At 53.3% G+C, this 50040-nt stretch carries 40 protein-coding genes, 1 rRNA gene, 1 other RNA gene and 1 other annotated feature; of the genes, 19 read left to right on the top strand and 23 right to left on the bottom strand.

Translation table 11 applies throughout. From position 1 onward, the window contains the following. The 4 genes from OGY71_RS06385 to rluD form a co-directional block, all read right to left on the bottom strand. A 16S ribosomal RNA gene (locus OGY71_RS06385) occupies nt 1-676 on the bottom strand; the annotation flags it as partial. 443 nt (nt 677-1119) lie between these two features. Continuing rightward, complete coding sequence (gene clpB, locus OGY71_RS06390; RefSeq protein WP_003826468.1) at nt 1120-3693, bottom strand: ATP-dependent chaperone ClpB; 2574 nt, start codon at nt 3691-3693, stop codon at nt 1120-1122. Nucleotides 3694-3822: 129 nt separating this feature from the next. After that, nucleotides 3823-4554, bottom strand: coding sequence for a purine nucleoside phosphorylase YfiH (gene yfiH, locus OGY71_RS06395; RefSeq protein ID WP_063941895.1), 732 nt, complete (start codon nt 4552-4554; stop codon nt 3823-3825). Then, the gene (rluD, locus tag OGY71_RS06400) at nt 4551-5531 is read right to left on the bottom strand and encodes a 23S rRNA pseudouridine(1911/1915/1917) synthase RluD (RefSeq protein ID WP_003826464.1); all 981 of its coding nucleotides are present in this window, start codon (nt 5529-5531) and stop codon (nt 4551-4553) included. The genes yfiH and rluD overlap by 4 nt, the downstream gene beginning before the upstream one ends. A 131-nt stretch (nt 5532-5662) precedes the next feature. Here rluD and bamD point away from each other — a divergent pair, with 131 nt between their 5' ends. The 4 genes from bamD to pheA all read left to right on the top strand — a co-directional run bounded on the left by bamD (nt 5663) and on the right by pheA (nt 8419). After that, nucleotides 5663-6400, top strand: coding sequence for an outer membrane protein assembly factor BamD (gene bamD / locus OGY71_RS06405; RefSeq protein ID WP_003826460.1), 738 nt, complete (start codon nt 5663-5665; stop codon nt 6398-6400). A gap of 269 nt (nt 6401-6669) precedes the next feature. After that, nucleotides 6670-7008, top strand: a complete 339-nt coding sequence (gene raiA / locus OGY71_RS06410) for a ribosome-associated translation inhibitor RaiA (protein WP_003031244.1) — start codon at nt 6670-6672, stop codon at nt 7006-7008. A gap of 102 nt (nt 7009-7110) precedes the next feature. Then, nucleotides 7111-7236 (top strand) — a sequence feature (Phe leader region). Next, nucleotides 7112-7159 (top strand): pheA operon leader peptide PheL, encoded by a 48-nt coding sequence (gene pheL / locus OGY71_RS06415; protein WP_100250063.1) that lies wholly within the window; start codon nt 7112-7114, stop codon nt 7157-7159. It overlaps the preceding feature by 48 nt. A gap of 22 nt (nt 7237-7258) precedes the next feature. Next, on the top strand, nt 7259-8419 hold the full coding sequence (gene pheA / locus OGY71_RS06420; RefSeq protein ID WP_149335750.1) for a bifunctional chorismate mutase/prephenate dehydratase: 1161 nt from the start codon (nt 7259-7261) through the stop codon (nt 8417-8419). Between the two features lie 96 nt (nt 8420-8515). Here pheA and tyrA read toward each other — a convergent pair whose 3' ends face one another. Continuing rightward, nucleotides 8516-9637 carry a bifunctional chorismate mutase/prephenate dehydrogenase gene (gene tyrA / locus OGY71_RS06425; RefSeq protein ID WP_003826456.1) on the bottom strand — a complete coding sequence of 374 codons (1122 nt, stop codon included), beginning with the start codon at nt 9635-9637 and terminating at the stop codon, nt 8516-8518. Nucleotides 9638-9647: 10 nt separating this feature from the next. Then, nucleotides 9648-10718: a 3-deoxy-7-phosphoheptulonate synthase AroF gene (gene aroF / locus OGY71_RS06430; protein WP_003031241.1), complete on the bottom strand. Its 1071-nt coding sequence runs from the start codon at nt 10716-10718 to the stop codon at nt 9648-9650. 215 nt (nt 10719-10933) lie between these two features. On the opposite strand from aroF, the gene OGY71_RS06435 reads away from it, so the two are divergent. The 4 genes from OGY71_RS06435 (at nt 10934) to OGY71_RS06450 (ending at nt 13699) form a co-directional block, all read left to right on the top strand. Beyond that, nucleotides 10934-11308: a DUF2799 domain-containing protein gene (locus OGY71_RS06435; RefSeq protein WP_008785516.1), complete on the top strand. Its 375-nt coding sequence runs from the start codon at nt 10934-10936 to the stop codon at nt 11306-11308. A 158-nt stretch (nt 11309-11466) separates the two neighbouring features. After that, complete coding sequence (yfiR, locus tag OGY71_RS06440; protein WP_003826451.1) at nt 11467-11985, top strand: regulatory sequestration protein YfiR; 519 nt, start codon at nt 11467-11469, stop codon at nt 11983-11985. Continuing rightward, complete coding sequence (dgcN, locus tag OGY71_RS06445; protein WP_003826449.1) at nt 11978-13204, top strand: diguanylate cyclase DgcN/YfiN; 1227 nt, start codon at nt 11978-11980, stop codon at nt 13202-13204. Before yfiR ends, dgcN begins: the two co-directional genes overlap by 8 nt. Nucleotides 13205-13216: 12 nt before the next feature. Beyond that, nucleotides 13217-13699, top strand: a complete 483-nt coding sequence (locus OGY71_RS06450) for an OmpA family protein (RefSeq protein WP_003826447.1) — start codon at nt 13217-13219, stop codon at nt 13697-13699. Between the two features lie 131 nt (nt 13700-13830). Here OGY71_RS06450 and rplS read toward each other — a convergent pair whose 3' ends face one another. The 5 genes from rplS to ffh form a co-directional block, all read right to left on the bottom strand. Further along, complete coding sequence (gene rplS, locus OGY71_RS06455) at nt 13831-14178, bottom strand: 50S ribosomal protein L19 (RefSeq protein ID WP_002914145.1); 348 nt, start codon at nt 14176-14178, stop codon at nt 13831-13833. A gap of 39 nt (nt 14179-14217) precedes the next feature. Beyond that, on the bottom strand, nt 14218-14985 hold the full coding sequence (gene trmD / locus OGY71_RS06460; RefSeq protein ID WP_003826417.1) for a tRNA (guanosine(37)-N1)-methyltransferase TrmD: 768 nt from the start codon (nt 14983-14985) through the stop codon (nt 14218-14220). 44 nt (nt 14986-15029) lie between these two features. Further along, complete coding sequence (gene rimM / locus OGY71_RS06465) at nt 15030-15578, bottom strand: ribosome maturation factor RimM (RefSeq protein WP_003031230.1); 549 nt, start codon at nt 15576-15578, stop codon at nt 15030-15032. A gap of 18 nt (nt 15579-15596) precedes the next feature. Continuing rightward, the gene (rpsP, locus tag OGY71_RS06470; RefSeq protein ID WP_003031228.1) at nt 15597-15845 is read right to left on the bottom strand and encodes a 30S ribosomal protein S16; all 249 of its coding nucleotides are present in this window, start codon (nt 15843-15845) and stop codon (nt 15597-15599) included. A gap of 249 nt (nt 15846-16094) precedes the next feature. After that, nucleotides 16095-17456, bottom strand: coding sequence for a signal recognition particle protein (gene ffh / locus OGY71_RS06475; RefSeq protein ID WP_003031226.1), 1362 nt, complete (start codon nt 17454-17456; stop codon nt 16095-16097). A gap of 165 nt (nt 17457-17621) precedes the next feature. On the opposite strand from ffh, the gene OGY71_RS06480 reads away from it, so the two are divergent. Then, nucleotides 17622-18413 carry a cytochrome C assembly family protein gene (locus tag OGY71_RS06480; RefSeq protein WP_003031224.1) on the top strand — a complete coding sequence of 264 codons (792 nt, stop codon included), beginning with the start codon at nt 17622-17624 and terminating at the stop codon, nt 18411-18413. 18 nt (nt 18414-18431) lie between these two features. After that, nucleotides 18432-19721: an HlyC/CorC family transporter gene (locus tag OGY71_RS06485; protein WP_003826409.1), complete on the top strand. Its 1290-nt coding sequence runs from the start codon at nt 18432-18434 to the stop codon at nt 19719-19721. 49 nt (nt 19722-19770) lie between these two features. Here the strand turns inward: OGY71_RS06485 and grpE are convergent, their stop codons facing one another. After that, nucleotides 19771-20364: a nucleotide exchange factor GrpE gene (gene grpE / locus OGY71_RS06490; RefSeq protein ID WP_003826408.1), complete on the bottom strand. Its 594-nt coding sequence runs from the start codon at nt 20362-20364 to the stop codon at nt 19771-19773. A gap of 122 nt (nt 20365-20486) precedes the next feature. Here grpE and nadK point away from each other — a divergent pair, with 122 nt between their 5' ends. The 3 genes from nadK (at nt 20487) to bamE (ending at nt 23606) form a co-directional block, all read left to right on the top strand. Next, nucleotides 20487-21365 carry an NAD(+) kinase gene (gene nadK / locus OGY71_RS06495; protein ID WP_125112768.1) on the top strand — a complete coding sequence of 293 codons (879 nt, stop codon included), beginning with the start codon at nt 20487-20489 and terminating at the stop codon, nt 21363-21365. Nucleotides 21366-21450: 85 nt separating this feature from the next. Further along, nucleotides 21451-23112, top strand: coding sequence for a DNA repair protein RecN (recN, locus tag OGY71_RS06500; protein WP_003826404.1), 1662 nt, complete (start codon nt 21451-21453; stop codon nt 23110-23112). 149 nt (nt 23113-23261) lie between these two features. Further along, nucleotides 23262-23606: an outer membrane protein assembly factor BamE gene (bamE, locus tag OGY71_RS06505; protein WP_003826401.1), complete on the top strand. Its 345-nt coding sequence runs from the start codon at nt 23262-23264 to the stop codon at nt 23604-23606. Nucleotides 23607-23655: 49 nt separating this feature from the next. On the opposite strand, the gene OGY71_RS06510 is transcribed toward bamE, so the two are convergent. Further along, on the bottom strand, nt 23656-23952 hold the full coding sequence (locus tag OGY71_RS06510) for an RnfH family protein (RefSeq protein WP_008785525.1): 297 nt from the start codon (nt 23950-23952) through the stop codon (nt 23656-23658). After that, on the bottom strand, nt 23936-24379 hold the full coding sequence (gene ratA, locus OGY71_RS06515; protein ID WP_003826396.1) for a type II toxin-antitoxin system toxin RatA: 444 nt from the start codon (nt 24377-24379) through the stop codon (nt 23936-23938). Before ratA ends, OGY71_RS06510 begins: the two co-directional genes overlap by 17 nt. A 154-nt stretch (nt 24380-24533) precedes the next feature. On the opposite strand from ratA, the gene smpB reads away from it, so the two are divergent. The 6 genes from smpB (at nt 24534) to ssrA (ending at nt 42103) form a co-directional block, all read left to right on the top strand. Next, the gene (gene smpB / locus OGY71_RS06520; protein WP_286613002.1) at nt 24534-25016 is read left to right on the top strand and encodes an SsrA-binding protein SmpB; all 483 of its coding nucleotides are present in this window, start codon (nt 24534-24536) and stop codon (nt 25014-25016) included. Between the two features lie 585 nt (nt 25017-25601). Next, nucleotides 25602-36803, top strand: a complete 11202-nt coding sequence (locus OGY71_RS06525; protein ID WP_286613004.1) for a BapA/Bap/LapF family large adhesin — start codon at nt 25602-25604, stop codon at nt 36801-36803. A 100-nt stretch (nt 36804-36903) separates the two neighbouring features. Beyond that, nucleotides 36904-38313: a TolC family outer membrane protein gene (locus OGY71_RS06530; protein ID WP_063941899.1), complete on the top strand. Its 1410-nt coding sequence runs from the start codon at nt 36904-36906 to the stop codon at nt 38311-38313. Continuing rightward, nucleotides 38310-40496 carry a type I secretion system permease/ATPase gene (locus OGY71_RS06535; protein WP_286613006.1) on the top strand — a complete coding sequence of 729 codons (2187 nt, stop codon included), beginning with the start codon at nt 38310-38312 and terminating at the stop codon, nt 40494-40496. The genes OGY71_RS06530 and OGY71_RS06535 overlap by 4 nt, the downstream gene beginning before the upstream one ends. A gap of 7 nt (nt 40497-40503) precedes the next feature. Continuing rightward, nucleotides 40504-41667 (top strand): beta-barrel domain-containing protein, encoded by a 1164-nt coding sequence (locus tag OGY71_RS06540; RefSeq protein WP_286613010.1) that lies wholly within the window; start codon nt 40504-40506, stop codon nt 41665-41667. Between the two features lie 72 nt (nt 41668-41739). After that, nucleotides 41740-42103, top strand: a transfer-messenger RNA (tmRNA) gene (ssrA, locus tag OGY71_RS06545). 115 nt (nt 42104-42218) lie between these two features. Here the strand turns inward: ssrA and OGY71_RS06550 are convergent. From OGY71_RS06550 to OGY71_RS06590, 9 genes are all read right to left on the bottom strand, one after another. Further along, complete coding sequence (locus tag OGY71_RS06550) at nt 42219-42437, bottom strand: ogr/Delta-like zinc finger family protein (RefSeq protein ID WP_000980498.1); 219 nt, start codon at nt 42435-42437, stop codon at nt 42219-42221. 68 nt (nt 42438-42505) lie between these two features. After that, nucleotides 42506-43606, bottom strand: a complete 1101-nt coding sequence (locus OGY71_RS06555) for a phage late control D family protein (RefSeq protein WP_286613007.1) — start codon at nt 43604-43606, stop codon at nt 42506-42508. Beyond that, a complete protein-coding gene (locus tag OGY71_RS06560; RefSeq protein WP_000980407.1) occupies nt 43603-44088 on the bottom strand; it encodes a phage tail protein in 486 nt (161 codons plus the stop codon). Before OGY71_RS06560 ends, OGY71_RS06555 begins: the two co-directional genes overlap by 4 nt. Beyond that, nucleotides 44085-47150: a phage tail tape measure protein gene (locus OGY71_RS06565; protein ID WP_286613008.1), complete on the bottom strand. Its 3066-nt coding sequence runs from the start codon at nt 47148-47150 to the stop codon at nt 44085-44087. Before OGY71_RS06565 ends, OGY71_RS06560 begins: the two co-directional genes overlap by 4 nt. Next, on the bottom strand, nt 47143-47262 hold the full coding sequence (locus OGY71_RS06570) for a GpE family phage tail protein (RefSeq protein ID WP_001397628.1): 120 nt from the start codon (nt 47260-47262) through the stop codon (nt 47143-47145). Before OGY71_RS06570 ends, OGY71_RS06565 begins: the two co-directional genes overlap by 8 nt. 14 nt (nt 47263-47276) lie before the next feature. Then, the gene (locus OGY71_RS06575; RefSeq protein WP_019077474.1) at nt 47277-47579 is read right to left on the bottom strand and encodes a phage tail assembly protein; all 303 of its coding nucleotides are present in this window, start codon (nt 47577-47579) and stop codon (nt 47277-47279) included. A gap of 54 nt (nt 47580-47633) precedes the next feature. Further along, complete coding sequence (locus OGY71_RS06580; protein ID WP_086550357.1) at nt 47634-48149, bottom strand: phage major tail tube protein; 516 nt, start codon at nt 48147-48149, stop codon at nt 47634-47636. 9 nt (nt 48150-48158) lie between these two features. Beyond that, nucleotides 48159-49331 carry a phage tail sheath protein gene (locus tag OGY71_RS06585; RefSeq protein ID WP_275399036.1) on the bottom strand — a complete coding sequence of 391 codons (1173 nt, stop codon included), beginning with the start codon at nt 49329-49331 and terminating at the stop codon, nt 48159-48161. A gap of 83 nt (nt 49332-49414) precedes the next feature. Next, on the bottom strand, nt 49415-49972 hold the full coding sequence (locus tag OGY71_RS06590) for a recombinase family protein (RefSeq protein WP_048233364.1): 558 nt from the start codon (nt 49970-49972) through the stop codon (nt 49415-49417). Nucleotides 49973-50040: the final 68 nt, after the last annotated feature.

Raw genomic sequence — 50040 nt, forward strand, 5'->3', positions numbered from 1 at the left:
TTCTACCCCCCTCTACAAGACTCTAGCCTGCCAGTTTCGGATGCAGTTCCCAGGTTGAGCCCGGGGATTTCACATCCGACTTGACAGACCGCCTGCGTGCGCTTTACGCCCAGTAATTCCGATTAACGCTTGCACCCTCCGTATTACCGCGGCTGCTGGCACGGAGTTAGCCGGTGCTTCTTCTGCGAGTAACGTCAATTGCTGCGGTTATTAACCACAACACCTTCCTCCTCGCTGAAAGTACTTTACAACCCGAAGGCCTTCTTCATACACGCGGCATGGCTGCATCAGGCTTGCGCCCATTGTGCAATATTCCCCACTGCTGCCTCCCGTAGGAGTCTGGACCGTGTCTCAGTTCCAGTGTGGCTGGTCATCCTCTCAGACCAGCTAGGGATCGTCGCCTAGGTGAGCCGTTACCCCACCTACTAGCTAATCCCATCTGGGCACATCCGATGGCAAGAGGCCCGAAGGTCCCCCTCTTTGGTCTTGCGACGTTATGCGGTATTAGCTACCGTTTCCAGTAGTTATCCCCCTCCATCGGGCAGTTTCCCAGACATTACTCACCCGTCCGCCACTCGTCACCCAAGGAGCAAGCTCCTCTGTGCTACCGTTCGACTTGCATGTGTTAGGCCTGCCGCCAGCGTTCAATCTGAGCCATGATCAAACTCTTCAATTTAAAAGTTTGATGCTCAATGAATTAAACTTCGTAATGAATTACGTGTTCACTCGTTGAGACTTGGTATTCATTTTTCGTCTTGCGACGTTAAGAATCCGTATCTTCGAGTGCCCACACAGATTGTCTGATAAATTGTTAAAGAGCAGTGCCGCTTCGCTTTTTCTCAGCGGCGCGGGGTGTGCATATTACGCCATCCCGCTACGAAGTCAAGCATTTAATTTCGCTTTCTTCGCCGGAGTTCTCAGTGGAACCCCGCTGACCCGGCGGCTTGTAATCCGTTGTTCCGTGTCAGTGGAGGCGCATTATAGGGAGTTATTTCAGGCTGACAAGTTAAAAATATAAAAAACCTATCAAGCGATTACTTTTCAATCAATACGTCCATTTCCGCCTGGATTTTAAACAAAAACGAGCCCCGCAGGGCCCGTTTATTGTTGTTTTGTGACTTACTGCACTGCCACTATGCGATCGTCATTCACTTCCAGACGAATCGTTTTGCCCGGAATCAGTTCACCAGACAGAATTTGCTGCGCCAGCGGGTTTTCGATCTGCTGCTGGATAGCACGTTTCAATGGACGCGCGCCATACACCGGATCGTAACCATTCGCGCTCAGCAGTTTAAGCGCCTCGTCAGAAATATGGATTTCATAGCCACGCTCTTCCAGACGTTTGTACAGACGCTGCAACTGGATCTGAGCAATAGAAGCAATATGCTGCTCACCCAGCGGGTGGAACACAACAACCTCATCTATACGGTTGATGAATTCCGGGCGGAAGTTATTGCTCACAACGCCCAGCACCATATCTTTCATATGGCCGTAATCCAGCTCACCGAAGCGTTCCTGGATCAGATCGGAACCCAGGTTTGAGGTCATAATGACAACCGTATTACGGAAGTCGACCGTTCTCCCCTGTCCGTCAGTCAGACGACCATCATCAAGCACCTGCAGCAGAATGTTGAACACATCCGGATGCGCCTTCTCCACTTCATCCAACAAGATGACAGAGTAAGGACGACGACGTACTGCTTCCGTCAGGTAACCACCTTCTTCATAACCGACATATCCCGGAGGTGCCCCGACCAAACGAGACACGGAGTGTTTCTCCATAAACTCGGACATATCGATACGCACCATTGCATCGTCACTGTCGAACATAAAGTTTGCCAGCGCTTTGCACAGTTCGGTTTTACCGACACCGGTTGGACCAAGGAACAGGAATGAACCAATCGGACGATTCGGATCGGACAAGCCCGCACGGCTACGACGGATGGCGTTAGAAACGGCTTCCACCGCTTCGTTCTGACCAATCACGCGGCTGTGCAGCTCCTGCTCCATACGCAATAGTTTTTCCCGTTCGCCTTCCAGCATGCGAGCAACTGGGATCCCGGTCCAGCGCGCCAGCACCTCAGCAATTTCTGCATCCGTGACTTTATTACGCAGCAGACGCATGGTTTTGCCTTCAGACTGGGTAGCTGCTTCCAGCTGTTTTTCCAGTTCAGGAATTTTGCCGTACTGCAGTTCAGACATCCGCGCCAGGTCGCCAACGCGGCGCGCCTGTTCGATGGCGATTTTTGCCTGCTCCAGCTCAGCCTTGATAGTTTGCGTTCCCGAGAGGGAAGCTTTTTCAGCTTTCCACTCTTCCTCTAACTCAGAATACTGGCGTTCTTTGTCGTCCAGCTCTTCGTTGAGCATATCGAGACGTTTTTTACTTGCCTCATCAGACTCTTTCATTAATGCCTGCTGTTCCAGTTTGAGCTGGATAATACGGCGGTCGAGTCTGTCAAGTTCCTCCGGCTTGGAGTCAATCTGCATACGAATGCTGGATGCCGCTTCGTCAATAAGATCGATAGCTTTATCCGGCAACTGACGATCGGCAATATAGCGGTGAGACAGCGTAGCTGCCGCAACAATCGCCGGGTCAGTAATCTGCACATGATGGTGCAGTTCATAACGTTCTTTCAGGCCACGCAAGATTGCGATGGTGTCTTCCACTGAAGGTTCAGCCACAAACACTTTCTGGAAACGACGTTCCAGCGCCGCATCTTTTTCGATGTACTGGCGATATTCATCAAGCGTTGTTGCGCCTACGCAGTGCAGCTCCCCACGGGCCAACGCAGGTTTCAGCATGTTCCCGGCGTCCATTGCGCCATCGGCTTTACCCGCCCCAACCATGGTATGCAATTCGTCGATAAACAGAATGACGTTGCCTTCCTGTTTCGAGAGATCGTTCAGCACACCTTTTAAGCGTTCTTCAAACTCACCACGATATTTGGCCCCAGCCACCAGCGCGCCCATATCCAGCGCCAGTACACGACGGCCTTTTAAGCCTTCCGGCACTTCACCATTGATGATGCGTTGGGCCAGCCCTTCAACGATGGCGGTTTTACCGACACCGGGTTCACCGATTAACACCGGGTTATTTTTAGTACGACGTTGCAGCACCTGAATGGTACGGCGAATTTCTTCATCACGGCCGATGACCGGATCGAGTTTGCCCTGTTCGGCACGTTCGGTCAGATCAACGGTATATTTTTTCAAGGCCTGACGTTGGTCTTCAGCCCCCTGGTCATTCACGCTTTCACCTCCACGCATTTGTTCAATTGCCTGAGTGATATTGGCGGTCGTCGCGCCTGCTGATTTTAATAAATCGGTCAGCGTACCGCGTGACTCAAGCGCCGCCAGAACGAACAGTTCTGACGAAATAAAGTTGTCCCCACGTTTTTGCGCCAGCTTGTCGCAAAGATTCAGTACACGCACCAGTTCCTGAGAAGGCTGCACATCGCCGCCGGTACCTTCTACCTGTGGCAAACGGCTCAACGCCTGGTCAATGGCTGTACGTAACTGGCCAGCATTAATGCCAGCAGACGTTAATAAAGGACGTACCGATCCCCCTTCCTGATTCAGCAAGGCGCTCATTAGATGAAGTGGTTCGATAAATTGATTGTCGTGCCCCAATGCGAGTGACTGGGCATCGGCAAGAGCAAGCTGGAATTTATTAGTAAGACGATCCAGACGCATAACTCCTCCCATAACAGGTCAAAATTGCTACTGGAGATTAAATGAGGTCATCCCTCAATTATTCAAGGTGAATGACCTGAATTATGTGAAAAGAAAATTACACGTACCGGATCGTCTTGATTCTTTAGGTTATATCAGCCAAATAAAACTTGCCATACGACCCGTGGTATTGTCGCGACGATAAGAGAAGAACGTCTCACTTTCGCTGAAGGTGCAACGGTCGCCACCGTAGAGATTCTCCACGCCGACATTGGCCAGGCGCTGACGGGCAAGCTGGTAGATATCCGCCAGATACTTGTCGCCGCGCGGCACAAATGCAAGGTCCGCTTGCGGATCTTTCGTCATGAACGCCTCGCGGACTTCTGGTCCAACTTCAAACGCGTTTGGACCTATCGCCGGGCCTAGCCAGGCAATAATGTTTTCAGGTTTGTCGGCAAAACACGCCACCGTCTCTTCCAGCACGCCGGCGCATAATCCGCGCCAACCCGCATGGGCAGCAGCAACTTCCGTTCCGGCACGATTGCAAAACAACACCGGCAAACAATCAGCGGTCATCACCGCACACACGGTGCCCGGCGTGTTGCTGTACGACGCATCTGCACGTTTGGAGGCGTAAGGCTCGCCGGTCAGTTTCAGGACATCCTTACCGTGGACCTGCTCCAGCCAGACCGGCTTTGACGGCAGATTGCCCGCAGCAAACAGTCGTTTGCGGTTCTCTTCAACATGCTCCGGGTTATCGCCGCAATGGGCGCCCAGATTCAGCGAATCGTAAGGCGGCATACTGACTCCGCCAATACGGGTAGAACTACACGCCGCGACACCTTGCGGTATCGGCCACTGCGGGACAATTAGCTTACTCATAGCCAGGCAATATCATCCTTGTGTTCTTCGAAATCAGCGCGCATCACTTCAATCAATTGCACCATATCTTGTGGAATCGGCGCATGCCATTCCATTTCGATACCGGAAATCGGGTGATACAAACGCAGCATGGTCGCATGCAGCGCCTGACGGTCGAACTTACGCAGTACGGAGATAAATTCGTCAGAAGCGCCTTTCGGTGGACGTGGACGGCCACCGTAGACCTGATCGCCCACCAGAGGATGAGTGATATGTGCCATGTGCACGCGGATCTGGTGCGTACGTCCGGTTTCCAGACGCAACCGCAGACGCGTGTGCACACGGAAGTGTTCCATAATGCGATAGTGCGTTACCGCCGGTTTCCCCATTGGGTGTACGGCCATGTGCGTACGCTTGGTCGGGTGACGGCTAATCGGTTCCTCAACGGTTCCGCCAGCAGTCATGTGACCAATCGCCACGGCTTCGTACTCACGGGTAATTTCGCGCAGCTGCAACGACTCCACCAAACGTGTTTGCGCCGGAACCGTTTTTGCCACCACCATTAATCCGGTCGTGTCTTTATCCAGACGGTGCACGATACCAGCACGAGGAACATCCGCGATTGGCGGGTAGTAATGCAGTAACGCATTCAATACCGTGCCATCGGGATTCCCGGCGCCCGGATGCACTACAAGGTCACGGGGTTTGTTGATGACAAGAATGTCGTCATCTTCATAAACGATATCCAGTGGGATATCCTGAGGTTCAAAACGAACCTCTTCATCAATTTCTGCGTTGATGGAGACACGCTCTCCACCCAACACTTTTTCTTTCGGTTTATCGCAAAGTTGGTCATTTACCAGTACGCGCTGGTCGAGGATCCATTCTTTTATGCGCGATCGCGAATAATCAGGGAACAATTCGGCCAAAGCCTGATCTAAGCGTTGACCGAGCTGATTTTCGGAGACTGTTGCGGTGAGTTCTACTCGTTGTGCCATAAACTGCTTCTTCGTTTAACGTTGGGTTTTACGGCTTTGCCGTTTAATATAGTGTGCTATTGTAGCTGGTCTTAACCGGGAGCAGGAACAGAGAATCTCCCGTATTACATTTTGAGGAAAGTCAAAACGTCATGACGCGCATGAAATATCTGGTGGCAGCAGCCACGTTGAGCCTGTTTTTGGCGGGTTGCTCTGGTTCAAAGGAAGAGGTGCCCGATAATCCGCCAAATGAAATCTACGCGACTGCTCAGCAAAAGCTGCAGGACGGTAACTGGAAACAGGCAATAACGCAATTGGAAGCGTTGGATAACCGTTATCCATTTGGACCGTATTCTCAGCAGGTGCAATTAGATCTCATCTATGCCTACTACAAAAACGCCGATCTGCCACTTGCTCAGGCTGCTATCGATCGTTTTATCCGTCTTAACCCGACACACCCTAACATTGATTATGTCATGTATATGCGTGGCCTGACCAATATGGCGTTGGATGATAGCGCACTGCAAGGATTCTTTGGTGTTGATCGCAGCGATCGCGATCCACAACATGCCCGAGCTGCGTTTAATGACTTTTCCAAACTGGTGCGTGGGTATCCGAATAGCCAGTACACCACTGACGCTACCAAACGTCTGGTGTTCCTGAAAGACCGGCTGGCGAAGTATGAATACTCCGTTGCGGAATACTACACTGCCCGCGGCGCATGGGTTGCCGTGGTAAACCGTGTGGAAGGCATGCTGCGCGACTACCCGGATACCCAGGCAACACGTAATGCCCTGCCGTTGATGGAAAACGCTTATCGCCAGATGCAGATGAATGCGCAGGCTGAAAAAGTCGCGAAAATCATTGCCGCCAACAGCAGCAATACCTGATTTGCCTCAGAATGCAAAACGGCAGCCCAAGGGCTGCCGTTTTTTTATCCGTTAACGCCATAACTGAAGCGGTTTAGCTCCAACGCATCCCATCAAATATGGCCTGCTTTCAGGTATTCCTCAAGTAAAAAATCGCCTGTTCCTGCGGTGCCTCACAAAAAGGTTTTCTTGACAAAAAGCGACAAAATAATGTGATTTAGATCACACATTTTGACATTGGGAACGGTATGCTGGAATCACCAAGACGGGAAAGACAAGAGGTAAAATTTATGACAATGAACATTACCAGTAAACAAATGGAAATTACTCCGGCAATTCGCCAGCATGTCGCAGACCGTCTCGCCAAACTAGAAAAATGGCAAACTCATCTGATTAATCCACATATCATTCTGTCTAAGGAGCCACAGGGTTTCATTGCTGATGCCACCATCAATACACCGAACGGACATCTGGTCGCCAGCGCAAAACACGAGGATATGTACACCGCAATTAACGATTTGATCAACAAGCTGGAACGGCAGCTCAATAAAGTGCAGCACAAAGGCGAAGCCCGTCGTGCAACAACTTCAGTCAAAGACGCCAACTTCGTCGAAGCAGAAGAAGAGTAGTCCCTTACATTGAGTGTATCGCCAACGCGCCTTCGGGCGCGTTTTTTGTTGACAGGGTGAAAACAGTACGGGTACTTTACTGACGTAGCCAAAGGAAAATTACATGAAACTTGTCCCGTTCTTCTTCGCATTCTTTTTTACCTTCCCCTGAATGGGAGGCGTTTCGTCGTGTGATAAAGAATGCGAAGACGAACAATAAGGCCTCCCACAACGGGGGGCCTTTTTTATTGATAACAAGAAAGGCAACACTATGACATCAGAAAACCCATTGCTGGCGCTGCGCGATAAGATCAGCACGCTGGATGAAAAATTACTGGCCCTGCTGGCTGAGCGACGTGGACTGGCCGTAGAAGTTGGTAAAGCCAAACTGCTTTCGCATCGTCCGGTTCGTGATATCGACCGTGAACGTGACCTTTTGGACCGACTCATTCAGCTTGGCAAAGCACATCATCTTGATGCTCACTACATTACTCGCCTGTTCCAGCTCATCATCGAAGACTCCGTCCTGACTCAACAGGCACTGCTCCAGCAGCACCTGAACAAAATTAACCCACACTCCGCGCGCGTGGCCTTCCTTGGGCCAAAAGGGTCATATTCTCACCTCGCAGCACGTCAGTACGCTGCCCGCCATTTTGAACAATTTATTGAAAGCGGCTGCGCAAAATTTGCCGATATCTTTAATCAGGTCGAAACCGGACAGGCTGACTATGCTGTAGTTCCGATTGAAAACACCAGCTCCGGTGGGATTAACGACGTTTACGACCTGCTGCAGCACACCAGCCTGGCTATCGTTGGCGAGATGACCATTACAATAGACCACTGTGTACTGGTGTCTGGCACAACGGATCTTGAGACCATTGAAACGGTATATAGTCATCCGCAGCCGTTCCAGCAGTGCAGCAAGTTTCTGAATCGCTACCCGCACTGGAAGATTGAGTACACCGAAAGCACCTCTGCGGCGATGGAAAAAGTTGCGCAGGCTAACTCACCGCGCGTGGCGGCCCTGGGGAGCGAAGCCGGAGGCGTACTGTATGGATTGCAGGTTCTCGAACATATTGAGGCTAACCAGTCGCAAAACATCACCCGTTTCGTGGTGCTGGCACGTAAAGCAATCAATGTATCCGACCAGGTTCCGGCAAAAACCACGCTGCTGATGGCAACAGGACAACAGGCCGGTGCGCTGGTTGAGGCGCTGCTGGTACTGCGTAACCATAATCTGATTATGACTAAACTGGAGTCACGCCCGATTCACGGCAATCCGTGGGAAGAGATGTTTTATCTTGATATCCAGGCCAACCTGGAATCGCCCCAGATGCAAAAAGCATTGAAAGAGCTGGGTGAGATTACGCGTTCGATGAAAGTACTGGGATGCTATCCAAGTGAGAACGTGGTGCCAGTCGATCCGAGTTAACGTTTGACAATGCCGGATGGCGCTACGCTTATCCGGCCTACGATTCATACGATTTTTGAAGGCCGGATAAGGCGAAGCCGCCATCCGGCATCTTAATTAAGGACGGCTGTCATTCGCCTGACGTAACAAAGTACGGCTTTCACTCTGGAAGCGTTTCGCATAATCGCCAAACCAGTGCTCCACCTTACGGAAGCTGTCGATAAACGCTTGCTTATCGCCCTGCTCCAGCAAACCGATCGCCTCGCCAAAACGTTGGTAGTAGCGTTTAATCAGCGCAAGGTTGCTCTCAGACGACATAATAATATCGGCATAGAGCTGCGGATCCTGGGCAAACAGACGGCCAACCATTGCCAGTTCAAGGCGGTAAATCGGCGAAGAGAGCGCCAGCAGCTGCTCCAGTTGAACGTTCTCTTCCGCTAAATGCAGACCGTAAGCAAAGGTCGCAAAGTGACGCAGTGCCTGAATAAACGCCATGTTCTGGTCATGTTCAACGGCGCTGATCCGATGCAGTCGCGCACCCCATACCTGAATCTGTTCCAGAAACCACTGATAAGCTTCCGGCTGACGTCCGTCACACCAAACTACGACCTGCTTGGCCAGACTGCCGCTGTCCGGACCAAACATTGGGTGTAACCCCACCACCGGGCCATCATGTGCAGCCAGCATCGCCTGCAAAGGACCATTTTTCACTGAAGCCAGATCCACCAGGATGCAGTCAGACGGCAGACGCGGTAGTTTGGCGATCACCTGCTCGGTGACGTGGATCGGCACGCTGACGATCACCATGCCGGCATCAGAGACGATCTCCGGCGCGCGATCCCAGTCCTGCTGTTCCAGGATCCGCACCTGGTAACCTGACAGGGTGAGCATTTTTTCGAACAGACGCCCCATCTGACCGCCGCCGCCGACAATCACCACCGGCCGCAGAGAAGGACAAAGCGTTTTAAACCCTTTGTCGTTCTCACTGGAGTAGGACTCACGCATAACGCGGCGTAGCACATCTTCAATCAGGTCCGGCGGCACGCCAAGGGCTTCCGCTTCCGCACGACGAGAGGCCAGCATAGAGGCTTCCCGTTCCGGTACGTAGATCGGCAGCCCAAAGCGGCTTTTTACTTCACCAACTTCGGCAACCAGCTCCAGGCGGCGTGCCAGTAAATCCAGCAACGCCTTGTCGACTTCATCAATTTGATCGCGTAATGCGGTCAATTCAGCAACCATAACCAACCTCTTATGCTACACGCGCCGACAGCTGGCCGTTTAAATCCTGGCTAATTTCACGCAGCAGCGCATCCGTCATTTCCCAACTGATGCAGGCATCGGTTACGGACACGCCGTATTTCATTTCGCTGCGCGGCTGTTCAGAAGACTGGTTGCCTTCGTGAATATTACTTTCAATCATCAAGCCAATGATCGAGCGATTGCCATCTTTGATTTGTGCAATCACGGATTCAGCCACGGCAGGCTGACGGCGGTAATCTTTATTGGAATTACCATGACTGCAATCTACCATCAGAGAAGGTCTTAGTCCCGCCTGCTCCATCTCTTTTTCGCACTGGGCGACATCTGCCGGGCTGTAGTTCGGCGCTTTACCCCCGCGCAAGATCACGTGACCGTCCGGATTCCCCTGTGTTTGCAGCAGTGCAACCTGCCCGGCCTGATTAATACCGACAAAGCGGTGCGACTGCGCAGCCGCACGCATGGCGTTAATGGCGGTCGCCAGGCTACCGTCGGTACCATTCTTAAAGCCAACCGGCATCGAAAGACCGGAAGCCATTTCACGGTGAGTCTGCGATTCCGTAGTACGGGCACCGATTGCGGACCAGCTAAACAGATCGCCCAGGTATTGCGGGCTATTTGGATCCAGCGCTTCAGTTGCCAGCGGCAGTCCCATATTTACCAGTTCAAGCAGCAGCTGACGCGCAATTTTCAGACCAGCTTCAACATCAAAAGAGCCATCCATATGAGGATCGTTAATTAACCCTTTCCAGCCGACAGTGGTACGGGGTTTTTCAAAATAGACGCGCATCACCAGGTAGAGGCTATCGCTGACCTCTGCGGCAAGGGCTTTAAATCTACGAGCATACTCAATCGCCATTTCAGGATCGTGAATGGAGCATGGGCCACATACCACCAGCAGGCGAGGATCGCGACCTGAGATAATATCTGAGATGGTTTTACGCGACTGGGCGATTTGCGCCTCTTGCTCCTGGCTCAGCGGAAATTCAGCTTTCAGCTGCTCCGGAGTCATCAGAACCTGTTCGTCGGTAATATGTACGTTGTTCAGCGCGTCTTTTTGCATGATGGTGATCCTGTTTAGCTCGTTTGCGATAGTTGATCCTCAGCGAGGAGGAAATAACGATATCACAACAGGTAAAGATTTCAATCCACAATCCGTAAATTTTAATTTACATAGTGTTATTTTAAGGCAAAAACAGCCCTTATGAATGTACATTTAAATTTACACCACCGAGTTTTCAGATCCACTATGCTTAAAAAAACGAAGGAGCACAGGCAATGAAGCAACTCATCAGCATCTTGTTTCTATTACTTCTTAGCGGATGTCAGATAGACCCCTACACCCATGCCCCTACCTGGACTGGTACCGACTGGTACGACGCCGGGATACAAGATGCCATTTCGGGTTATGCCGTTAAAGATAATGAAACGCTTGCCGACAACTACAATGACCCCGACGTCGATCGTACGGAATACCTTAAGGGTTACGCCGAGGGGCAACGTAAAACCTGCCAGCAGGATTTTGTTTATGCCAGAGGCCTGACCGGGAAAACTTTTCCGCCCAGTTGCGATACTGTCGAAAATGTTGACCAGTTACACAGCGCCTGGCAGCAAGGGGCAAACGAGGGCGCTGCCTCGATAAGGTTAAATTAAACAATGGTTTATATTTTATAAACCATTAAGATTTAACTTAAATCACCAATAGCATTATTCCAGGAATAATGACGGCTTAGGAAAATAATGTTATTTTGTTGCAAACAATCTTGAATGTATTTCGACGTTTTACAGCAAACGCTGGTAGGTAACTATTCATGAGCTATTCTTACCGACTCATACTTCTACTGGCACTGCTCCTGACCGGATTACCGCTGTATGCCCAAAGCGTTACGGAAGAAGCAAAATCGGTACGCGCTATGGTTTCCGGCATCGTCAGTTATACACGCTGGCCTGCACTTTCCGGGCCCCCAAAACTGTGTATTTTCTCTTCATCGCGTTTTTCCAGTGTCCTGAAAGATACCAGTGCAGGCGCATTACCCTATCTTCCCGTCATCATCCGTACGGAACAAGAAATATTAGTTTCGCAGTGTGACGGTTTTTATTTTGGAAAAGAATCCCCTACTTATCAGGTGGAATTAAAGAATAAATATCCGACTAAGGCATTGTTATTAATTGCTGAACAGAACCCCGAATGCGTTATTGGCAGCGCCTTTTGCCTCATAATTAAAGACGAAGATGTGAGATTTTCCGTAAATATGGATTCCCTTTCACGCAGCGGCGTAAGGGTCAGTCCAGACGTATTGATGCTTGCACGGAATAATAAGCATGGATAAGGGCCATTCTCCCATAGCACGCCCGACGTTTAAGCGAACATTACGGCGTATCAGCATAATCAGCGTTCTGGTAACCATGATGCTGATCTGGCTGCTGCTCAGCATTTCTTCCGTGCTGGCATTAAGACAGTATGCGCAAAAGAATCTGGATCTGACTGCCGCTACCATGACCCGTACGCTCGAAGCGGCATTAGTCTTTTCTGATAGTGTTGCAGCAACTGAAACGCTGGCGGCACTGGGTCAGCAGGGGCAATTTTCCGTTGCAGAAGTTCGTAATAAAAACCAGAAGGTGATCGCCACCTGGCGCTATAACGCGCAGGATACCACTGAAAAGATCAGCGGGATGATCAGCCACTGGCTGTTCCCACAACCGGTCACTCAGCCGATTTTGCACAATGGCAACGTCATCGGCGAAGTACGATTGACTGCGCGCGATAGCGTTATCAGTCATTTCATCTATTTGTCGCTGGCCGTCCTTACCGGGTGCATTCTGTTGGCATCCGGAATTGCATTAATGCTCACTCGCTATTTACACAATGGCGTTGTGGATGCACTGCAAAACATTACCGAGGTGGTACATGATGTTCGTACCAACCGTAACTTTTCACGGCGCGTATCAGAGGAACGCATTGAAGAGTTTCATCTCTTTGCCCTGGACTTTAATAGTCTGCTGGACGAGATGGAGGAGTGGCAACTTAAACTGCAGGCAAAAAACGCTCAGCTTTTGCGTACTGCACTACATGATCCTCTGACGGGTCTGGCAAATCGCGCCGCATTTCGCAGCAGCATAAATGCCCTAATGAATGATGATGCCGCCCACAGCAGCTCGGCATTGTTATTCCTTGATGGCGACAATTTTAAATTTATTAATGATACCTGGGGCCACGCAGCGGGGGATCGGGTCCTGATTGAAGTCGCAAAAAGGTTATCCGAGTTTGGGGGGAGTCGCCATTACCCATACAGACTTGGCGGCGATGAGTTCGCCATGGTGCTGTATAGCGTTCATTCTGAATATGAGGTTCAGCGGATCTGCGCGGCACTGTCACAAGAGTTTAACCGACCTTTTGACCTGCATAATGGTCATCTGGCAAGCATGACGCTCAGCATTGGGTTTGCGCTGACGTGGGAACATGCCTCTGCCGAAAAATTACAAGAACTTGCCGATCAAAATATGTATCAGGCTAAACATTTGCGTTCTGAACGCATTATTAAAAAATAAGGAATTACACACATGCTAAAACGTTTATTATCCCCGTTTCTTCTGCTTTTACTGATTCTGGCTGGCTGTCAGGCACCTCAGGGAAAATTTACCCCAGAGCAAATTGCAGCCATGAAATCATACGGATTTACTGAAGCATCAGGAGACTGGTCTCTCGGCCTGTCTGATACCATCCTGTTTGACAAAAATGACTATAAACTCCGTCCTGAAAGTGAAAAACAGATCAAGGAAATGGCATCCAAACTAGCAGCTACCGGGCTGAATCATGCTCGCCTGGATGGTCATACTGATAACTACGGCGAAGACAGCTACAACGAAGCTCTGTCACTCAAACGCGCTAATGTCGTTGCCGATGCCTGGGCGCAGGGCGCTAATATTCCCCGCACCAATCTGACTACTCAGGGACTCGGGAAGAAATATCCCATTGCGAGCAACCAGACATCAAAAGGTCGCGCTGAAAACCGCCGCGTGGCGGTCGTGATCACGACACCATAATCATCCCCCAACTGGCTGCGCGCCGCGCAGTCCTTCTATTGCCATAAAGCACAAAAGAGTAAACGTCGGGATAAAAAAAGGGCCAGCCTTTCGGCCAGCCCTTTTCTAACAGGATGTCGCTTGCGCGAATCTTAGTTAAGACGCTCTTTGATACGAGCAGACTTACCAGTGCGCTCACGCAGGTAGTACAGTTTAGCTTTACGAACAGCACCACGACGTTTAACAGCAATGCTGTCAACTACCGGAGAGTGAGTCTGGAAGACACGCTCAACGCCTTCGCCGTTGGAAATTTTACGAACAGTGAATGCAGAGTGCAGACCGCGGTTACGAATAGCGATAACCACGCCCTCGAATGCCTGCAGACGTTTTTTGGAACCTTCAACAACCCATACTTTCACTTCCACGGTATCACCCGGACGGAAGGAAGGTACGTCCTGCTTCATCTGTTCTTGTTCAAGTTGCTTAATAATGTTGCTCATAATTTAATCTCTTATCCTGGGTAAACTGATATTGGGGGCTTACGCCTGCCCATCATGTTTATGTTGCTGTTGTGCGTGTTCCGTTTTGAACTCCGCCAGCAACCTTGCTTGCTCTTCAGTCAGAGCCAGGTTTTCCAGAAGTTCAGGTCTTCTAAGCCAGGTCCGGCCCAGCGACTGCTTCAAACGCCAGCGACGTATCTCAGCGTGGTTCCCCGACAGTAACACTGCCGGTACTTCCATCTGCTCTAACACTTCAGGTCGGGTATAGTGCGGGCAATCCAGCAACCCATCAGCAAACGAATCTTCGATTGCCGAAGCTTCATGACCCAGAACTCCCGGAATAAACCGAGAAACGGAGTCGATCAGCGTCATTGCCGGTAACTCACCACCGCTGAGTACGTAATCGCCGATTGACCATTCTTCGTCAATTTCGGTTTGAATCACGCGCTCATCTATTCCTTCATAGCGACCACATACCAGAATCAGCTTTTGATTCGTGGCCAGTTCGCTAACGCCCGCTTGATCAAGCTTGCGTCCCTGAGGTGACAGATAAATCACCTTTGCGCCTTCACCAGCCGCAGCTTTTGCTGCATGAATGGCGTCCCGTAAAGGTTGCACCATCATTAACATCCCCGGTCCGCCGCCGTAAGGACGATCGTCCACGGTACGGTGCCGGTCATGAGTAAAGTCACGAGGACTCCAGCTCTGGATGTTCAGCAGGCCATTTTTTACTGCCCGGCCAGTTACCCCGTAATCGGTAATTGCGCGGAACATTTCTGGAAACAGGCTAACGATACCTATAAACACAAGCCAATCCCCATAACGCCGACTTTTACCGTTTATCCGGTGGTTTAAAAACCAGGATCCCAATCTACTTCGATAGTACGAGTAGCGAGATCGACTTTCTTGATAACCTGCCCATCGAGGAACGGCACTAGACGTTCCTTGATACCAAACGCATCTTTCAGGTTTGCCTTGATGACGATGACGTCATTCGAACCGGTTTCCATCATATCGACGACTTTACCGAGATCGTAGCCTTCAGTAGTCACTACCTGGCAGCCCATAAGGTCTTTCCAGTAGTAGGAACCATCTTCCAGCGCTGGCAACTGCGAGGAATCCACGACAATTTCGCAATTAGTCAGTAGATTCGCCGAATCACGATCGTCAACGCCTTTCAGCTTGATGATCAGATCCTGATTGTGGTGCTTCCAGCTTTCCAGCTGTACTTGCTGCCACTGACCCGCCTTCTGGATAAACCAGGGCTGATAGTCAAAAATGCTTTCGGCGTCTTCAGTGGAAGAAAACACTCTGAGCCAACCACGGATACCGTAAGAAGACCCCATTTTCCCCAAAACGATGGGTTCCACAGGAGCCTGTGCGGCGAGTTGCTTGCTCATCATGACCACCGTGACAGATTAAGCTGCTTTGTTTGCTGCTTTGATCAGCGTAGCTACGCGATCAGAAATAGTCGCGCCCTGGCCAACCCAGTGAGCGATGCGATCCAGATCCAGGCGAGTGCCTTCTTCTTTTTCGCTAGCGATTGGGTTAAAGAAGCCAACGCGCTCGATGAAGCGACCGTTGCGTGCATTACGGCTGTCGGTAACAACAACCTGGTAGAACGGACGCTTTTTAGCGCCGTGACGAGCTAAACGAATAGTAACCATAACATCCTCTTGTGTGAATAAAACACCCAGGCCCCATCGAGGAACGGAGCCCGGGTGTCATATTAAAAGCCCGAAAATTTTACTGATTTCTGGGGAAAATGCAATCAGCAGTTGATAACTCTGCTATAAAAGGCCGTTGGCGGTGCCGTCAGTTCGGTGCCGGCGTGCGCGCAGCCACCGGAGCGTACACGCAGTACGTGAGGATGGCGAGCACACCCCGGTGCCGAAATGGCAAACAAGCCAGGCCGATTAGCGGCCTGGGAATCCAGGCGGCATCATCCCCTTCATACCACGCATCATCTTCGCCATTCCGCCCTTCTTCATTTTCTTCATCATGCGCTGCATGTCGTCGAACTGTTTCAGAAGGCGGTTTACGTCCTGAACCTGCATACCGCAACCGGCAGCGATACGGCGTTTACGGGAACCTTTGATAATTTCCGGCTTAGCGCGTTCTTTCATCGTCATCGAGTTGATGATGGCTTCCATACGCACCAGCACTTTATCGTCCATCTGCGATTTCACATTGTCAGGGATCTGACCCATGCCCGGCAGCTTGCCCATCAGGCTTGCCATACCGCCCATGTTTTTCATCTGGTTGAGCTGTTCAAGGAAATCGTTGAGATCGAAGCCATCGCCTTTTTTCAGCTTGCTGGCTAATTTTTCTGCCTGCGCGCGGTCAACCTTGCTTTCGATATCTTCGATCAGCGACAGCACGTCGCCCATGCCGAGAATGCGCGAAGCAATCCTGTCCGGATGGAACGGCTCCAGTGCTTCGGTTTTCTCGCCGACGCCGAGGAATTTAATCGGCTTACCGGTAATATGACGAATAGAGAGCGCCGCACCACCACGGGCATCACCATCAACTTTTGTCAGCACTACGCCGGTTAGCGGCAGCGCTTCGTTAAAGGCTTTTGCGGTATTCGCGGCATCCTGACCGGTCATGGCGTCGACCACAAACAGCGTTTCTACCGGTTTGATAGAAGCGTGGACCTGTTTGATTTCGTCCATCATCGCTTCGTCAACGTGCAGACGACCAGCGGTATCCACCAGCAGCACGTCGTAGAATTTGAGTTTGGCTTCTTTCAGCGCGGCGTTAACGATATCGACCGGCTTCTGGCCGACATCCGACGGGAAAAAGTCCACACCGACCTGCTCGGCCAGCGTTTCCAGCTGTTTAATCGCCGCCGGGCGATAAACGTCCGCAGAGACCACCAGCACTTTCTTCTTATGCTTCTCGCGCAGGAATTTACCCAGCTTACCGACGCTGGTCGTTTTACCCGCACCCTGCAGGCCCGCCATCAGCACCACGGCTGGCGGCTGTGCAGCCAGATTCAGGGTCTGGTTTTCTTCGCCCATTGCCGCAACCAGTTCGTTACGGACAATCTTGACGAACTCCTGACCCGGCGTCAGGCTTTTGTTAACTTCATGACCAACCGCTTTCTCTTTTACGCGATTGATAAACTCACGCACTACCGGCAGCGCTACGTCAGCCTCCAGCAGCGCCATGCGCACTTCGCGCAGCGTCTCTTTAACGTTGTCTTCAGTAAGGCGTCCACGGCCACTGATATTGCGCAGCGTGCGCGACAAACGATCGGTTAAATTATCAAACATTGTCTCTCGCCTGGGGTGGAAACGGTCGGTCGCGACAGCGACACATCAACAGAAATTTGTCGCAGTATAACATGAAGCCGCCTTTGTTGTTATGCAACGGTTGGAGCAGCGGTCACGTAACGCTATACTGCTTTTCTTTATCACTGGCCAACTGTCGACACCTATATGCCCGTTTTTGCTCTGCTCGCCCTTGTCGCCTACTCAGTCAGCCTCGCGCTGATTATTCCCGCACTGCTGCAAAAAAACAGCGGCTGGCGGCGTATGGCTATTCTTTCTGCGGTCGTTGCGCTGGTAAGCCATGCTATTGCCCTGGAAGCGCGTATCCTACCCGGCGGTGAAAGCGGACAAAACCTGAGTCTGTTGAACGTCGGCTCGCTGGTAAGCCTGATGATCTGTACGGTAATGACCATCGTCGCGTCCCGCAATCGTGGCTGGTTATTGCTGCCTATTGTCTACGCCTTTGCGCTGATAAACCTGGCCTTCGCTACGTTTATGCCTAACGAGTTCATCACTCATCTCGAAGCTACGCCGGGCATGATGATTCACATCGGGCTATCGCTGTTCGCTTACGCCACGCTGATTATCGCCGCACTCTATGCGCTACAGCTTGCGTGGATTGACTACCAGCTGAAAAACAAGAAACTGGCCTTCAGCAATGAGATGCCGCCACTGATGAGTATTGAGCGGAAAATGTTTCATATCACCCAAATTGGCGTGGTTCTGCTGACGCTCACCCTGTGCACTGGCCTGTTTTACATGCATAACCTGTTCAGTACCGAGAACATTGATAAAGCCGTTCTCTCTATCGTGGCATGGTTTGTCTATATCGTTCTGTTGTGGGGGCATTACCATGAAGGTTGGCGCGGACGTCGCGTCGTATGGTTTAACGTCGCAGGCGCAGGCATTCTGACGCTGGCCTATTTCGGCAGTCGCATCCTGCAGCAGTTCGTGAGTTAAATCTTTAAGGAATCCTACGTGGAACACATCTCCACCACCACGCTCATTGTCACGCTCCTCATCATGGTGGTCATTTCCGCCTATTTTTCCGGTTCTGAAACCGGAATGATGACCCTGAATCGCTATCGTCTACGTCATCGGGCCAAGCAGGGAAATCGACAGGCGAAACGCGTTGAAAAGTTACTTCGCAAGCCGGATCGCCTGATAAGCCTGGTGCTCATCGGTAATAATCTGGTGAATATTCTGGCCTCCGCGCTCGGCACCATTGTCGGTATGCGCCTGTATGGCGATGCAGGCGTCGCTATTGCCACCGGGGTACTGACGTTTGTGGTGCTGGTTTTTGCCGAAGTGCTGCCAAAGACGATTGCCGCGCTATATCCGGAAAAAGTCGCCTATCCGAGCAGCGTCCTGCTGGCTCCGCTGCAGATTCTGATGATGCCGTTAGTATGGCTACTCAACACCATCACGCGGCTGCTGATGCGCATGATGGGCATCAAAACGGATATCGTAGTGAGCGGTTCGCTGAGTAAAGATGAACTGCGAACGCTGGTGAATGAATCGCGCTCGCAAATCTCACGCCGTAACCAGGATATGCTGCTGTCAGTGCTGGATCTGGAAAAAGTCAGCGTCGATGACATCATGATCCCGCGTAATGAAATCATCGGCATTGATATTAACGATGACTGGAAATCAATCGTGCGTCAGCTTTCGCACTCTCCGCACGGTCGTATTGTGCTGTATCGCGACTCGCTCGACGATGCCATCAGTATGCTGCGCGTACGTGAAGCCTGGCGATTGATGGCCGAGAAAAAAGAGTTCACCAAAGAGACCATGTTACGCGCCGCCGACGAAATTTATTACGTTCCGGAAGGCACACCACTCAGCACCCAGCTCATTAAATTTCAGCGCAATAAGAAGAAAGTGGGCCTGGTCGTTAATGAATATGGCGATATTCAAGGACTGGTTACGGTCGAGGATATTCTGGAAGAGATTGTTGGTGACTTCACGACCTCAATGTCACCGACGCTTGCCGAAGAAGTCACACCGCAGAATGACGGTTCGGTGATCATTGACGGTAGCGCCAACGTTCGTGAAATCAATAAGGCGTTTAACTGGCATCTGCCGGAAGATGACGCACGTACTGTGAACGGTATTATTCTTGAAGCGCTGGAAGAGATCCCGATTGCTGGCACACGTGTGCGTATTGGGCAGTACGATATCGATATTCTCGACGTGCAGGATAATATGATTAAACAGGTGCAGGTGTTGCCCGTCAAACCGCTGCGGGAAAGCGTATCGGACCAGTGAGAGTAATCCAGACCGGGTAGTGCATCAGCATTACCCGGTCTGAGGCTAATTAGCCTTTGGCTTTCGCCACAGAGACCATCGCCGCACGGATGGTACGTCCGTTCAGGGTATAGCCTTTCTGCATAACCATCAGCACATTACCGGCAGCAACGTCGTCAGACTCTACCATTGCAATCGCCTGGTGCACGTTCGGGTCCATCGGCACGTCGATATCCGCAACCACCTGTACGCCAAACTTCGCCACAACATCCAGCATTGACTTACGGGTCAGCTCAATACCTTCGACCATAGCCGCCATAGCGTCATTGTCTTTGTCCGCAACTTCCAGCGCACGGTCCAGGCTATCCAGCACCGGCAGCAGTTCGTTGACGAATTTTTCCAGTGCAAACTTATGCGCTTTTTCTACGTCCAGTTCGGTACGACGACGCAGGTTTTCCATTTCCGCTTTGATACGCAACACGCTGTCGCGCTCGCGCGTTTCGGCTTCAGCAAGCTGAGCTTCCAGATTCGCAATTTTTTCATCGCGCGGATCCACCTGCTCAGCAGAAGCGTCTGGTTCAACCGCCTCAACTTCTTCGTGCTGATCCATGATAATTTCTTCCGGGGCTTGCCCCTCAGGCGTTTTCTGTTCTTTACTACTCATGAATTTCTCCGCGTTTTTTTCGCATTCATCTCGCTAACTTGGCTTATTATGGGGATCAGATTCAGGGATTCAAGGGAAGTACTCACATTGTCACTAATCTTCGTTACAAGGACCTCGAGAAAATGAACAAACATTTCAAGTGTATTGGCATTGTGGGGCATCCACGTCACCCCACTGCACTGACCACACATGAAATGCTCTACCGTTGGCTGTGCGCCAAAGGTTATGAGGTTATCGTTGAGCAACAAATCGCCCACGAGCTGCAGCTGAAAAATGTGAAAACCGGTACGCTCGCAGAGATTGGCCAGCAGGCAGACCTCGCCGTGGTAGTCGGCGGCGACGGCAATATGCTGGGTGCCGCACGCACCCTGGCACGTTATGACATCAAGGTTATTGGCATTAACCGCGGTAATCTCGGTTTTCTGACCGACCTTGACCCAGACAATGCCCACCAACAGTTAGCTGACGTGCTGGAAGGCCACTACATCAGCGAAAAGCGCTTTTTACTTGAAGCCCAGGTGTGCCAACAGGATTGCCAGAAGCGTATTAGCACGGCGATCAATGAAGTTGTGTTGCACCCCGGAAAAGTGGCGCACATGATTGAATTTGAAGTCTATATCGATGAAGTTTTTGCCTTCTCCCAGCGCTCGGACGGCTTGATTATTTCCACACCGACCGGCTCTACCGCCTACTCGCTCTCTGCCGGAGGTCCGATCCTGACGCCTTCGCTGGATGCTATTACGCTGGTCCCGATGTTCCCGCATACGCTTTCCGCGCGACCGCTGGTGATCAACAGTAGCAGCACCATTCGCCTGCGCTTCTCTCATCGCCGTAACGATCTGGAAATCAGTTGCGACAGCCAGATCGCCCTGCCTATACAGGAAGGTGAAGACGTATTAATTCGCCGCTGTGATTATCATCTAAACCTGATACACCCAAAAGATTACAGCTATTTCAACACATTAAGCACTAAACTAGGCTGGTCAAAAAAATTATTCTAATTTAACGCCAACCTCTTTACTGTATAAAAAACCAGTTTATACTGTATGTAATTACAGTTATGGTTTTTCATACAGGAAAACAGCTATGTTGGCACAACTGACCATCAGCAATTTTGCTATCGTTCGTGAACTTGAGATCGATTTCCAGAACGGAATGACCGTTATTACCGGTGAAACCGGTGCGGGTAAGTCCATTGCCATTGATGCTCTCGGTTTGTGCCTGGGCGGACGCGCAGACGCCGACATGGTACGTGCAGGCGCCACGCGAGCCGACCTCTGCGCGCGATTCGCCTTAAAAGACACCCCCGCGGCTCTGCGCTGGCTGGAAGAAAACCAGCTTGAGGAAGGCCGTGAATGTTTGCTGCGTCGTGTTATCAGCAGCGACGGACGTTCACGCGGCTTCATTAACGGCACTGCCGTACCGTTGTCACAGCTGCGCGAGCTGGGCCAGTTGCTTATTCAAATCCACGGTCAGCATGCGCATCAGCTCCTGACAAAATCAGAACACCAAAAGTCTCTGCTGGATGGTTACGCCAATGAAGCGTCCCTGACTCAGGAAATGGCTGCGCGCTACCAGCTGTGGCACCAAAGCTGCCGTGATCTGGCGCATCATCAACAACAAAGTCAGGAACGCGCAGCCCGGGCGGAACTGTTGCAATACCAGTTAAAAGAACTGAACGAATTCAACCCGCAGCCGGGTGAATTTGAGCAAATTGATGAAGAGTACAAGCGTCTGGCTAACAGCGGGCAATTGCTCACCACCAGCCAACAGGCGCTGGCTATCCTGGCGGATGGCGAAGACATCAACCTGCAAAGCCAACTGTACACCGCAAAGCACCTGGTCACTGAACTGGCAGGCATGGACGGCAAACTTTCCGGTATCCTGGATATGCTGGAAGAGGCCACTATCCAGCTCAGCGAAGCCAGCGACGAGCTGCGCCACTATTGCGATCGTCTGGATTTGGACCCTAACCGTTTGTTCGAACTTGAACAGCGTATTTCCAAACAAATCTCATTGGCCCGCAAGCATCATGTTGCCCCTGAAGCGCTGCCACAGTTCTATCAGTCATTGCTGGATGAACAACAGCAGTTAGACGATCAGGCCGACTCGCTCGAAACCTTAACCCTGGCGGTGAATAATCACCACCAGCAGGCTCTGGAAACGGCAAAAATGCTGCACAAACAGCGCCAGCATTATGCTCAGGAACTGGGACAACTGATTACAGAGAGCATGCATACTCTCTCAATGCCGCACGGTGTCTTTTGCATTGATGTGAAATTTGAGGAACATCATTTGAGCGCAGACGGTGCCGATCGCGTAGAGTTTAAAGTGACCACTAACCCAGGCCAGCCGTTGCAGCCGATTGCGAAAGTGGCTTCAGGTGGGGAACTGTCGCGCATTGCGCTGGCTATTCAGGTTATTACCGCACGCAAAATGGAAACACCTGCGCTGATTTTCGATGAAGTGGATGTCGGTATCAGCGGCCCGACTGCTGCGGTAGTAGGAAAAATGCTGCGTCAGTTGGGCGAGTCAACTCAGGTAATGTGTGTTACTCACCTGCCGCAGGTTGCTGGCTGTGGCCATCAACACTTCTACGTCAGCAAAGAAACGGATGGCGCGATGACCGAAACACACATGCAGCCGCTTGATAAACGCGCTCGCCTGCAGGAATTAGCCCGCCTGCTTGGCGGTAGCGAAGTAACGCGCAATACCCTCGCAAATGCAAAAGAACTGCTGGCGGCATAAACTTTTTTACCTTGTTAAGGTCTGAGTTCAACATAAAATCGCCGACCGACCCGACAGCAAAAGGTTTTAAAGTGGTGAAAGGTCTATTATCATCGGCATATTACATATGAGCCGCGTACTGCTCGGGCCCGAAAAGGAATCAAATCACTATGCGCTGTAAAACGCTGACTGCTGCTGCAGCAGTACTACTGATGTTGACTGCAGGCTGTTCCACTCTGGAGCGAGTGGTTTACCGCCCTGACATCAACCAGGGAAATTATCTGACACCTACCGATGTCGCCAAAGTGCGCACGGGTATGACGCAACAACAGGTTGCTTATGCTCTGGGTACACCAATGATGTCCGATCCTTTTGGCACTAACACCTGGTTTTATGTGTTCCGTCAGCAACCTGGTCATGAAGGCGTAACCCAGCAAACACTGACGCTGACCTTTAACAGCAGCGGCGTTTTGACCAACATTGATAACAAACCTGCTTTGACCGACAACAAGTAGGTTTGATAGATCAAAAAAGGTGCTCAATGAGCACCTTTTTTATTGTCTGCTATTTTTTAGCGGATTTCTCTGCTCGCTGTCTGCGCAGCTCTTTCGGATCAGCAATCAGTGGCCGGTAGATTTCCACCCTGTCACCGTCCTGCAGAACATCAGCAAGCTTTACCGGACGGCTGTAAATGCCCACTTTATTTTTGCTGAGATCGATATCGGTACGTAATTCCAGCAGCCCGGAAGCGCGGATAGCCTCTTCCACCGTAGCGCCCTGTTGCAGCGTTACACGTTGCAGATACTGTTTCTCGGGCAGCGCATACGCCACTTCAACGACAATTTTAGCTGACGCTGACACTGTAAACCTCTTTCGCGCGAACCGTGAAGGCCTGCACCATGTTTGAAGCCAGCTCTTTAAAGATACGACCAAACGCCAGCTCGATTAATTTATTGGTGAACTCAAAATCGAGATGAAATTCAATGCGGCACGCTTCATGACTCAGTGGCGTAAACTTCCATCCGCCAATGAGTTTCTTGAACGGTCCGTCGACCAGATGCATCAGGATGCTCTGGTTACTGGTCAGTTGATTGCGCGTAGTGAACGTTTTGCTGATCCCTGCTTTCGAGACATCCACCGCCGCTGTCATCTGTCCCGGAGTTGACTCCAGCACACGGCTACCGGTGCAACCCGGTAAAAACTGGGGATAGGATTTAACATCATTCACTAGCTGATACATCTGTTCCGCACTGTAAGGTACTAAAGCGGTCCGGCTAATCTGAGGCATAACAATTTCCATCAATATCAATCACACAAATAATACCATTTATCCCCCGCTAAAAAAAACGCTATAGCCTAACTCGTGCTAAGATAGCGCCTTGCGCCCCGCTGGATGAAATGGGGTGTTTTTCGATTCCAGATTACCTATACTGAGCGGCATTATGACGAAGAAAAAAGCACACAAACCTGGCTCAGCCACAATCGCGCTGAACAAGCGCGCACGACACGAATACTTTATTGAAGAAGAGTTCGAAGCAGGACTCGCTCTGCAAGGTTGGGAAGTCAAATCTCTGCGCGCGGGTAAAGCTAACATCGGCGACAGCTACGTCATCCTTAAAGACGGCGAAGCGTTCCTGTTTGGCGCCAACTTCACACCGATGGCTGTTGCCTCAACGCATGTGGTATGTGATCCCACCCGTACCCGTAAGCTGTTGTTAAACCAGCGTGAACTCGACTCCCTGTATGGTCGTATGAATCGTGACGGTTATACCGTCGTTGCGCTTTCACTGTACTGGAAAAATGCCTGGTGCAAAGTGAAAATTGGCGTCGCAAAAGGTAAGAAACAGCACGACAAGCGCTCCGATGTGAAAGAACGCGAATGGCAGTTAGATAAAGCACGTATTATGAAAAATACTGGTCGCTAATCGCTACTCCCCTATGACCAGTCTCTCATCCTGAGACTGGTTCTTATTTTTTAGTTATTGAAACCCACCTAATACATTCATCGAGTTTATGGTTTATTTGAGCTGAATCGTTCAGGTATAAAATAAACTTCCCTGGCATTACCATAGCACTCCATAGTCTAATAAAATAAAACTTCAAGACCATACCACCTGTATTTAAACTTATTTAATAACACTATTATTACTGTTGTTTATTATATCCCCCCCTCATTTCAGTTAAATCACAAACCCTTTAGATACAATAAATTAACTAAAAAACCAACCATTAAATACGCACCGGAAAGTATCCTTTTCAATAAGCCAAATATATTTTTAATATAGATAAGTTGCAGAATACTTTCTTTCTGACTATATCATCTAATACGAAAGAACTATTCAGCCGACAGGTCCCGAACGTATTTGATAAGTAAACGAACATCTGTATGACCTAATCAATGTAATTACATGTCTAAATTCATCTTTATGATGAACGGGGCCCCTGTCTGCTCATTTTCCCAGCGCGCTGTTGCGGATTAATACTCCCGACATGCCATCAGGAGTGAACATATGCGTCTACTCGCCGTTGTATCAAAATTAACTGGCGTTTCCACAAATGTTGAATCCTCTGAAGTTACGCTCAGTTCGCCTTCTATCGTGAAACTGTCGGTGTCGCGTGAGGAGGTGAGTCAACTGACACGCGTTAATCAGGATCTGGTTGTCACACTCCGCTCAGGTGAAACCATCACCATTAAGAACTTCTACGTCGGAAAAGGTGATGCGCAAAACCAGCTTGTTCTGGAAGACAGTAATGGTGCGCTGTGGTGGGTTCAGGATACTGATGGGGCATTCCATTTCCAGCATTTGGACGATCTCACTCCACTAATGACTGCCGAGGGAAGCCATGAAGGCGGCGCCGTCTGGCCGTGGGTTCTTGGTGGGATCGCGGTCGCAGGCGGAATTGGCCTCGCCGCAGGTGGTGGTGGAGGTGGCGGCGGCGGCGGCGGCGGCGGGAGTGATAATAACGCCGGAAACGGAAATGGCGGAAATGGCAACGGTAATAATGGGGATGGCGGCTCACCGCCAACAACAACCCCTAACATGCCTGACGTACCCGTTATCACCAGCATAATCGATAACCAGGAGCTGATTACTGGTCCTGTTAATCAGCAGGAATCCACCAACGATAATACGCCCACTCTCCAGGGCACCGGCCCCGCAAATGCCACATTGCATATATTTGATAACGGCGTCGAAATCGGCCAGGTCACTATTGATGCCAACGGCAACTGGTCGTTTACGCCATCCTCTCCGCTCGCAGACGGTACCCACAAGTTTACCGTCAGTGCATCAGACGGTACGGGCAGCAGCGACATGTCGGACAGTTGGGAGATTATTGTCGATACGCTTGCCCCCGACGCCCCTGTGGTCACAGAAGTAACTGACGATTCAGGTTCCATTAAAGGCTTGATAGGTAATAACGGCGTAACCGACGATGCCACTCCAACACTCACAGGCACTGGTGAGGCGGGCTCTTACATCAGTATTTCTGATAATGGCATTCTGATTGGTATGGTTCAGGTGGATGACAATGGTAACTGGACGTTTACACCGGATACACCGCTTAGCGACGGTGTTCACGATCTAACGCTGACGCAAACTGACGATGCGGGTAACGTGAGCACGGAAACGAGTGTACCGACATTCACCGTTGATACCACCCCGCCTGAAGGCGCGGTCATTTCCTCCGTAAACCTGCAAGGCACCGAGGTAACCGGTAGTGCAGAGGTGGGAAGCCAGGTCATTATCATCGGTAGTAATAATCAGGTTTTGGGTTCAACTACCGTTGATCAAACCGGCAATTTCGTCATCGCGATTTCACCTTCACAGACGCACGGTGAAGCGCTGATCGCGAAGATTCAGGACCAGGCAGGCAACGTCGGGCCAGATACCTCTTTCAATGCCACTAACTCTGGCTACCCGGGCGTACCCGTTATCATCAGCATTGTGGATGATGTTACCCCCTCAACTGGACCATTGAACAATAATCAGGCCACCAACGACCCAACGCCTACGATCTCGGGTACCGCAGACGCCAACAGCACGGTTAACATTTATAACAACGGTGCGCTTGTTGTAAGCGTGCTTGCCGATTCCAGCGGCAACTGGACCTGGACCTCCAACACCAACTTGCAGGACGACTCATACTCCTTCACCACCACAGCAACCAACCACCTGGGCACGGGAGGAACGTCAGCGGCATTCAATATCACTATCGATACTCAGCCACCGTCAGCGCCGGATGATCTGAACGTATCTGCCGACGGCTCTGTCGTCACCGGTACAGCCGAACCAGGAAGTACCGTGACCATCAATAATAATGGTCTTCAGATCGGCAGCGGCGTCGCCGGAACGGATGGCTCATTTACCATTACCATTGACCCGCCACAGACCAATGGTGAAACCATTACCGCTATTGCCACCGATCCCGCCGGGAACCCAAGCCAACCGGAAACCGCGCTCGCGCCAGACATCACAGCACCACAACCGCCAGCTAATCTGGTGATTAATCCTACAGGCGATCAGGTTACCGGCATGGCGGAACCCAACAGTACGGTACATATTCTGGATCCTGGTGGCGCGATAATTGGAACAGCAACCGCCGGCTCGAACGGAGAATTCACCGCCACGCTGGTTCCGCCGCAGACCAACGGAGAACATCTTGTCGCCAACGCGACGGATGCGGCTGGCAATACCAGCGGCAACAGCGCGATTACCGCCCCGGATACCACGGCACCTGACGCGCCTACCGGCGTCATCGTCGCCGGGGACGGTGGTTCTGTAAGCGGACATGCTGAAGCGGGAAGCTCCGTCACCGTAAAAGACAGCAATGGTAATCAGATCGGCACAGGCCAGGCAGACAGCGGCGGCAACTTCACGGTGTCGATTACGCCGTCGAAAATGAACGGCGAAACGGTAAAAGTTACCGCAACGGACAGCAGCAATAACGAGAGTCAGCCAACTTCCGCGGTGGCTCCGGATATTACCGCCCCCGGAACACCCATCATCACCGCCGTGACGGATGACCAGCCCATGTACCAGGGCCCTCTCAAAAACGGCGATGTCACCAACGATAGCAAACCTAAGCTGGAAGGCACCGCCGAAGCAGGTTCTCAGGTCAAAATTTACGATAACGGCACCCTGCTGACGACCGTTGTCGCTGATATCAACGGTAACTGGAACTATACGCCAGTCTCGGCGCTAAGCGAGGGCGCTCACATCTTCACGGTGACAGCCACAGACGCCGCGAATAACACCAGCAGCGCGGCAAGCTGGAAAATAATTGTCGATACCATTGCGCCAACTGTTCCAGTGATAACGTTGGTTAACGATGACGTTGGCAGCATTACGGGCAGCGTTGCAAATAACGGTTGGGTCACCAACGACAATACGCCAACCATCTCGGGTACCGGTGAGCCAGGTTCACTGGTGAACCTGTACGATGGCATTCAGTTATTGACGGTTATTCTTGTCGACAGCTCGGGTACCTGGAGTTATACCGTTCCGGGGAATCAGGTGCTCAGCGATCGCACCCATCAGTTTACGGTATCGGCAACTGATGCCGCCGGTAATGTCATCACCTCACCCACAGTGGTCAGCGTTACCGTAGATACCCAACCGCCAGGCGATCCTGTCATTTTGGCTGCTACCGACGACGTTGGGAATGCACCGATCGATCTGCCTACCGGAAGCCGTTCAAACGATACCTTGCCAGAGCTGAAAGGAACCGGAACAGACGGTTCTAAGATCACTCTCTATGATGGAACTACGCCAATTGGAAGCACGACTGTTTTGCCCGGAGGCACCTGGAGTATTCAACTCGACCAACCGCTCAGTGAAGGCTCACACAATTTATCCGCTATTGCCACGGACGTTGCAGGCAACGCCAGTAATGCCGGGACCTTTACGCTAACGATTGATACCACCCCACCAGCAGCCCCAGTTATCAGCTCCGCAGAAGGTCTGATTGGGACAAATCTACAAACGCTGAGTAACGGCAGCAGTACCAAAAGCTTGAATCCCGAACTCTCCGGAACCGGCGAGCCCGGCGCGAAGATTACGATTTATGATAATGGCGGTTCCATTGGCACCGTCACCGTACAGCCAGACGGCACCTGGACATTTACCCCAACCTCACTCGCCGACGGGCCGCACAAATTCACTGCTACGGCGACTGATGTTGCAGGCAACACGGGGATCCCATCGGCCAGCTTTACCCTGACAGTCGACAATACGCCACCCGCGCAACCTGGCGCGCCAATCATTACCGACGATGTGGCTCCGGTAACAGGTGTGGTCACTAACGGCAACACCAACGATACCACGCCAACCTTTAGCGGCACGGGGAACGTCGGGGATTTGATTACCATTTATCTGAACGGCACTCCCCCTTTGCAGGGAACGACAACAGTAGGTGCAGACGGAACCTGGAGCTTTACTCCGCCAGCACCGGTTACTCCAGGTACTTACCAGGTAACCCTCACCGCAACCGATCCGGCAGGCAACGTCAGCCAGCCATCAACAGCTATAACACTGAACATCGACACGACGCCGTCTGCGCCGCCGGTGATTATCGCCGCCAATGATAACGTCGGCGATATCATGGGTGACCTTGCGCCCAACGCCGTGACCGATGACACCACGCCAACCATTCGTGGTACAGGTGTCAATGGAGACATCATCACTCTGTATAACGGCGGTACGGTGATCGGCACTGCAACGGTGGCAGGCGGTACCTGGAGTATTACCCCCGGGACTGCGCTGGCAAACGGAAACTACACATTAAGCGCTACCGCAACTGACCCCGCAGGTAACGTCAGCGACAATTCAAACAGCATTTCGTTTACGGTTAACAACACGAAGTTAACGTTGCCGCAGGTCACGGATATCCAGGATAACGTTGGCGTCTTTACCGGTTCGCTAACCAGCGGCAGCGTCACGGACGATACAACGCCAACCATTAGCGGTACCGGCACACCGGGCAGTACGATTTTGATTTTCGATGGTAACAATCCCATCGCCATTGCGACAGCTATCGTTGCTGCTAACGGCAGTTGGAGTGTGGATGTCCCCCTCACGCCCAATGTCACTCACACACTGACTTTCGGCGCCGTGGATGACGCTGGTAACTCACTGACAGCAGATAACCCGCTGACGTTGATTGTCGATACCCTGCCGCCTGCAACGCCTACGGTTACCAGCGTAGACCCGAAAGGTACGCTGGTTAGCGGCTCTGCCGATCCAGGCAGTACCGTCATCATTCGCAGCGGTACCACGATCCTCGGCCAAGGGATCGCAGACGGTTCAGGTAACTTCGCTGTCACAATTTCGCCAGCACAAACAACCGGTCAGGCGCTCAACGCCATCGCTCAGGATCCCGCTGGAAATCAAAGCGATCCGACAACGTTTAACGCTGCAACCTCCAGCGTTCCTCATCCACCAACGCTTGAGATCGTTGATGACATTGCGCCCATCATGGGGGTGATTGGCAACGGTAAAACTACCAATGACACATTACCGTTGCTGCAAGGGACGGCCACAGCAGGGGCGACTGTTAATATTTATATAAATGGCACATTGCTCCCCATCACGGTAACTGCCGATGCCGTGTCTGGCGCATGGAGTTATCAGTTACCCGACCCACTGACTAATGGCGTAACCTATAACTTCACTGTGGCGCAAACCGTCAATGGCATACTGAGCGGTCAGTCACCCAACTACGCTATCACCATCGACACGACGGCACCGCAAGCGCCAACGATCACCAGCATTATCGACGATGTTGCCCCCGGAACTGGATCGTTGGATAAAGGGCAAATTACAAATGATTCACGTCCGACGCTCAACGGAACTGGCGAACCCGGGGCAACCATTACCCTCTACGATAACGGTATCGCTTATGCCACAACGACCGTAAACAGTAACGGATTCTGGAGCTTTACCCCGACAGCACCGCTGGGAGAAGGCGATCATCTCTTTACCGCCCGCGCAACGGACGCCGCTGGCAACCAGGGAGATCCATCCAGTGATTTCCGGATCATTGTCGATACCCTGGTACCGAATGCGCCATCTATTGTGACGGTCACGGACAACGTTGGTACGATCCAGCCCCTGACCTCCGGGCAGTTGACCAATGATAATACCCCAACGCTTGCTGGCGTTACCGAGGCGGATTCGGTTGTTACCATCCGCGATAATGGCACGGTAATCGGCACAACCACCAGCGACGAAAATGGCAACTGGAGCTTTACGCCTGCCCCTGCTCTCGGAGAAGGAAGCCACTCGCTGACTGCCAGCGTTACAGATAACGCGGGTAACATTAGCCCGACAACGCCACCATTTGTGGTCGTCGTCGACACGCTGGCGCCAGCCACACCGAGCATTACCTCAGTAATTGACGATCAGCCCGGCAATACCGCGCTGACCAACGGACAGCTTACAAACGATGCGCAGCCTACCCTGAACGGCAAAGGCGAGATTGGCGCCATCATCACGATCCGTGATAACGGCGCTGAAATAGGTACAACTCAGGTGGACGAGTCAGGTAACTGGAGCTTCACTCCGGATGCTCCACTGGGACAGGGGCAACATATTTTCACCGTCGTTGCCACAGATCAGGCGGGGAACACAGGCGGAGTATCATCATCGTTTACTATTGAGCTGGACTCTATTGCCCCGTCTACACCGGTAATTCTGACCGTTCAGGACAATACCGCGCCGACAACCGGGCCAATCTCCAATGGGCAAATCAGCAACGAAAGTCGCCCGGCGCTCAGCGGTACCGGTGAAATTGGCGCGACGATTACCGTCCTGAGCGATAGTCAGCCGATTGGCACCACCATCGTCGGCGCAGGCGGAAACTGGAGTTTTACGCCCTCCGCGGCATTGGGTAACGGCCAGCATACTCTGACCGTCACGGCTACAGATAGCGCAGGCAATACCAGCCTGCCTTCTGGTGGCTTTACCTACACTGTCGATACTCTGGCACCGACAGCGCCAGTGATTACTCAGGTTGCGGATGATGTCGGCCCACTGATTGGAAATCTGAACAACGGTCAGGCCACGAACGATCCACTCCCGACGCTTAGCGGTACGGCAGAAGCCAATTCCACGGTGAAAATTTACGATAACGGAGCGCTTATCGGATCTGCTCCTGTAGATGGTACGGGCGCCTGGAGCTTCACACCGGGAACCCAACTTAGCAACGGTAACCACGCGCTGACAGTAACAGCCACCGACGCGGCCGGAAACGTCAGCCCGACATCTGCAGGATTTAACATCGTTGTTGATACCGTCGCCCCGCTTGCGCCAACGATTATCCAGGCGTTTGATGACGTGCAGCCGGGAACCGGAACGCTATCGAACGGAGCCTCTACCAACGACACCCGCCCCGTACTCAGCGGCTCAGCGGAAGCCGGTGCCCGGGTAGCCATCTACGATAATGGCGCGCTGCTGGCAACGGTGACTGCGACGATAGACGGCACCTGGGAATATCTGACCACCACACTTGGCAACGGTCAGCATGTGTTTAGCGCCATCGCTACCGACGCCGCCGGGAACGTGAGTCCTGTCTCAGGTGGGTTTACGATTAATGTCGACACCATTGCACCATCCATCCCGCTGCTGGTCTCTGTGGTGGATGATATCGCAGGCGGCGTGTTCAATGCAGCGCTCAGCAACGGACAGCTGACCAACGATGCACGCCCGACGCTGAACGGCACCGCCGAGGCAGGCAGCACCATCAGCATCTATGACGGAAGCACCCTGTTGGGTACCGCGCTGGTGCAAAGCAATAACAGTTGGTCGTTTACCCCAACCACACCGCTGGCGAATGGATCGCACACCTTCACTGTCACCGCCACTGATGCGGCGGGCAACACCAGCGGCGCGACGGCAGGCTTTAGCGTGGTAGTTGACACCACGGCGCCGACGCAGCCTTCAATCAGCAGCATTATTGATGATATTGGGCCAAATACCGGGCCGATTGGCAGCAATCAGCCGACCAACGACGCGCGCCCAACGTTAAACGGCATCACGGAAGCCAACGCGCGAGTTGATATTTATGATAACGGCAGCTTTGTCACCAGCGTAACGGCGGATGGCAGCGGCAACTGGAGCTACACCCCGACTACCGCGTTGGCACAAGGTACCCACTCGTTTACCATCACTGCAACGGACAGTGCGGGTAATACCAGTGGCATATCGTCTGCGGCAGCGATCGTGGTCGATACCGTTGCCCCGGGTATCCCAACCGGGCTGGCGGTAAACGCCAACGGCACCGCGCTCACCGGCGTTGCCGAACCAAACAGCACGGTCATTATTACCTCCAGCGGCGGAACGGTGCTCGGCACGGCAACCGCCAACGCCTCCGGTAATTTCACCTTCACTCTGAACCCACCGCAAATCAGTGGGCAAACTCTGCTGGTCAGCGCACAGGATGCCGCAGGCAACATCGGTACGGCGGGTAACGTGCTGGCACCGTTTACCGGCGTACCGCCTGCGCCTGTTATTGCCAGCGTGCTCGATGACGTCGGCACTATCATGGGACCCGTCGCTCCCGGTAAAACCACCAATGACACCCTGCCAACGCTCAGCGGAACGGCGCAGGCTAACGCCGTCATCAATCTGTACAACAACGGCGTGCTAATGGGCTTCACGACCGCAGACGGTAACGGGATCTGGAGCTTTACCCCATCCGGTGCACTCAGCGAAGGTAACCATGCGTTTACCGCCACGGCAACCAACGCCAACGGCGCAAGTGGGTTGTCCGGTTCGTTCAGCGTAATTGTGGACACCACACCACCGACCGCGCCAACGATCCTGATCAGCGCCGATGGCGGTACCGTCAGCGGCGTCGCCGAAGCGGGAAGCACCGTCACCATTTCTCTGCCCGGCGGCACCAGCGTGACGGCAATCGCCAACAGCAGCGGTGTCTACAGCGTCAACCTGCCGGTTCGCCAGATTGAAGGGCAGTCGCTGTCCGCCACGGCGACCGATGCGGCGGGAAATACCTCATCGCCGACAAGCGCTCTCGCACCAGTATTGCCGCTGCTGGCTGAAGACAATGTCACCAGCCTACCGCTACAAACCGATGTCACCGTCAGCACCGAGCATCAAAGCGATTATGGTTTCCTGTTGGTCAATGCGCTGGGAAATGTCGCCAACGTGCTGGGGAACGATACGGCAAGCGTGAATTTCAGCATAGCCTCTGGCGGCAGCGGATCCATTACGATCAATGCCGCAGCGACCGGCGTGGTGCTGTCGCTTTTAAACACGCTTGAAGTCGTCATCCAGCGCTTTGACACCGCGCTGAATACCTGGGTGACAGTGGTGGATACCGGGAAACCAAACTTTGCCAGCCTGCTTACCTTGGGCGCCTCGGGCGTAACGCTCAATTACAGCGGACTGACTGGCGGTGATTACCGCGTGGTCAGCTACAACACCAACCTGCTGGCGACCGGGGCATACACCAGCCTTGATGTCTCAGTGGTAAAAGCCAGCGCAGGGACCATCACCGGCGGTACCACGGAATCCGGGAATATCATCACCGATACCGATCCCGCCAACGGGCAGGATAATGCCCCTTCCGGCACGCTGGTCACCGCCATCACCGACGGTAACGGCAACGTCGTGAACATCCCGGCGGGCGGCATTGATGTGCAGGGGAAATACGGCATCCTGCATATCAATCAGAACGGTAGTTACACCTATACCCTGACCAATACGTCAATCTCGGTGTATGGCCGTTCTGAAAGTTTTACCTACACGCTGACGCATGGCGGCGATCACTCCTCGGCAAAACTGGTGGTAACGCTCGGTCAGGCGCCCACCACCAGTACGGTAACCGCGGCAGATGATGTAGCTGCGCTGACTTACGGGACGCAGGTCATCGCGGTTGATCATGGCACATCACAGCAAACCGGCTTCACCCTCGCCAACGTCGGACTGGGTAATGTGCTGGACGTCAGCCTGGTTAACGGTTTAACCAATCCGATCAAATTTAATGTGGATGATGGCGCAACCCGCACGCTGACCGTCAAGGCCAGCGTTCTCGGCGTCACGGTTGGCGGTTTTGATCTCTATGTTTATCGCTTCAACGAGTCCATTCAGCAGTATGAGCAGTTCCGCGTGAAGCCCAACTGGGTCACGGCGCTGCTAGGAGGTAGCTCAACGGATTACACCATCACCCTGCCTGGCGGTGACTACCTGTTCCTGCTTAACGCCTCCGGCGGTCTGACGCTGCTGACCAGCTATACCCTGAATATCCAGGCCGATCACACCTACGCCGTCGACAGCCTGAGTGCGACAACCAATGGAAACCTGCTGGTCAACGACTCGGCTCCGGCCAATACCGTTATCACCGAAGTTAACGGTGTCACCGTAAACGGAACGGGCACTACCACCATTAACGGGCAGTACGGCACGCTGACTATTGATGCGAAAGGGAACTACACCTACACACTGAGAAGCGGACTGGGCGCAGACGGTATCAATACGCCGGACAGTTTCGTGTATAAGGTCAAAGCGCCAAACGGCGATACCGGCAGTGCATCGCTGAATATCAAACCAACACCGCAGGCGCTGGATGCAGTAAATGACGTCAGCAGCACGATGGCGGTCACCACCCAGGCGGATACTTCCCGGTCGTTTACCGACGACAGCGTCGGGAACGCCAGCTGGAGTGCCCAACTCCTTTCACCCACCTCAAAAAGTGGTACTGGCGTCATTGAAATCGCTACGGGAACGGCGGTGCAAAACGCCATACTGCATTTTAACGTCGCGTCAGGTCTGACGCTGGGCGGGCTGACCGTCACCTGGGCGCTGTATGACAGCAACAACATCAAGATTGCCGGTAACTCTTTCAATGGCGGATTGCTGGTTGGCGGCAATATCGATATAGCCTTGAGCGGGATCGTACTGCACCCCGGCAACTATCGCCTCGACTATACCGGAAGCGTCGGGGGGCTGGGGCTGGGGAATATCACCATCACCCCCAGCGTGAAAGGCACGATAATCGACCTGCAAAACTTCGAGACTTCCACAGCGAACAGCGTCACCGGCAATATTTATGACGGAGACCATATTGCCAGCGTGCATACCTTGCTGACGGTGAACGGCACGGGCGGCAGTACCGCCACGCTTGATCCGCTGAGTAGCACGACCAGCGCCATCATTAACGGGTTGTACGGCAAACTGACCATTGGCATTGATGGTCATTACACCTATGCCCTCAACAGCGATGTCTCGCTCTCCACCATCGTCACCAAAGAGACATTTACCTACACCCTTAACGACCAGAATGGCCATACCGATACCGCTACGCTGACCATCAATATGAATCCGCAAGTGGTGAGTACCGTCGATGCCGATCGCCTGACTGGCAGCGCCTACGGCGATACGCTGATTTATCACCTGCTCAACGCCAACGACGCTACCGGCGGCAACATTAGCAATGGTGCTACCGATACCTGGACCAACTTCTCGCTGGCCCAGGGTGACAAAATCGATATCGGCGACCTGCTGGTGGGCTGGAACGGGCAGAACGCTACACTCGGCAACTACCTCACTGTAACCACCAGCGGTAACAACACGGTGATTGCCATCGACCGCGACGGTACGGGCAACACATATCACTCAACCAATCTCATAACGCTGGAGAACGTACACACCACGCTCGATGAGCTGGTGCAACAAAATCACATCGTACCCTGACGTTAACGCAATGCGTTAAAGCGCCATAACTACAGCCCCGGATGCCATGACGTCCGGGGCAATAACAGTCGTCGCTGCCGTATTTTGTAAGGGATAAACTATGAAAAATGTCGCGCCTGTTGCATTACTTCTGGCATTAACGCTCTGTACCCTGCGGGTGAATGCCGAAGATGAACCGCAAATTATTACGCCGGAAGGACTGGCCACCAGCCAGATGCTTCCCTCGCTGGACGGCGCGGTTGCCGATCTGCCGCTGAGCGCTGCCGCCCCCGGCAACCTGATGCTCAACGACGCGGTAAGTCGTGCCGTGAGCTGGCATCCTTCTATTCGTGAATCGATCGGCAAACTGCTCTCACAAAACGAGCAGATAGACGTGGCGAAATCGAAATATTACCCGCAGGTTTCTGCCGGAATGAATAACGGTTACAGCAATACCTATACCGACCACGGCTTTAGCCCGGCGCTGGTTATTTCGGTGTCACAAATGCTGTACGACTTCGGTAAAGTCGCAAGCCAGGTCCGCGCCGAGACCGCCGGAGCCGCACAACAGCAGGCGAATGTGTTACTCAGTATTGATACCATCGCCCACGCAACCGCTAACGCGATAGTCCAGGTGCAGACGTGGCAACAAATGGTGGATGCCGCCGAAGAACAGCTCACCGCCTTAAACGACATTGGTCGACTGACCCGACAACGCAATGATGAAGGGGCAACCTCGCTGTCCGACGTGGTGCAAACCGATGCGCGTATCGAGTCTGCACGTTCTCAGCTGGCGCAGTATCAGGCCAATCTCGACAGCAGTAAGGCCACATTGATGAGTTACCTCGGCTGGAACTCACTTAACGGCATCAGCAACGAATTCCCGGCCAAACTGGACAGCAGCTGCGATGTGGTCAAACCGGAAGATAAACTGGTTCCCGCGGTTCTGGCGGCCTGGGCACAAGCGAATGTGGCACAGGCAAATCTCGATTACGCCAACGCGCAGATGACGCCCACCATCTCTCTGGAGCCGTCGGTTCAGCATTATCTCAACGACAAATACCCCAGCCATGAGGTGCTCGACAAAACCCAGTACTCCACGTGGGTAAAAGTTGAGATGCCGCTGTATCAGGGGGGCGGACTCACCGCCAGGCGCAACGCCGCCAGCCATGCGGTAGAGTCTGCACAATACTCCATCCAGCGCACCCGACTCGAAGTACGACAAAAATTACTGGAGTCCCGCAGCCAGGCAATGAGCCTCGCCACCGCCCTGCAGATTCTGCGCCGCCAGCAGCGACTGAGTGAACAAACGCGCGAGCTTTATCAACAGCAGTATCTGGACCTCGGTTCGCGCCCGCTGCTCGACGTGCTTAACGCCGAGCAAGAGGTGTATCAGGCCCGTTTTGCCGAACTCCAGACTCAAAACCAGCTGCGCCAGCTCCAGCTGAACTGCCTCTATAACACTGGCTCGCTTCGCCAGGCGTTCGCCTTAAATAATCGCAGCATTCAATCGGTGGAGATCAAGCTATGAGCGACCTCGATTCACATGCAAAAGATGCGATTAGCGAACACGCTCTTAGCCAGTGGGCGCAGGCGATGACGCATATTGCCAATCACTATCGCGTGGCCTGTTCTCCCGGCGCAATCCAGGCCAACGCCCCGTGGTTTGCGGGAAAAAGCCGGGCCACAGCCCTGTCGCAACTGGCACGTCAGGCGGGACTGTCATTTCATGCGCTGGATACCGCCACGCAGGTATTCGGTCAGTGGCGTCTGCCGGTGGTGGCGGAACTGCGCGACGGCCAGCTAATGGTGATAGAACATTTCAACGGCGAAGATGCACTGGATGTGTTTATCATCGCCGAAGAGGGCCAGCGTAACCGGCTCACGGTCGCAGAGCTTCTGCCGGAGATCGTGAGTATTACCGCGCTGCGCCCGCTGTCGGCGCTGAAGGACAGTCGGGTAGACCGCTATATTTCGCGCTTCAAGCCCGACTGGATGCGCGAACTGGTGTTAAAGGACATCCGCCCTTACCTGCCGGTCATGATTGCCGCCTTTCTGATTAACGTTCTGTCGCTCGCCGGGATTATCTTTTCTATGCAGGTTTATGACCGGGTGATCCCCGCTCAGTCTTATCCAACGCTGTATGTTCTCTCCACTGGCGTTCTGGTGGCGGTGCTGTTTGGCTTTTTGCTGCGCGAAGCGCGTACCCACATAATGGACCTGCTCGGCAAACGCGCCGATATGCGCATTTCCGATCGCGTATTCAGCCATGCATTGCGCCTGCGTAACAGCGCCGTCCCTCGCTCGACGGGGAGCTTCATTTCTCAACTGCGCGAGCTGGAACAGGTTCGCGAGATGATCACCTCCTCGACCATGTCGACCATTGTCGATCTGCCGTTTTTCTTTTTGTTTATCGTGGTGCTGGCTTTTATCGCCCCGCCGCTGGCATGGATAGCGCCCGTCGCGGCACTGCTGATGATCCTGCCCGGTTTGCTGTTACAGAAGAAGCTGGCGGTGCTCGCCAACCAGGCTGCCCATGAATCCACCCTGCGCAACGCAGTGTTGGTCGAAAGCGTCCAGGGGCTGGAAGACATCAAGCTGATGCAGGCTGAAAACCGCTTTTTACAGCAGTGGAACAGCTACATCCGCATTACCGGAGAGTCCGGGCTGCGCACGCGCAGGCTGACTCAGGGGCTGATTGGCTGGGGCATGTCGGTACAAAGCCTGGTCTACGCCGCCATCATTATGTTCGGCGCGCCGATGGTCATTGAAGGCACGATGACCACCGGTGCCGTAGTGGCCGCTTCGATGCTCGGTTCCAGAATGATTGCCTCAATGGCTAATCTGTGCGGCGTGCTGGCCCGCTGGCAACAGGTCAAGGCGGCGAAGATAGGATTAGACAGCATCATGCAACTTCCCACCGAAACGCAGTACGACGAAGACCGGGTACATCAGGAGATTTTTCACGGTCATTATCTGTTTGAGAACGCACACTTTCGCTACCACAGCGACGATCAACGCGTTCCGCTGCGCATCTCGCGCCTGGAGGTCATGCCCGGCGAACGGGTGGCGATTCTCGGGCGTAACGGTGCCGGGAAATCAACCCTACTGCAGGCCATGGCGGGCGGAGTGGAGATTATCCAGGGCGATGTCCGGCTCGACAACCTGAGTCTGGCGCAGATCGATATGGCTGATTTACGCCGCAACATCGGTTTTCTTAGCCAGAATGCGCGGCTGTTTTTCGGCACCCTGCGCGAGAACCTGACCCTCGGCGCGCCGCATGCCAGCGACGCGCAGATCTTCGAAGCGCTGGAGGTCAGCGGCGCGGCAGCCTTCGTTAAACAGCTCGCCAAAGGGCTGGCGCATCCCATTATGGAGGGCGGCAACGGTTTGTCCGGTGGACAACGGCAGTCGATCCTGCTGGCAAGAATGCTGCTGCGATCGCCCAATATCGTGCTGCTCGACGAACCCAGCGCCTCGCTGGATGAACATACCGAGCGGGAGTTTATTCAGCGCCTGAACCAGTGGCTAGGCAACCGCACATTGATTGTCGCCACCCATCGCGTACCGGTTCTGGAGCTGGTCGAACGCGTGGTGGTATTAAAAGAAGGCCAACTGGTTATGGATGCCCCGAAAGCGCAGGCATTAAATGCGAGTCGGGCACCCGCCCCAACTCACGGTCGGGAGTGGAAAAATGAAAACCAATCCGCATGATGCCGCCATGGACGACCTCGATATCCGCCGCGAGCACCGTTTTTCCGGGGCCAGCCGCATTATTCTGCTCAGCACGCTGCTGTTTGCCGTCCTGGGTATCTGGGCATATTTCGGCAAGCTGGATGAAGTCTCAACCGGCAGCGGGAAAGTGATCCCCAGCTCGCGAGAGCAAGTCTTGCAGTCGCTGGATGGCGGCATTCTCGCTGAGCTTACGATACGCGAGGGAGATAAAGTGCAGGCCAATCAAATTGTGGCGCGCCTCGACCCTACCCGTTCTGAGTCCAACGTTGGGGAGAGCGCCGCCCGTTATCGCGCCTCACTGGCTTCCAGCGCAAGGCTTAATGCCGAAGTTAACGATCTGCCGCTGGTCTTTCCCGATTCACTGCGCGCCTGGCCGGATCTCATCGCCTCCGAAACTCGCCTGTATAAAAGCCGTCGCGCGCAGCTTGCGGATTCAATGGCGGAACTGCAAGATGCCCTGGTCTCAGTAAATAAAGAACTGGCCATCACCCAACGGCTGGAGAAAAGCGGTGCTGCCAGCCACGTAGAAGTGCTGCGCCTGCAACGACAAAAAAGCGATCTGGGATTAAAAATCACCGACCTGCGCTCGCAATATTTCGTGCAGGCGCGGGAAGCGCTGTCAAAAGCTAACGCCGAAGTGGACATGCTGGCGGCGATTTTAAAAGGACGCGAGGATTCCGTCACCCGCCTGACCGTACGCGCGCCGATGCGCGGTATTGTGAAAAACATCCAGGTCACCACCATCGGCGGCGTTATCCCGCCCAACGGCGAGATGATGGAGATTGTGCCGCTGGACGATCATCTGCTGATAGAAACCCGCTTGTCGCCGCGTGATATCGCGTTCATCCATCCTGGACAACGGGCGCTGGTGAAGATTACCGCCTATGACTACGCCATTTACGGCGGCCTGGAAGGCGTAGTCGAAACCATCTCTCCGGACACCATTCAGGACAAAGTGAAACCAGAAATCTTCTATTACCGCGTGTTTATCCGCACGCATCAGGACTTCTTACAGAACAAACTGGGACACCATTTCTCCATCGTACCGGGCATGATTGCCACAGTGGATATAAAAACAGGTGAAAAAACCATCGTCGACTATTTAATCAAACCGTTTAATCGCGCAAAAGAAGCGCTGCGCGAGCGCTAAATCCTTGAGGATTAGGGGTTGCGGGGGCTGGTCACGCGTGTCACAAGTCTGTTATACTTGCTCTAACACATTGGGGCTGATTCTGGATTCGACGGGATTCGCGAAACCCAAGGTGCATGCCGAGGGGCGGTTGGCCTCGTAAAAAGCCGCAAAAAAATAGTCGCAAACGACGAAAACTACGCTTTAGCAGCTTAATAACCTGCTCTGAGCCCTCTCTCCCTAGCTTCCGCTCTTAAGACGGGGATCAAAGAGAGGTCAAACCCAAAAGAGATCGCGTGGAGGCCCTGCCTGGGGTTGAAGCGTTAAAACTAATCAGGCTAGTCTGGTAGTGGCGTGTCTGTCCGCAGGTGCCAGGCGAATGTAAAGACTGACTAAGCATGTAGTACCGAGGATGTAGGAATTTCGGACGCGGGTTCAACTCCCGCCAGCTCCACCAAATAAAACAAGGGGTTACGTGAAAACGTAGCCCCTTTTTTTTGGTAATGGCGGCAAAATGGCGACAGAGTGTCGGACTGGCGGCAACAAAAACCCGCCATTAAAGCGGGTTCTGTTCAGAAACTCATGTGGCCTTGACCACCTTTTCCAGGATGTGGCGGCGCAGAAGAAATTAGATTCGGTTTTATAATGTGCCGTACAAACGTTTCATGAGTAACGAACGTACAGCCACAATTTATATTTTGGCACTGGTTGTAACGTTCTTTTGTCGTAGCTGATACCTGAAAGCTGCTTCTGGTATGTGCTGCATGACCGCACTCTGGACAGTTCATCATCGCTGTTATCCCACCACTCTTGCCGTATTCGCAATAATGATACAGCATTATTCAATATTGAGAACCAATTATTCAATTTCAAGATCATCAATCTTTACTTCAAGCTCCATGCTGGTCGTAAATCCATTATCCGGGCTGACAGAATGCGTCAGGGTGGTAATGGTCCATTCTGCATCATCGATCGGCTGCTTAAACCCTGTAACCTTCACCGGCATTTCCGTATAGAGATCAGCCCGCCCCTCAGCGAGCTGCAGGGAAAATGAAGCAACCCCACGCTGCAGACGTTCCCACTGCATTTTTGCTGCGCGCTCTGCATTGCTCCGGTTGGCGTAGGTACGATTAAGAACCAGCACGTTTTCATCCGTTCCCACCAGATAATCGCCCTGTTTTGCTTCCAGCTCTTTGGGTGTGGTGGTTTTCTTTCGACGACGCTTAACACTGGTTGTCTCTTTTTTCCTGGGTTCACGCGTATGCAACCAGCTGGCAATAACGCCGGTATAGGCACCACGATCAGCAAGGGTGAACCGATGACCGTCACCGGCTTTGCGCGTGATGGTGATAACCGGCAGCGGCTTGCCACTCGCCGTTCTTCCCTGTCCCTGCCGGATAAACAGCAGATTCCCGTCCTTAACGGAAGCAATCGCCCCATACTGTCTCGCCAGTTTCATCAGAAAACTTGCATCGCTTTCATTGGTCTGGTCCAGATGATCCAGCGCCTTATCCTTCAGGTCATTACCCAGCGCCATTTTGAGGTTATGCCGGGCGGCTATTTCCTTTACCACCTCCCCCACCGTTGTCTGATGCCATGATTTTTCGCGCCGTGTATTGAGAGTTTCACGGAAATCTGCGCTACGCGCCCGGATGGTCAGCCGGTCAGGGGCACCGCTGTGTTCAATTTCATCCACAGTAAAAGTCCCTTTAGGGAAAAGCGGCAGGCCTTTCCAGCCCAGTGCCAGCTGAATCACTGCCCCACGTCGCGGCAGGGCGATCAGCCCGTCGGCGTCGTCCAGCTCCAGATCAAGCTGGTCCGCTTCAAAGCCCCGGTTATCCGTCAGCGTCAGACTCATCAGGCGGGTATCCAGCACGGTCGTCACGTCCTTACCTTCAATGACGATACTGAAAGCCGGGCTTTTGCTGTTCAGATTCAGAAGATCAGAATTAACGTTCACTGCAGCAATCCTCCTACCGTGTTCTTAATCCCCCCAATCGCAGAGGCAGCAGAGTCCTGCAGGTTGCTGAGCTGGTCACTCAGGCTCCCGAACATGTCAGACAGCGATTCATCAACCCGTTTGAGGGTGATCGTAAACTCAATGCGCCTGGGCATGCCGCTTGCAAAAAACTCCGTCTTTGTCTGGCTCAGACTTTCAATAACAAACATGCCGTAAATGGTTCCGCTGCCTTCAATCAAAGGCCACGCTTTGCCCTGCTCTGCCATCAACTCCAGCGCCAGCAATGACAGCCTGCCTCCGGTCACTTCCGGCAGCAGAACCCCGGACAGTGTCAGTGAATCATTATCCGGGCCAAGAAACTGCGTTGACGGGCGGCGGTTCACCCGGCTGTTGGCGGCATGTCGCCAGCTGCGCTGATACTGCAACTCCTGATAAGGGACAGTGCGCAACATAAATACATATAAACCCAGCACCATCATCATGATTCATACCCCCCCTGATCGCTGAAATTGCTGCGTGCTTTTGCCCTGGCCCTGCGTTCCCGCTCGTCAAGCTGGCGTGCCACTTCACGGGCAATATCCTGCGCACTCTGTCCCGGCTGCGCGACGATATGAATGGGCGCATTTATCTCATAACGAATAACTGACGGCGGGCTGTCAGCCTTCACTGGCTGCGTCTGGTATGCCCTCGCAGGCAGACTGAACGGATGAAGCGGGGCCGCTTCTGCAGGTGTCGCAGCTACCCCCATCACGCCAGCAACGACAGAGGCAAGCGCAGCAGTACGCCGCCTGCTGGTGACATTTGCCGGTCCGTTCACAATTTCAGGGCCATTTTCTCCAACAATGCCAAACTGCCCGCGTGGAATGATCCCGCCCGTGTCGTACATCCCTGCGTAAGCCGGAAACCCGCCTTGCGGCAGCACCACTTTGCCGTCACTGTTCACCGTGGCGGATTGCTGCTGCGTGACCTGCGCAGGCAGTTTCGCCTTTGCCGCCTCCTTACTGACAATACCGAGCTTTTCCAGTAGCCATGACACACCGGATTTAAGAGACTCCAGCGGGTGCATCACCCTATTCAGACCTTCCGCCAGCGCCTCACCAAACCGGCGCCCCATTGCAGCTGCGCTGTTCAGTTCTTCGGAAGTGGATTTAACCGGGGTCAGCAAATCATTGAACCAGCCCCACAAGGCCTGCACCCTGTCACCAATCCACTGAAACACGGGTCTGAGCGGCTCAAAGGCGGCGCTGATGGGTGCAGCAGCGGCTTTGAACCCTTCCACCACGCCCCCCAGAAATGCACTGATGGGCTGCCAGTATTTCCACACAACCAGCGCCACACCAGCCAGCGCAGCCACAACCAGCCCTATCGGACTGAGCAGCGCACCCAGCAGGCCGGAAATACCAAACAGCGCGCCGCGAAGTAATGCCAGCGGACCAGAAACAAGAAAACGCAATACGCCACCGGTAGCTGTCAGCCCACCCCGCAACGCCGCCAGCGGGTTCATCACCATACCGATAATATTACGGATGCCTGACATACCGGCACGGAACACGGCAAGCGGCGCACCTGCCACCGTTTTCAGTGCATTACCCGCTATTCCGGCTGAGCGACGCAGGGAATTAAGCGGGGCACTCAGCAACCCGACACTGCCACCGGATGACGCCATACCCCGACGCAACAGGGAAAGTGGCGCACCTGCCAGCCATGACAGGGCACCGCCAGTACGTGTTACCGCTGCAGCAACGGAAGGTAATGTTTTTACACCCAGCACAGACAGGCCAAACCGAATCACCGCAATCGGCCCCAGTACAGCAGCCACTGCCACGGCAAGTGTACCCAGCCCGACAGTGACAGCCGCCGTAGCCGCCGCCACTTTCATCAGCGTGCCAGCCAGCACGGGATTCTGCTCCACCCAGCGACGCAGCGCCCCGGTCACGCCCTTAACCATGCCCATAATGTCCATCAGCGGCTGACGCAATGTTTCCCCCAGACTGCTGAAAGCGTTCTGCGCGCCGGTCTTAACCAGCAACCACTGCGCAGACAATGAATCCTTGTTAATGTCGGATTCTTTCTGCATGGAGCCATTAGCACCACTGCCTGATGTGAGTTTCAGCTGACGCTGCAGCTCCGGCAGGTTGTTAGCCAGCTTTGCCGCATCATCGCCAAACTCTTTACCAAAAATCATTGTCATGGCTGACAGGCGTTTATCCTGCGGCAGATTGTTGACCTTCTCCAGAACCCGCTGAATGGTGCCCATGGCATCGGTGGTCATCTGCTTTTCAATCTCCGCAGGATTGAGTTTCAGCAGGTTCATACCTTCAAAGAAGCGTTTACTTTGCATGGTGGCAATGGACAGTTCACGCACCATGGCATTAGAGGCACTGGCAGCAATTTCCGGGGCAGCCCCAAGAGAAAGGAATGTTGAACCCAGCGCAGCAGCCTTTCGGAAGTCAAGGCGGTCAGCCACGCCCCCCATACGCTGCAGGACGTTAATAATGTCCCCACCCTTTGACATGGCGTTATCGTCCAGGTAGTTCAGCGCATCGCCCAGTTGTTCAATATTACGTGTCGGCACTTTATAGAGCTGCGCGATTTTCCCCAGCCCTTCCGCCAGCTCATCGGCGGGCAACTCAAAGGCCGTTGCTGCTTTTGCCGCCGTGGATGCAAAGGCCAGCAGGTCACGTTTCTGGTCTTCGTAAGGATCGTCCTGGCTGGTCACGCCCATGCGCGCGCCGCCTTCAACCAGCGCGGCATAGTCTATAGCACCATTCTCCATCGGCAGTTGCTCACTGGCAGCCTTAATGGCATCCTGCATGTCATAAAACTGTTTTGTACGGTTGCCGTTATCGTCCCGCAGCCCGTTTACCTGCTTTGCCACGCCTTTCATGGCATCTTCCATGCTGGCGTAGCTTTTCACTGCAGCCATAACCGGCGCACCCATTGCCAGCCCGGCAGCTGTGGTGGTGGCTCCGGCTCCGGCTATACGATCCCGAACCTCAAGACGGCGCGAATACTGATCACGAACCGCATTCATTCTCGCCTGCTGTTCACCCAGGCGTTTCAGGGATTTTTGCTGTCGCTCCAGTGCCAGTCTGGTTTCATCGGCGTTCTGCCGTAGCTCACGCTGTGCGCTGCTCAGTTTCTTTGTATCAAGCCCTGCCTCATTCAGCGCAAGGCGCTGACGCTGCACTGACTGACGCAGCCCGTTATATTTTCCCTGTAAATCGGTAACGCGATTTTTAGCCTGCTCAAGCAGTCTGGCCTGTGCTGCCGTCGGGCGGTTGGTCGCAGTAAACTGCGTGGCGAGTTTTGCCGCTTCTTCGCGGGCAGCTTTAAGGCTGTTACCTGTGACTGCCAGCTGCGCGCTGGCCTTACGGAAGCCATCAATTCTGCCCGCCTGAGAATCTAACTCTTTCAGCCGGGCGCGGCTTTGCTGAATAGCGGCAGCCAGCTTTTTTGAGCTGGCCTGCGCGGATCGAAATGGGCGGGTGAGCTTGTCAACCGCATTCAGAATCACCTGCAGACGCAGGTTATTGTCACTCATCGCTGGCCCCGCTTCTCTGAATCGCTTTGTGCCGCCACTCCAGCACCTCTGTCAGCGGCATAACGTCAGTGATGGACGGCGACCAGTGAAAGATGGTGGCGATATCCGCCACCAGGTCATCAATCGTCAGGCTGTCGGTAAACCGGCAAGCACCGACTTCTTCAACAAAAAAGTCACCACCTCGACCGACAGCGCGGTGAGATCGGCGGGGTCCAGTTCAGCCATTTCCTGTGCGGTCAGCGTCGGGGTGGAAATACGCGGGATCACTGTCATCATGGCCCCCACGTCCATATCCATAATGGCCTGCAGGCGGGTGCCGCGCAGCGCACCAGACTGAGGCTTACGCAGCACAATTTCGGTGATTTGGGTTTTACCGCGCATGACTGGCGTATCCAGTTGTACGGTTTTTTCAGTCAGCTTGTCGCTCATGTTCGTTTCCTGTTAATCAGATACTGGCGCGGATCACCGCGCCGTTAAGTTAAATCAGAGGCCAAGGGCGTTACGGTGTGCTTCCATCAGGTCCACGCCGTCAACGATTTCAATCATGTTGACCAGATCAACCTCATAGAGCACTTCGCCGTTAATGGTCAGCTTCGCGTAGCTGTTGGTGCTGCTGACTTTGGTGGTGCTGCTCTCGCCGGTTTTCCACTCGCCGGAATCCACTTCTTTATGACGCCCGCGCACAACCAGCTCAACGGCCTGAACTTCGCCGGTATCGTCACGCTGAATAGAGCCGGTGAAACGCAGCTGGATGCCATCAACGGTTGCCTTGCCCATCTGCTTGAATAACAACAGTTCGGTGCCGCCGATTGAAAATTCCGTGTCCAGTGCGCCGTCATCCAGCCCCATATCCACATCCACCGCGCCCGGCATACCGCCGCCGCGATACTTCTCAAACTTGCGGGTGAATTTCGGCAGAGTCAGGGACTCAACGATCCCCTGCCAGTTGTTCCCGTCGTTGAACAGGTTCAGGTGTTTTAACTTGCGTGGTAATGCCATGTATCCCCCTTATGCACTGACACGGCTGGCAAAATCGACCAGGTAGCGATCGGTGATGCGCTGGCGCAGCATCAGATTTTCAAGTGGCGGCACAGGCGTGTAGTCGTAGTCGATGGTGAGCTTCCCGGCTTTCAGGGAGTCTTTATCGTTCACTGACTCATCCAGCCAGCAGTCAGCCCCGATGAGGTATCCCTGATTTACCAGGCTGCGTAATTTGGCGCGAATACCTTCGATAATGTCGCGGGCCAGTGACGGATTCAGTGGCTTATCCACCGCCCACATATGCCCCTCTGCAATCGTGTCAGCCAGCACCTGCGCCGTGCGGGTGTAGTTCTCAAACGCAAACAAGGGATCGTCACTGAGGCAGCGGGAACCCCAGAAGCGGAAGCCGTCTTTGCAGATCAGCGTGGTGACGTCATTCTGGTTCAGCAGTCCCGCGTCCGTTGCCGGGTCCTGCAGATCCCAGAACACATCAGCGGAAATACCGGTGACGCCATTCACACCCACGTTGGACAGGGTTTTGTGCCAGCCGGTCTGTTCGTCGATTTTGGCGCGCAGACCGAGCGCACGGGCCGAGGCGTAAGCCGTGGCATCGGCTTTCAGAACGGTGTCAAAGTTGATGAAATCAGGCCAGATCAGCATCCCTTCTCGCTGGCTGAAATTGTCCCGGTAAGCAATGGCTTCCTCCACCGTCTTGCAGCCCCAGGCGGACAGATAAGCAAAACCGCGCAGACTCTGCGCCACACTCAGCAGCTCAGTGGCTACCGCCTGCGTGTCATGCCCCGGCACGCCGAGAATGCGCGGCTTAACTTTCAGTTGCGACTGCGCAGAAAGCAGCGCTTTCATCCCCGTTTTTTTACCGTCGGACGTGACGCCACCGATAATATTCGAAGTGGTTTCCGCTTCGGTTTCGCCCTGCGCCACGCGCACAACAACCGTCACGGGTTTTGACTGGTCGGCAATCGCATCCAGCGAACGAGCCAGCGTGCCGGACTCGCCTGCTTTACCGCTGGCCTCCAGCACATCCGTCAGCAGAACCGGCTTATTGAGAGGGAATACGGACGCATCAGCATCATCGCCGGTGCAGACCATGCCCACGATAGCGGTGCTCACCGTGGTGATAGATCGGGTGCCCTCGTTGACTTCAACAACGCGCACCCCGTGGTGGTAATCCTGAGCCATAGCGGCGAACCTCCTGATTGGAATAGGCTTCGCCCTATGTTGTATTGATTACGTCACGCAGACAGCTGCGCGGCGTTGTCCTGTTAATCACACAATGTCGCAGGATATTTGCGGTATAATGTCGAGATCCCCACATCAAAAATTAAAGCAACCCGCTGCCGTGTTTCACCTGCAGCAAGTAACCTGCCAGCCTGTGCCCATTGCTCTGGCGTCAGTTTTGGTCTTCGCCCTCCAATCCTGCCTTTAGCTCTTGCCGCTTCCAGTCCCGCACGGGTTCGTTCCACTATCAGCTCGCGTTCCATCTCCGCCAGTGCCCCCATAACGTGAAAGAAAAACCGCCCCATTGGCGTACTGGTGTCTATGCTGTCAGTCAGACTACGGAAATTAACTCCGCGCTGCCGGAGTTCTTCTATCAGGGTAACAAGGTGTCGCATGCTTCTTCCCAGCCTGTCGAGCTTCCATACAACCAGCGTGTCTCCCTCTGACAACGTCCTGAGCAATCTTTTTAGCCCTGGCCTGTCTGCTGTTTTTCCGCTCATTTTGTCTTCAAAAATTAGCTCACATCCTGAGCGTTCCAGTGCATCACGCTGCAGCGCTGTGTTTTGCTCACTTGTTGATACGCGCACATAGCCGACTAACATTTGTTTTCCCTTATGCAAAAGCCCAAATAATGCCAGCCAGACGGGAAAACAGCATTTTCTTAAACGTT

Origin of the sequence: Citrobacter sp. Cpo109, from assembly GCF_030332565.1 — a bacterium.
Taxonomy (GTDB): domain Bacteria; phylum Pseudomonadota; class Gammaproteobacteria; order Enterobacterales; family Enterobacteriaceae; genus Citrobacter; species Citrobacter portucalensis.

What these genes read in the sequence shown, in the direction of transcription:
- bamE (WP_003826401.1), top strand. Translation starts at nt 23,262, where the DNA reads ATGCGCTGTAAAACGCTGACTGCTGCTGCAGCAGTACTACTGATGTTG.
- OGY71_RS06535 (WP_286613006.1), top strand. Translation starts at nt 38,310, where the DNA reads ATGAGCGACCTCGATTCACATGCAAAAGATGCGATTAGCGAACACGCT.
- OGY71_RS06525 (WP_286613004.1), top strand. Translation starts at nt 25,602, where the DNA reads ATGCGTCTACTCGCCGTTGTATCAAAATTAACTGGCGTTTCCACAAAT.
- ratA (WP_003826396.1), bottom strand. Translation starts at nt 24,379, where the DNA reads ATGCCTCAGATTAGCCGGACCGCTTTAGTACCTTACAGTGCGGAACAG.
- raiA (WP_003031244.1), top strand. Translation starts at nt 6,670, where the DNA reads ATGACAATGAACATTACCAGTAAACAAATGGAAATTACTCCGGCAATT.
- OGY71_RS06560 (WP_000980407.1), bottom strand. Translation starts at nt 44,088, where the DNA reads ATGATGATGGTGCTGGGTTTATATGTATTTATGTTGCGCACTGTCCCT.
- OGY71_RS06580 (WP_086550357.1), bottom strand. Translation starts at nt 48,149, where the DNA reads ATGGCATTACCACGCAAGTTAAAACACCTGAACCTGTTCAACGACGGG.
- OGY71_RS06435 (WP_008785516.1), top strand. Translation starts at nt 10,934, where the DNA reads ATGAAGCAACTCATCAGCATCTTGTTTCTATTACTTCTTAGCGGATGT.
- OGY71_RS06530 (WP_063941899.1), top strand. Translation starts at nt 36,904, where the DNA reads ATGAAAAATGTCGCGCCTGTTGCATTACTTCTGGCATTAACGCTCTGT.
- tyrA (WP_003826456.1), bottom strand. Translation starts at nt 9,637, where the DNA reads ATGGTTGCTGAATTGACCGCATTACGCGATCAAATTGATGAAGTCGAC.
- rplS (WP_002914145.1), bottom strand. Translation starts at nt 14,178, where the DNA reads ATGAGCAACATTATTAAGCAACTTGAACAAGAACAGATGAAGCAGGAC.
- OGY71_RS06590 (WP_048233364.1), bottom strand. Translation starts at nt 49,972, where the DNA reads ATGTTAGTCGGCTATGTGCGCGTATCAACAAGTGAGCAAAACACAGCG.
- clpB (WP_003826468.1), bottom strand. Translation starts at nt 3,693, where the DNA reads ATGCGTCTGGATCGTCTTACTAATAAATTCCAGCTTGCTCTTGCCGAT.
- yfiH (WP_063941895.1), bottom strand. Translation starts at nt 4,554, where the DNA reads ATGAGTAAGCTAATTGTCCCGCAGTGGCCGATACCGCAAGGTGTCGCG.
- rluD (WP_003826464.1), bottom strand. Translation starts at nt 5,531, where the DNA reads ATGGCACAACGAGTAGAACTCACCGCAACAGTCTCCGAAAATCAGCTC.
- dgcN (WP_003826449.1), top strand. Translation starts at nt 11,978, where the DNA reads ATGGATAAGGGCCATTCTCCCATAGCACGCCCGACGTTTAAGCGAACA.
- rimM (WP_003031230.1), bottom strand. Translation starts at nt 15,578, where the DNA reads ATGAGCAAGCAACTCGCCGCACAGGCTCCTGTGGAACCCATCGTTTTG.
- OGY71_RS06540 (WP_286613010.1), top strand. Translation starts at nt 40,504, where the DNA reads ATGGACGACCTCGATATCCGCCGCGAGCACCGTTTTTCCGGGGCCAGC.
- OGY71_RS06550 (WP_000980498.1), bottom strand. Translation starts at nt 42,437, where the DNA reads ATGATGAACTGTCCAGAGTGCGGTCATGCAGCACATACCAGAAGCAGC.
- pheA (WP_149335750.1), top strand. Translation starts at nt 7,259, where the DNA reads ATGACATCAGAAAACCCATTGCTGGCGCTGCGCGATAAGATCAGCACG.
- smpB (WP_286613002.1), top strand. Translation starts at nt 24,534, where the DNA reads ATGACGAAGAAAAAAGCACACAAACCTGGCTCAGCCACAATCGCGCTG.
- OGY71_RS06585 (WP_275399036.1), bottom strand. Translation starts at nt 49,331, where the DNA reads ATGGCTCAGGATTACCACCACGGGGTGCGCGTTGTTGAAGTCAACGAG.
- OGY71_RS06575 (WP_019077474.1), bottom strand. Translation starts at nt 47,579, where the DNA reads ATGAGCGACAAGCTGACTGAAAAAACCGTACAACTGGATACGCCAGTC.
- grpE (WP_003826408.1), bottom strand. Translation starts at nt 20,364, where the DNA reads ATGAGTAGTAAAGAACAGAAAACGCCTGAGGGGCAAGCCCCGGAAGAA.
- yfiR (WP_003826451.1), top strand. Translation starts at nt 11,467, where the DNA reads ATGAGCTATTCTTACCGACTCATACTTCTACTGGCACTGCTCCTGACC.
- OGY71_RS06450 (WP_003826447.1), top strand. Translation starts at nt 13,217, where the DNA reads ATGCTAAAACGTTTATTATCCCCGTTTCTTCTGCTTTTACTGATTCTG.
- recN (WP_003826404.1), top strand. Translation starts at nt 21,451, where the DNA reads ATGTTGGCACAACTGACCATCAGCAATTTTGCTATCGTTCGTGAACTT.
- bamD (WP_003826460.1), top strand. Translation starts at nt 5,663, where the DNA reads ATGACGCGCATGAAATATCTGGTGGCAGCAGCCACGTTGAGCCTGTTT.
- OGY71_RS06565 (WP_286613008.1), bottom strand. Translation starts at nt 47,150, where the DNA reads ATGAGTGACAATAACCTGCGTCTGCAGGTGATTCTGAATGCGGTTGAC.
- rpsP (WP_003031228.1), bottom strand. Translation starts at nt 15,845, where the DNA reads ATGGTTACTATTCGTTTAGCTCGTCACGGCGCTAAAAAGCGTCCGTTC.
- ffh (WP_003031226.1), bottom strand. Translation starts at nt 17,456, where the DNA reads ATGTTTGATAATTTAACCGATCGTTTGTCGCGCACGCTGCGCAATATC.
- nadK (WP_125112768.1), top strand. Translation starts at nt 20,487, where the DNA reads ATGAACAAACATTTCAAGTGTATTGGCATTGTGGGGCATCCACGTCAC.
- OGY71_RS06480 (WP_003031224.1), top strand. Translation starts at nt 17,622, where the DNA reads ATGCCCGTTTTTGCTCTGCTCGCCCTTGTCGCCTACTCAGTCAGCCTC.
- aroF (WP_003031241.1), bottom strand. Translation starts at nt 10,718, where the DNA reads ATGCAAAAAGACGCGCTGAACAACGTACATATTACCGACGAACAGGTT.